General features: G+C 49.9%; 64 protein-coding genes and 1 pseudogene (2 of these 65 running past the window's edge). 37 read left to right on the top strand and 28 right to left on the bottom strand.

The window, feature by feature from the left end; translation table 11 throughout:
• Together tca_RS05770 and tca_RS05765 are read left to right on the top strand one after the other, a co-directional pair.
• Positions 1 to 773, top strand: the 3' portion of a protein-coding gene (locus tag tca_RS05770) for a dihydroorotate dehydrogenase electron transfer subunit (protein ID WP_394339338.1). 31 nt of this gene lie to the left of the window's left edge; only the last 773 of its 804 coding nucleotides appear in the window; its start codon lies beyond the left edge, outside the window; the stop codon is at positions 771 to 773.
• A 1-nt stretch (position 774) separates the two neighbouring features.
• Positions 775 to 1779, top strand: coding sequence for an AI-2E family transporter (locus tca_RS05765; RefSeq protein WP_286708687.1), 1005 nt, complete (start codon positions 775 to 777; stop codon positions 1777 to 1779).
• Between the two features lie 282 nt (positions 1780 to 2061).
• Here tca_RS05765 and tca_RS05760 read toward each other — a convergent pair whose 3' ends face one another.
• Positions 2062 to 3078 (bottom strand): restriction endonuclease, encoded by a 1017-nt coding sequence (locus tag tca_RS05760; protein ID WP_286708686.1) that lies wholly within the window; start codon positions 3076 to 3078, stop codon positions 2062 to 2064.
• Between the two features lie 91 nt (positions 3079 to 3169).
• On the bottom strand, positions 3170 to 3484 hold the full coding sequence (locus tag tca_RS05755; protein WP_286708685.1) for a hypothetical protein: 315 nt from the start codon (positions 3482 to 3484) through the stop codon (positions 3170 to 3172).
• A 220-nt stretch (positions 3485 to 3704) separates the two neighbouring features.
• Here tca_RS05755 and polB1 point away from each other — a divergent pair, with 220 nt between their 5' ends.
• A complete protein-coding gene (gene polB1, locus tca_RS05750) occupies positions 3705 to 5465 on the top strand; it encodes a DNA polymerase PolB subunit 1 (protein ID WP_286708684.1) in 1761 nt (586 codons plus the stop codon).
• A 24-nt stretch (positions 5466 to 5489) separates the two neighbouring features.
• Here polB1 and comE read toward each other — a convergent pair whose 3' ends face one another.
• The 7 genes from comE to tca_RS05715 all read right to left on the bottom strand — a co-directional run bounded on the left by comE (position 5490) and on the right by tca_RS05715 (position 12584).
• Entirely contained in the window at positions 5490 to 6047 is a 558-nt protein-coding gene (gene comE, locus tca_RS05745; protein ID WP_286708683.1) for a sulfopyruvate decarboxylase subunit beta, read from the bottom strand.
• 1 nt (position 6048) lies between these two features.
• Complete coding sequence (gene comD / locus tca_RS05740) at positions 6049 to 6546, bottom strand: sulfopyruvate decarboxylase subunit alpha (RefSeq protein WP_286708682.1); 498 nt, start codon at positions 6544 to 6546, stop codon at positions 6049 to 6051.
• Positions 6543 to 7568 (bottom strand): L-sulfolactate dehydrogenase, encoded by a 1026-nt coding sequence (gene comC, locus tca_RS05735; RefSeq protein WP_286708681.1) that lies wholly within the window; start codon positions 7566 to 7568, stop codon positions 6543 to 6545. Before comC ends, comD begins: the two co-directional genes overlap by 4 nt.
• Before the next feature lie 10 nt (positions 7569 to 7578).
• A complete protein-coding gene (gene purM, locus tca_RS05730) occupies positions 7579 to 8595 on the bottom strand; it encodes a phosphoribosylformylglycinamidine cyclo-ligase (RefSeq protein WP_286708680.1) in 1017 nt (338 codons plus the stop codon).
• A 46-nt stretch (positions 8596 to 8641) separates the two neighbouring features.
• On the bottom strand, positions 8642 to 10552 hold the full coding sequence (locus tca_RS05725) for a beta-CASP ribonuclease aCPSF1 (RefSeq protein ID WP_010876827.1): 1911 nt from the start codon (positions 10550 to 10552) through the stop codon (positions 8642 to 8644).
• Between the two features lie 69 nt (positions 10553 to 10621).
• Complete coding sequence (psmB, locus tag tca_RS05720) at positions 10622 to 11254, bottom strand: archaeal proteasome endopeptidase complex subunit beta (protein WP_048175764.1); 633 nt, start codon at positions 11252 to 11254, stop codon at positions 10622 to 10624.
• A gap of 238 nt (positions 11255 to 11492) precedes the next feature.
• Entirely contained in the window at positions 11493 to 12584 is a 1092-nt protein-coding gene (locus tca_RS05715; RefSeq protein ID WP_286708679.1) for a formate--phosphoribosylaminoimidazolecarboxamide ligase, read from the bottom strand.
• 146 nt (positions 12585 to 12730) lie between these two features.
• Here tca_RS05715 and tca_RS05710 point away from each other — a divergent pair, with 146 nt between their 5' ends.
• Positions 12731 to 13456, top strand: a complete 726-nt coding sequence (locus tag tca_RS05710; protein WP_286708678.1) for a class I SAM-dependent methyltransferase family protein — start codon at positions 12731 to 12733, stop codon at positions 13454 to 13456.
• A gap of 169 nt (positions 13457 to 13625) precedes the next feature.
• Positions 13626 to 14174 (top strand): DUF429 domain-containing protein, encoded by a 549-nt coding sequence (locus tca_RS05705; RefSeq protein ID WP_286708677.1) that lies wholly within the window; start codon positions 13626 to 13628, stop codon positions 14172 to 14174.
• A gap of 32 nt (positions 14175 to 14206) precedes the next feature.
• Here the strand turns inward: tca_RS05705 and cofG are convergent, their stop codons facing one another.
• The 7 genes and pseudogenes from cofG to tca_RS05670 all read right to left on the bottom strand — a co-directional run bounded on the left by cofG (position 14207) and on the right by tca_RS05670 (position 19955).
• Complete coding sequence (gene cofG, locus tca_RS05700; protein ID WP_286708676.1) at positions 14207 to 15286, bottom strand: 7,8-didemethyl-8-hydroxy-5-deazariboflavin synthase CofG; 1080 nt, start codon at positions 15284 to 15286, stop codon at positions 14207 to 14209.
• A 21-nt stretch (positions 15287 to 15307) separates the two neighbouring features.
• The gene (locus tca_RS05695) at positions 15308 to 15745 is read right to left on the bottom strand and encodes a DUF2120 family protein (protein ID WP_286708675.1); all 438 of its coding nucleotides are present in this window, start codon (positions 15743 to 15745) and stop codon (positions 15308 to 15310) included.
• Positions 15746 to 15753: 8 nt separating this feature from the next.
• The gene (gene mptA / locus tca_RS05690; protein WP_048175758.1) at positions 15754 to 16710 is read right to left on the bottom strand and encodes a GTP cyclohydrolase MptA; all 957 of its coding nucleotides are present in this window, start codon (positions 16708 to 16710) and stop codon (positions 15754 to 15756) included.
• A 225-nt stretch (positions 16711 to 16935) separates the two neighbouring features.
• The gene (locus tca_RS05685; RefSeq protein ID WP_286708674.1) at positions 16936 to 17604 is read right to left on the bottom strand and encodes a DUF2100 domain-containing protein; all 669 of its coding nucleotides are present in this window, start codon (positions 17602 to 17604) and stop codon (positions 16936 to 16938) included.
• Between the two features lie 12 nt (positions 17605 to 17616).
• Positions 17617 to 18612 (bottom strand): histone deacetylase family protein, encoded by a 996-nt coding sequence (locus tca_RS05680; RefSeq protein WP_286708673.1) that lies wholly within the window; start codon positions 18610 to 18612, stop codon positions 17617 to 17619.
• 35 nt (positions 18613 to 18647) lie between these two features.
• Positions 18648 to 19121, bottom strand: a complete 474-nt coding sequence (locus tag tca_RS05675; RefSeq protein WP_048060987.1) for an Lrp/AsnC family transcriptional regulator — start codon at positions 19119 to 19121, stop codon at positions 18648 to 18650.
• Positions 19122 to 19278: 157 nt separating this feature from the next.
• Positions 19279 to 19955 (bottom strand): annotated as a pseudogene (locus tca_RS05670) (DUF4013 domain-containing protein).
• Between the two features lie 127 nt (positions 19956 to 20082).
• On the opposite strand from tca_RS05670, the gene tca_RS05665 reads away from it, so the two are divergent.
• Positions 20083 to 20769 carry a hypothetical protein gene (locus tag tca_RS05665; RefSeq protein ID WP_048175755.1) on the top strand — a complete coding sequence of 229 codons (687 nt, stop codon included), beginning with the start codon at positions 20083 to 20085 and terminating at the stop codon, positions 20767 to 20769.
• A 41-nt stretch (positions 20770 to 20810) separates the two neighbouring features.
• Here the strand turns inward: tca_RS05665 and tca_RS05660 are convergent, their stop codons facing one another.
• Positions 20811 to 21953, bottom strand: coding sequence for a tRNA (guanine(10)-N(2))-dimethyltransferase (locus tag tca_RS05660; RefSeq protein WP_286708672.1), 1143 nt, complete (start codon positions 21951 to 21953; stop codon positions 20811 to 20813).
• 116 nt (positions 21954 to 22069) lie between these two features.
• Between tca_RS05660 and tca_RS05655 the strand changes: the two genes are divergently transcribed.
• Complete coding sequence (locus tca_RS05655) at positions 22070 to 22960, top strand: CPBP family intramembrane glutamic endopeptidase (RefSeq protein WP_286708671.1); 891 nt, start codon at positions 22070 to 22072, stop codon at positions 22958 to 22960.
• Positions 22961 to 23117: 157 nt separating this feature from the next.
• On the top strand, positions 23118 to 24200 hold the full coding sequence (locus tca_RS05650) for a DegT/DnrJ/EryC1/StrS aminotransferase family protein (RefSeq protein WP_286708670.1): 1083 nt from the start codon (positions 23118 to 23120) through the stop codon (positions 24198 to 24200).
• A 236-nt stretch (positions 24201 to 24436) separates the two neighbouring features.
• Here the strand turns inward: tca_RS05650 and tca_RS05645 are convergent, their stop codons facing one another.
• Positions 24437 to 24736, bottom strand: a complete 300-nt coding sequence (locus tca_RS05645; RefSeq protein WP_010876811.1) for an MTH1187 family thiamine-binding protein — start codon at positions 24734 to 24736, stop codon at positions 24437 to 24439.
• Positions 24737 to 24774: 38 nt separating this feature from the next.
• On the opposite strand from tca_RS05645, the gene tca_RS05640 reads away from it, so the two are divergent.
• A complete protein-coding gene (locus tca_RS05640) occupies positions 24775 to 25611 on the top strand; it encodes a TIGR00269 family protein (RefSeq protein ID WP_048175751.1) in 837 nt (278 codons plus the stop codon).
• Positions 25612 to 25688: 77 nt separating this feature from the next.
• Here the strand turns inward: tca_RS05640 and tca_RS05635 are convergent, their stop codons facing one another.
• From tca_RS05635 to comB, 4 genes are all read right to left on the bottom strand, one after another.
• The gene (locus tca_RS05635) at positions 25689 to 27278 is read right to left on the bottom strand and encodes a GTPBP1 family GTP-binding protein (protein WP_048175750.1); all 1590 of its coding nucleotides are present in this window, start codon (positions 27276 to 27278) and stop codon (positions 25689 to 25691) included.
• Positions 27279 to 27288: 10 nt separating this feature from the next.
• Positions 27289 to 27504, bottom strand: coding sequence for a DUF1922 domain-containing protein (locus tca_RS05630; protein ID WP_048175749.1), 216 nt, complete (start codon positions 27502 to 27504; stop codon positions 27289 to 27291).
• Positions 27505 to 27600: 96 nt separating this feature from the next.
• Entirely contained in the window at positions 27601 to 28299 is a 699-nt protein-coding gene (locus tag tca_RS05625) for a TraB/GumN family protein (protein WP_231855382.1), read from the bottom strand.
• Positions 28300 to 28301: 2 nt separating this feature from the next.
• Positions 28302 to 28976 carry a 2-phosphosulfolactate phosphatase gene (gene comB, locus tca_RS05620; protein ID WP_048175747.1) on the bottom strand — a complete coding sequence of 225 codons (675 nt, stop codon included), beginning with the start codon at positions 28974 to 28976 and terminating at the stop codon, positions 28302 to 28304.
• Between the two features lie 87 nt (positions 28977 to 29063).
• Here comB and tca_RS05615 point away from each other — a divergent pair, with 87 nt between their 5' ends.
• The 10 genes from tca_RS05615 (at position 29064) to tca_RS05570 (ending at position 36851) form a co-directional block, all read left to right on the top strand.
• Positions 29064 to 29594: a hypothetical protein gene (locus tag tca_RS05615; RefSeq protein ID WP_048175746.1), complete on the top strand. Its 531-nt coding sequence runs from the start codon at positions 29064 to 29066 to the stop codon at positions 29592 to 29594.
• Complete coding sequence (locus tag tca_RS05610; protein WP_048175745.1) at positions 29579 to 30496, top strand: methanogenesis marker 7 protein; 918 nt, start codon at positions 29579 to 29581, stop codon at positions 30494 to 30496. The genes tca_RS05615 and tca_RS05610 overlap by 16 nt, the downstream gene beginning before the upstream one ends.
• A 48-nt stretch (positions 30497 to 30544) precedes the next feature.
• The gene (locus tag tca_RS05605; protein ID WP_286708669.1) at positions 30545 to 31597 is read left to right on the top strand and encodes a metallophosphoesterase; all 1053 of its coding nucleotides are present in this window, start codon (positions 30545 to 30547) and stop codon (positions 31595 to 31597) included.
• A 91-nt stretch (positions 31598 to 31688) separates the two neighbouring features.
• Positions 31689 to 32258 carry a DUF134 domain-containing protein gene (locus tag tca_RS05600; protein ID WP_048175743.1) on the top strand — a complete coding sequence of 190 codons (570 nt, stop codon included), beginning with the start codon at positions 31689 to 31691 and terminating at the stop codon, positions 32256 to 32258.
• 15 nt (positions 32259 to 32273) lie between these two features.
• Positions 32274 to 32624: a NifB/NifX family molybdenum-iron cluster-binding protein gene (locus tca_RS05595; protein ID WP_048175742.1), complete on the top strand. Its 351-nt coding sequence runs from the start codon at positions 32274 to 32276 to the stop codon at positions 32622 to 32624.
• 41 nt (positions 32625 to 32665) lie between these two features.
• Positions 32666 to 33451 (top strand): Mrp/NBP35 family ATP-binding protein, encoded by a 786-nt coding sequence (locus tag tca_RS05590; RefSeq protein ID WP_231855271.1) that lies wholly within the window; start codon positions 32666 to 32668, stop codon positions 33449 to 33451.
• Entirely contained in the window at positions 33451 to 33825 is a 375-nt protein-coding gene (locus tca_RS05585; RefSeq protein WP_048175740.1) for a NifB/NifX family molybdenum-iron cluster-binding protein, read from the top strand. The genes tca_RS05590 and tca_RS05585 overlap by 1 nt, the downstream gene beginning before the upstream one ends.
• Positions 33826 to 33855: 30 nt before the next feature.
• A complete protein-coding gene (locus tca_RS05580) occupies positions 33856 to 34731 on the top strand; it encodes a 4Fe-4S binding protein (RefSeq protein ID WP_048175739.1) in 876 nt (291 codons plus the stop codon).
• 1 nt (position 34732) lies between these two features.
• On the top strand, positions 34733 to 35626 hold the full coding sequence (locus tca_RS05575; protein WP_048175738.1) for an ATP-binding protein: 894 nt from the start codon (positions 34733 to 34735) through the stop codon (positions 35624 to 35626).
• Between the two features lies 1 nt (position 35627).
• Complete coding sequence (locus tca_RS05570; protein WP_048175737.1) at positions 35628 to 36851, top strand: cation diffusion facilitator family transporter; 1224 nt, start codon at positions 35628 to 35630, stop codon at positions 36849 to 36851.
• Between the two features lie 21 nt (positions 36852 to 36872).
• On the opposite strand, the gene tca_RS05565 is transcribed toward tca_RS05570, so the two are convergent.
• A complete protein-coding gene (locus tag tca_RS05565; protein WP_048175736.1) occupies positions 36873 to 38165 on the bottom strand; it encodes a methyl-coenzyme M reductase glutamine C-methyltransferase in 1293 nt (430 codons plus the stop codon).
• Positions 38162 to 39409 (bottom strand): methyl coenzyme M reductase-arginine methyltransferase Mmp10, encoded by a 1248-nt coding sequence (gene mmp10 / locus tca_RS05560; RefSeq protein ID WP_048175735.1) that lies wholly within the window; start codon positions 39407 to 39409, stop codon positions 38162 to 38164. Before mmp10 ends, tca_RS05565 begins: the two co-directional genes overlap by 4 nt.
• A gap of 361 nt (positions 39410 to 39770) precedes the next feature.
• Between mmp10 and mcrB the strand changes: the two genes are divergently transcribed.
• The 18 genes from mcrB to tca_RS05470 all read left to right on the top strand — a co-directional run bounded on the left by mcrB (position 39771) and on the right by tca_RS05470 (position 53589).
• Positions 39771 to 41102: a coenzyme-B sulfoethylthiotransferase subunit beta gene (mcrB, locus tag tca_RS05555; protein ID WP_286708668.1), complete on the top strand. Its 1332-nt coding sequence runs from the start codon at positions 39771 to 39773 to the stop codon at positions 41100 to 41102.
• 31 nt (positions 41103 to 41133) lie between these two features.
• A complete protein-coding gene (gene mcrD / locus tca_RS05550; RefSeq protein ID WP_048175733.1) occupies positions 41134 to 41571 on the top strand; it encodes a methyl-coenzyme M reductase operon protein D in 438 nt (145 codons plus the stop codon).
• Positions 41572 to 42168 carry a methyl-coenzyme M reductase I operon protein C gene (gene mcrC / locus tca_RS05545; protein WP_010876790.1) on the top strand — a complete coding sequence of 199 codons (597 nt, stop codon included), beginning with the start codon at positions 41572 to 41574 and terminating at the stop codon, positions 42166 to 42168. It begins immediately after the preceding gene.
• 1 nt (position 42169) lies between these two features.
• On the top strand, positions 42170 to 42919 hold the full coding sequence (mcrG, locus tag tca_RS05540; protein ID WP_048175732.1) for a coenzyme-B sulfoethylthiotransferase subunit gamma: 750 nt from the start codon (positions 42170 to 42172) through the stop codon (positions 42917 to 42919).
• Positions 42920 to 42938: 19 nt separating this feature from the next.
• Positions 42939 to 44591: a coenzyme-B sulfoethylthiotransferase subunit alpha gene (gene mcrA, locus tca_RS05535; protein WP_286708667.1), complete on the top strand. Its 1653-nt coding sequence runs from the start codon at positions 42939 to 42941 to the stop codon at positions 44589 to 44591.
• 83 nt (positions 44592 to 44674) lie between these two features.
• A complete protein-coding gene (gene mtrE, locus tca_RS05530) occupies positions 44675 to 45562 on the top strand; it encodes a tetrahydromethanopterin S-methyltransferase subunit E (RefSeq protein WP_286708666.1) in 888 nt (295 codons plus the stop codon).
• A complete protein-coding gene (gene mtrD / locus tca_RS05525; RefSeq protein WP_010876786.1) occupies positions 45563 to 46264 on the top strand; it encodes a tetrahydromethanopterin S-methyltransferase subunit D in 702 nt (233 codons plus the stop codon). It begins immediately after the preceding gene.
• Positions 46264 to 47067 carry a tetrahydromethanopterin S-methyltransferase subunit MtrC gene (gene mtrC, locus tca_RS05520; protein ID WP_115891954.1) on the top strand — a complete coding sequence of 268 codons (804 nt, stop codon included), beginning with the start codon at positions 46264 to 46266 and terminating at the stop codon, positions 47065 to 47067. Before mtrD ends, mtrC begins: the two co-directional genes overlap by 1 nt.
• A 12-nt stretch (positions 47068 to 47079) precedes the next feature.
• A complete protein-coding gene (locus tca_RS05515) occupies positions 47080 to 47382 on the top strand; it encodes a tetrahydromethanopterin S-methyltransferase subunit B (RefSeq protein WP_115891955.1) in 303 nt (100 codons plus the stop codon).
• A gap of 12 nt (positions 47383 to 47394) precedes the next feature.
• Entirely contained in the window at positions 47395 to 48111 is a 717-nt protein-coding gene (mtrA, locus tag tca_RS05510) for a tetrahydromethanopterin S-methyltransferase subunit A (RefSeq protein WP_010876783.1), read from the top strand.
• A 12-nt stretch (positions 48112 to 48123) separates the two neighbouring features.
• Positions 48124 to 48330, top strand: coding sequence for a tetrahydromethanopterin S-methyltransferase subunit F (mtrF, locus tag tca_RS05505; protein ID WP_010876782.1), 207 nt, complete (start codon positions 48124 to 48126; stop codon positions 48328 to 48330).
• On the top strand, positions 48330 to 48590 hold the full coding sequence (gene mtrG, locus tca_RS05500) for a tetrahydromethanopterin S-methyltransferase subunit MtrG (RefSeq protein WP_010876781.1): 261 nt from the start codon (positions 48330 to 48332) through the stop codon (positions 48588 to 48590). The genes mtrF and mtrG overlap by 1 nt, the downstream gene beginning before the upstream one ends.
• 15 nt (positions 48591 to 48605) lie before the next feature.
• Positions 48606 to 49538, top strand: a complete 933-nt coding sequence (mtrH, locus tag tca_RS05495; RefSeq protein ID WP_010876780.1) for a tetrahydromethanopterin S-methyltransferase subunit H — start codon at positions 48606 to 48608, stop codon at positions 49536 to 49538.
• Between the two features lie 182 nt (positions 49539 to 49720).
• Positions 49721 to 50677, top strand: coding sequence for a calcium/sodium antiporter (locus tca_RS05490; protein WP_115891956.1), 957 nt, complete (start codon positions 49721 to 49723; stop codon positions 50675 to 50677).
• 5 nt (positions 50678 to 50682) lie between these two features.
• Positions 50683 to 51114 carry a universal stress protein gene (locus tca_RS05485; RefSeq protein WP_048175724.1) on the top strand — a complete coding sequence of 144 codons (432 nt, stop codon included), beginning with the start codon at positions 50683 to 50685 and terminating at the stop codon, positions 51112 to 51114.
• A gap of 136 nt (positions 51115 to 51250) precedes the next feature.
• A complete protein-coding gene (locus tca_RS05480) occupies positions 51251 to 52735 on the top strand; it encodes a methanogenesis marker 14 protein (RefSeq protein WP_048175723.1) in 1485 nt (494 codons plus the stop codon).
• Between the two features lies 1 nt (position 52736).
• Positions 52737 to 53369, top strand: a complete 633-nt coding sequence (locus tca_RS05475; protein ID WP_048175722.1) for a TIGR00454 family protein — start codon at positions 52737 to 52739, stop codon at positions 53367 to 53369.
• Positions 53323 to 53589 carry a PRC-barrel domain-containing protein gene (locus tca_RS05470; protein WP_048175721.1) on the top strand — a complete coding sequence of 89 codons (267 nt, stop codon included), beginning with the start codon at positions 53323 to 53325 and terminating at the stop codon, positions 53587 to 53589. Before tca_RS05475 ends, tca_RS05470 begins: the two co-directional genes overlap by 47 nt.
• 114 nt (positions 53590 to 53703) lie before the next feature.
• Here the strand turns inward: tca_RS05470 and tca_RS05465 are convergent, their stop codons facing one another.
• The 4 genes from tca_RS05465 to tca_RS05450 all read right to left on the bottom strand — a co-directional run.
• Positions 53704 to 54936, bottom strand: coding sequence for a SufD family Fe-S cluster assembly protein (locus tag tca_RS05465; protein ID WP_048175720.1), 1233 nt, complete (start codon positions 54934 to 54936; stop codon positions 53704 to 53706).
• The gene (gene sufC, locus tca_RS05460; RefSeq protein ID WP_048175719.1) at positions 54918 to 55673 is read right to left on the bottom strand and encodes a Fe-S cluster assembly ATPase SufC; all 756 of its coding nucleotides are present in this window, start codon (positions 55671 to 55673) and stop codon (positions 54918 to 54920) included. The genes tca_RS05465 and sufC overlap by 19 nt, the downstream gene beginning before the upstream one ends.
• 72 nt (positions 55674 to 55745) lie before the next feature.
• The gene (locus tag tca_RS05455) at positions 55746 to 56219 is read right to left on the bottom strand and encodes a FeGP cofactor biosynthesis protein HcgF family protein (RefSeq protein ID WP_048175718.1); all 474 of its coding nucleotides are present in this window, start codon (positions 56217 to 56219) and stop codon (positions 55746 to 55748) included.
• Positions 56216 to 56409: the 3' portion of a hypothetical protein gene (locus tag tca_RS05450; protein ID WP_286708665.1), read on the bottom strand. Its footprint extends 460 nt past the window's final position; 194 of the gene's 654 nt are visible here — the last part of the coding sequence; its start codon lies beyond the right edge, outside the window; the stop codon is at positions 56216 to 56218. The genes tca_RS05455 and tca_RS05450 overlap by 4 nt, the downstream gene beginning before the upstream one ends.

The following is a 56409-nucleotide window of genomic DNA, read 5'->3' as shown; positions in this document are numbered from 1 at the left end:
AGATTAAGAGGATAGTTGAGGAATCTGAAAGCGTGAAGACCTTCATATTCAGCTGGGACTTCAGACAGGAGGTTAGACCGGGACAGTTCGTCATGGTCTGGGATTTCAGGGACGAGAAACCCATGTCTGTCTCCCTCATCGACCCTGTGAGATCTGAGATAGGGATATCCATAAGAAGGGTGGGTGAATTCACAGGCAGGGTTCATGGACTCAGTGAGGGCGACCTTCTGGGTATCAGGGGACCCTATGGCAGGGGATTTGAACTCATGGGAAGGGACCTCCTCCTGGTGGGGGGCGGGATAGGGATGGCGCCCCTGGCAGCCCTGGCAGATGAGGCCACCGCAAGGGGTATGCGTGTGGATGCACTTGTGGCTGCAAGGACAGCAGATGAGCTCCTCTTCCTGGACAGGCTTGAGGCTGCCGGCGTGAATATCAGTACGTGCACGGATGATGGTTCCTGCGGGTTTAAGGGATTTGCCCATGAACGTCTCCTCACACTTGAGGGGAACCATGACATGGCTGCTGTCTGCGGCCCGGAACCCATGATGTTTCAGGTTATGAGGATACTTGATGAGAGGTCTGTCCCGGTCCAGCTCTCCCTTGAGAGATACATGAAGTGCGCTGTGGGCATCTGTGGCCAGTGCTGCCTTGATGATACCGGCTTCAGGGTATGTGCAGAGGGACCTGTATTCTGGAGTCAGGAACTATCCAGGGTAAGGGAGTTTGGCCGTTACAGGCGGGACCCGGCTGGCAGAAGAGTGCCCTGGTGGTAGCATGATAGAGAGACTGAGGGGTGCACTGACATCGGCGTCATTCCCTGTGATGGCCCTTTTACTTCTCTCAGCAATTGTGGTATACCCCCTCTGGACCATGCTATTTCTTGGAGCCGTATTCGCCTACATTGTAAGGCCCGTGGCCCTGAGGATAAACCGGAGGATACCATACCTCTCGGTATCCATTATCCTTGCAATGATTGTGGTTATAATGCCACTGGTGGGTATCCTGGTGTTCACAGTTGATTCCATAATAAATTCAGCCCCCTCTCTCCTTTCACTCGCAGGGAGCATCCACGTACCCGGAGCCGGAAATCTACAGCCCTCGGCGGAGAACACACTTGCAAGCCTGAGAACGGTTCTGAGGGACATCCTAAGCGGTTCACTCAACTATGTCGTGGCCATTCTCCAGTCTGTACCAATGATATCCCTTCAGCTCTTCGTATTCCTTTCATCAACATTCTACTTTGCAAGGGATGGTAAGAGACTTGTGGGGTACATAAGGACCCTGATACCGGAGGAGACAAGGCCCTTCATGGAGCGAATGGCCTCTGAGACCGAGAGGGTTCTCCTCAGCATATTCTATGGGCACTTCCTGACAGCCCTTGCAATAGGTTTAATGGCTGCAGTTGGCTTTCATCTTCTCGGATACCCCTACGCCATACTCCTGGGTATAATGACGGGCCTCTTTCAGCTGATACCTGTGATAGGGCCATGGGCTGCCTACACACCCCTCTCCATCTATGACTTTGTCACAGGAAACATCCTGAGGGGAGTACTTGTCCTGATATTCGGTCTCTTCCTCAGCACCATTGACATATACCTGAGACCCAAGCTATCCGGTAAGTACGCGGATATCCACCCCATGATATTCCTGGTGGGATTTCTGGGAGGACCTGTGGTCTGGGGTGTTGCAGGCTTCATTGTGGGGCCACTGGTCCTTGGTCTTGCATATGCAGCCCTTGAGGCCTACCGTATGGAGTCTGGTGGAGAGGAACTGCAATAAGCGCTGTATATCCCAGCCACAGACTTTTTTGAAATTCTATGATCACATACAGGGAAATCGTATTCTGATCAGTGAAAACTGTATGAGATACTGTTGTAAGTTGCAGCTTCTTAACAGATCCTTTATGGCTTTTATCCAGTTCTTTCTTACAGATGCGAGGTTTTTTGGTTTCTCTGAGTTGGTTGAAAGAGTTTTATTAATGCTTAAAAAATTACACGGTTGAGATGGGAATTTTCTGCAGTTACAGGGATATTCATTTGGTTTCTGATATTCCCCAGGTTTTTATTCTTCTGAGAAGTAGTCTGTGTCTATTTTTTTGATCTCGTAGGATGTCACCTTTGATACACCGACGTCGTGGTCGATCATCAGCTGGGCAAGTTCATCTCCATCAATCAGGACTATTCTGTTATCGATGCTGGATGCGTATTCCTGTGCTGCACGTGAAAAGCTGTATGTTGTGATGAAGACTCCCTTTTTAGCTTGCCCCTCCAGTGCACTTGCAAATTTCTGTATTTCAGGTCTGGATATGCTCCCTCTCTTTGCCTGGATATAGATGGTGTCCAGACCTAATTTATCCTCTTTTATAATACCCTCTATGCCTCCGTCTCCACCCTTCTCTATGGCTTCATCTGCATCCTTTCGTGAACCGCCATAACCCATCTTCAATAGGAGGTCCACTATGATTTTTTTGAAAAATCCTGTGGAACAGGACCTAATATTTTCAAGCAACTCCATGGCTAGCTCGTCTCTCAGGGTCTGATAACCGTATTGTAGAGATTCTTCAGGAGTTAGTTTTTCTAATGTTTCTGAGAATTCCTTATCTGTGAGTACCGGTTCAGCGCCCTTCAGTGAGACCCGTTCCTTCAGGTTAGCGTAGACCCCCGGTCCATAGGCGAGGTCGGCCATGTAGGGTTTCTTCAGTCTGTAAACCCTCAGTACCCATATGTAGGCATTTTTCCCGTTAAGATATGATTTTACATGGCCCCTTCTCCAGATGTAGAAATTCTCTGAGGGTATTATTCGAGGCGGTCTTTCCAGGATCTTTTCTACAGTGGCAAAGTATTTGATCTCTGTCTTTTCTCCCTCTTTATGGGGGAGGCTATATTTTTCAACGAATGAGTGGTGTTTTTCCTGGAAACTTTTCAGGTAATCATTTTCATTGGTATAGCTGACTGTGGGGTAAAGCAGGAATTCTTTGAGGTTTGTCTTATATTTTCTGATCAGAATGGTCTGTTTTCCATGTCCTAGGGCCTCTACGATAGCATTCCATTCTTTAAGACACTTTTCTGTGCTCTTCATGAACAATCATCCTCTGTTTTCTTCTATCATTTCATACTCATTTTCAGATGTATTTTCCACCTATTTTTTCTAACATCTCATACTCATCGGTTTAACAGGGGCTGAATTTTTCAAAGTTTTTAAATTCTATGATGGTCATCTCCTTTCTGCCCCCAAAGTAATCCATGAACTCATCCTCCGTGATCATGAGCCTCAAGCCGTATTCTGAGATCATCTTCCCTTTTGGCATCTTCTGAATGGACACTATGTCCGCCCATCCTCTGTATTGCCCATAGGACTCATAGATCACAAATTTGTCACCTGGTGAAAACCTTCCCGGTAAGACCCGCAAAAAACCGTTCTTTTCCTCATCATGGATCCTTTTTGCATACTCAGCAAGCACTGGATGTTTAACTCCCTTAACCATACCCTCTACCTCCCCGTGTATTAATACTGATCACAGGATTAAACTGTTCATTTCATGCCAGCAACTAAGAAGGCTTATTATAAGTCCAACACCCCCAGGAAATCCTAAACACTATATCTTAATAGTGCTACTTAAGTGTTTATTCTGCTACTTGTAGAACGGTAACCAGAGATAAACGCAGCGGGAACACTTTATTAATCTCACATAACAGAATAGGTACATGGAAGATTACAGAATGGTCCTCCTCGACATAGACTACGTGACCGTCGATGAGGTCCCGGTTATCAGACTTTTCGGTAAGGATAAAAGCGGCGGAAATGAGCCCATTATAGCCCATGACCGCTCATTCAGACCCTACATATACGCAATCCCCACTGACCTCGACGAATGCCTCAGGGAGCTTGAGGAACTGGAACTGGAGAAACTTGAAGTCAAAGAGATGAGGGACCTTGGAAGGCCCACAGAGGTCATCAGAATAGAATTCAAACACCCTCAGGACGTGCCGAAGATCAGGGACAGGATAAGGAACCTGGAATCTGTCAGGGATATAAGGGAACATGACATCCCATTCTACAGGCGCTACCTCATAGATAAATCCATAGTACCCATGGAGGAGCTGGAGTTCCAGGGTGTTGAGGTGGACTCAGCACCATCGGTGACAACAGATGTCAGGACGGTGGAGGTAACCGGCAGGGTCCAGAGCACAGGTTCAGGGGCACATGGACTCGACATCCTGAGCTTTGACATCGAGGTGAGGAACCCCCATGGCATGCCTGACCCTGAAAAGGACGAGATAGTGATGATTGGTGTCGCCGGTAACATGGGCTACGAATCTGTCATATCAACGACCGGCGACCACCTTGACTTTGTTGAGGTGGTTGAGGATGAAAGGGAACTCCTTGAGAGATTCGCAGAGATCGTAATTGATAAGAAACCGGACATACTGGTGGGATACAATTCAGACAACTTTGACTTCCCCTACATAACAAGGAGGGCGGCTATCCTGGGCGCGGAACTCGACCTCGGCTGGGATGGTTCAAAGATCAGGACCATGAGGAGGGGCTTTGCAAACGCCACAGCTATAAAGGGAACGGTGCACGTGGACCTCTACCCGGTCATGAGGCGGTACATGAACCTTGACAGGTACACCCTGGAGAGGGTCTACCAGGAACTCTTCGGCGAGGAGAAGATCGACCTCCCCGGTGACAGGCTCTGGGAGTACTGGGACCGGGATGAGCTGAGGGATGAACTCTTCAGGTACTCCCTGGATGATGTTGTTGCAACCCACAGGATAGCAGAGAAGATACTCCCCCTCAACCTGGAGCTCACACGGCTGGTGGGCCAGCCACTATTCGACATCTCCCGCATGGCAACAGGTCAGCAGGCGGAATGGTTCCTTGTCCGCAAGGCATACCAGTACGGGGAACTGGTACCAAACAAGCCATCCCAGTCAGACTTCTCCAGGAGGAGGGGTCGCAGGGCGGTCGGCGGATACGTCAAGGAACCAGAGAAGGGTCTCCACGAGAACATAGTCCAGTTTGACTTCAGGAGCCTCTACCCAAGCATAATAATCTCAAAGAACATCTCACCAGACACCCTGACAGATGACGAGGAATCTGAATGCTACGTGGCACCTGAATACGGTTACAGGTTCCGCAAAAGTCCCAGGGGATTCGTACCCTCGGTTATAGGCGAAATACTCTCAGAGAGGGTGAGGATCAAGGAGGAGATGAAGGGATCAGATGATCCCATGGAGAGGAAGATACTCAATGTGCAGCAGGAGGCCCTCAAGAGACTTGCAAACACCATGTACGGTGTATACGGGTACTCAAGGTTCCGCTGGTACTCAATGGAGTGCGCCGAGGCCATAACCGCATGGGGCAGGGACTATATCAAGAAAACAATAAGAACTGCAGAGGAATTTGGGTTCCACACGGTCTATGCCGACACCGATGGTTTCTATGCAACCTACAGGGGATAGCTAATTAAAATCAGGGTACATGTTTCAATCCTCAGTGGCTCCCCGGACCTCCTTAATGAAGCGTTCTATTATCTCCTCTGCATCAAGATCGATGACAGGGACATCGGCGTTCCCGGGCTTCACAGGGACATGGGCAAAAACAGGACCATCCATCGCCAGTGCCTGTTCAAAGTCCAGGTCATCAGCGAACCTGATCACATTGAAGCCCATGGACTCTGCAACGGCCCCAAGGTCTATCACATCGGCGTAGGTGCACTGTGAGCCGGTTGTCGCGTAGCACCTGTTGTCGAGGAGGACTATGATGAGGTTCCCAGGGGACTGTGCAGCTGCAGTGACCAGGCCTCCAAGGTTCATGAGGATGGAACCGTCACCGTCCAGGACAACCACCCTCCGCTCCTGTGAAAGCGCGAGTCCGAGCCCGATGGAAGATGCCATCCCCATGGATCCAAGCATGTAGAAGTGCCTTGACGAGTCCCTGATACTGTAGAGCTCCCTTGAAGGAAACCCAAGGTTACATATGACGAGCTCATCCTCAAGGACACCCGTTATCCTTTCTATGGCTTCAATTCTCTCAAGCATCATATCACCAGTAGGATACATCCAGCAGGACTGCCACGGCCTTACCAGTCCTCAGGGAGATATCTGTAAGTTCTCCTATGGATTCCCTGGCCTCAGCAGGACTTCTGGGGGTCCTGAAGGGTATTTCAAGGATCCTCAATATATCCCCGGTGGCCCTTCCCATGGGCACCTGGGCCTCCATGAACTCTCCCTCGGTGCCCCGGTGACTTACAATTATGGTTATGGGGATATGGTAGAGGCTGTAGAGGGAGGCCAGGACGTTCACTGAGTTACCGAGGCCTGAGTTCTGCATCAGTATGGCGGTTGTCTTTCCAGCCATGTGGGCCCCGGCTGCAACACCGAAGCCCTCCTCCTCCCGGGTAACCGGTACGTGCATGATGGCAGGGTCGGCATCCACCATTTCAAGGACCGTCCTGAGATTCACACAGGGGACGCTGACGGCGAAGTCTATCCCTGCATCCTTCATACCCGCGTAAACAGCTTCGCTGCTATCCACTTTCATAACTCCCTAATTTCGAGATTTATATCAAGTTCTCTGGCTATTCCAAGAATCCTCTCAAGGAGCTTTTCATCCAGTTCGATACCCTCAGCACGCCTTCTCTTTATGTTCATGCTCTCAATGTCCCCGGGTATGAGGACGTCACCGCTTGATTTAACCTCCTCAATGAATTCATCAACCTGGGCCCTGAACTCATCGGGGTCAACCATCTTTGATGGGTCGATGGCCATCATGAGGTCTCCCTTGGTGCACATCTCCTCAGGGTTCGCTGTTCCGGTGACAGCGGTTCCGAAGGCAGCACCAACGAGGGGCCCTGCAAGTATCTCTATCATGAATGAGAGGGCGTATCCCTTGTGTCCACCGAAGGGGAGGATGGAGCCCTTAAGGGCCATTTCAGGGTCGGTGGTGGGTTTACCCTCTGCATCCAGGGCCACATTTTCAGGTATGCTCTCGCCCTTCCTGGCGGCCTCCAGGAGTTTTCCCCTGGCCGATGCAGAGGTTGCCATGTCCACGGAGACGTAGTACCTGTTTGATGGGATGCCAATGGCCACAGGGTTTGTTCCAAGGATGGGTTTCCTGCCCCCGATGGGTGCGACGGCCGGCTCGGTGTTTGCTATAACAACACCTATCATGTCATTCATGACGGCCATATCAGAGTAGTAGCCGGCGACCCCGAAATGGTTGGAGTCATGGACACCGACAAGGCCAACACCCGTATTCCTGGCCTTCTCAATGGCAAGCTCCATGGCCCTGTAGGCAACAACGTGTCCGAATATGTGGTTACCATTTATGAGGGCAGTTGACTCGGTTTCCCGCTCAATGGTTATGTCACCATCTGCCCTTATTGTTCCATGCCTCAACCCATCAACGTACTGGGGGAACCTGCCGATTCCATGTGAGCTGAATCCCTTCAGGTCAGCGTCCAGTGTGACGTCCGCAACTATATCTGAGCTCTCCTCCGGAACATTCATGGCGGTGAGTATTTCCTTTATGATTTTAACTTCCTCTTCAGGGCTTATCCTCATAAAAGTCCTCCTAAAGTTTTATGGTTTCACCGGTGCAGGCTTCGAGTTCAACCTCTGATCCCCTATCTGTAACCTCCCCGATGGGGTGGGCCCTGTCTCCGAGTATGCTGAGGGCTTCATCCACGTCATCCGGAGCTACAACTGCACAGAAACCCACTCCCATGTTGAAGACCCTGTACATCTCCCTTATGTCAACGCCTGCCTCGTGGATAACTCTAAATATCTGCTGTGGTTCTGGGAGGGAATCCAGGCGGTACCCGACATCCTTTCTCAGTCTCTTGAGGTTGCCAAAACCTCCCCCGGTTATGTGGGCCAGTCCATGGACATCAACATCTGATTCAATCAGTTCCATGATGGGCTCCACGTATATCCTGGTGGGTCTGAGGAGTTCGTCCCCAACGCTGCTGCTGGATCCGGGCATCTCATCCTCCGGGGAAAGTTCAAGTTCATCAAAGAATACCCTGCGCGCGAGGCTGAGGCCATTGCTGTGTATCCCGCTGCTCTCAAGTCCTATAACAGTGTCGCCGGGGGACACATCCTCCCCGGTTATGATCCTGTCCACATCAACAAAGCCGATCCCCGTGGCTGCCAGGTCAAGGTTCCGGATTATGCCGGGAAGGGACGCTGTCTCCCCACCTATTATGGCAACCCTTGCCATTTCAGCACCCATTGCAAGTCCCTTTCCTATCTCCCCGGCCACTTCAGGGTCCGGACGTTCGACTGCAAGGTAGTCAACCAGGGCAGCCGGCCTTGCACCCACGCAGAGGATGTCATTGACCACCATTGCAATGCAGTCTATACCCACGGTATCGTAACGGTCCATCATCTCCGCCACAAGGATCTTGCTCCCGACACCATCGGTGCTCATGGCGATGGCCACATCACCCATCCTCACCAGGGCCGCGAAGTGCCCGGCTCCGGTGATAACGTCACAGTACTTAAGGGTGTCACTCAACCTGGAAGTTAAGCTGGAAACGGTGAGCTCCTCCAGGTCTATATCCACTCCAGATTCTGAATAGGTTACCATTAAATCACCACTAAAGAATAGTTTAAGGTTATCTAAATAGTTAGCCTCACTGGATACGCACGGTTTCCAGGTTCAGGGGGGTCTTGGTCTCTATCCGGTATGTCCTGTAGATACTTGATGCCAGGTCAAGGGTCTTGTAGTTGTCTCCGTGACACAGGAGTATCTTCTCGGGTTTCGGTGATATCCTCTTGACGTATTCCATGAGCTGCCTCCTGTCTGAGTGACCGCTGAAACCCTCAATGGTCTTTATGTTCATCCTGACATTGTAGACCCTCATCTTATCATCCTCATCCTTGAGGGGGATCTCCTTCCAGCCCTTCTGGATCCTTCTACCAAGGGACCCCTCGGCCTGGTAACCGACAAATACAAGGGAATTGTCAGGGTCCTCACATAGCCACTTGAAGTACTCCAGTGAGTTACCACCGGTCAGCATACCTGAAGTTGAGAGGATTATGGATGGTTCGCCCTCAACTATCTCCCTCCGCTCATCCATACCGTTCACCTTGTGGAAGATGTCTGAGATGAAGGGATTGTGGCCCATGTGGAATATCTGGTCCCTCAGGTCCTTGCTGAGGTACTCTGGCCTTGCAGTGTGGATTGCATTGGCCTCCCAGATCATACCATCAATGTAGACAGGTACCTCGTCGATTATGCCCGTCCTTATGTACTCCTCAAGGACTATCATGAGTTCCTGGGCCCTTCCAACAGCGAAGACCGGTATCAGTATCTTACCACCCCTCCTGAGGGTTGAGTAGATGGTCTTAACGAGTTCCTTCTCTGCACGGTTCCTTGATGGCTGGACATCCTCATGGCCCCCGTAGGTGCTCTCCATCACGAGGGTTTCAATCCGGGGGAACCTGTTTGCTGCAGCCTCCAGGAGTCTGCTCTGCTCATACTTGAAGTCCCCTGTGTAGACCATGTTGTGCTGCCCGTCCCCTATGTGGAGGTGTGCCATGGCAGACCCCAGGATGTGACCCGCGTTGTGGAGTGTCAGCCTTATATCAGGGGCTATGTCTGTCACCTCACCATAGTCGAGGGTTATCGTGTGCTTCACGCTCTTCTTAACGTGCTTCACATTGAATGGGAGGGGTTCATCCTCCCTGTGGGCAATGTCGATGTGGTCCAGCTGCAGGAGCGTCATGAGGTCCCTTGTTGGTGCCGTGCAGTAGACGGGCCCATCGTAGCCGTAGTGGTAGAGGTATGGGAGGAAACCTGAGTGGTCAAGGTGTGCATGGGTGATTATGACTGCGTCAAGGCTGTCAAGGGTGAATTCAGGGACATTGAGGTAGGGATAGGAGTTCTTATCATCTCCACCCGCAACGTTGACACCACAGTCCAGGAGGACCCTGCTGTTGGGGGTTTGAAGGTAGAGGCAGGACCTTCCAACCTCCCTGAAACCACCCATGGCGGTGAGCCTTGCCCAGTCATTGTCATACTTTGGCTTCTGATGTATCCGGTTCCCAAGTTGCTGCAGAATCTTCTTTCTTTCCTTGCTGTTCTTCCTCAGTGTTCTACGTATTCTTTCTATTATCTCAGAGGATATTGGTGGTGTTCTCAGTATCTTGGGTGCCCAGCCAGTGTTCTTGACTATTTCCCTTGACGTGGATCCGTACTTGCCTATCACAAGTCCTGGTTTCCGGGCCTCAATTATCACCTCACAGGTGACATCATCAAAGGATATGTTGGTTATCTTGGCCTCCTCGGGCACTATCTCATGTATCTTCCTTATGGCCTTCTCAGGGTCCATGAGGACGGACCTGTCGGATCTTATAATTATCCTCTTCCGGATATCCTTTGCAATGTCCCTTATGAGGTTGCCGTTCTCGGTTATTATCTCCGGGTTCTTGGTGTATATTACCACCTCGGGCCCCTCGAATTCCACCTTCGCAACCTGGACCCTCTCGGGAAGTCTCTGCATTATTGTCCTTTTGATTTCTTCAAGCATCTCTGAAACCATAAGATCACTTCTAAAAAACAGGGAGTATCAGTAAACAGGTGTTTACTGCAATTAAAAATAGGAGAAAAATCAGTTGAGGTTTTCAATCCTTTTCTGGATTTCCTCTTCACTAAGCATCCTGAAACCTTCCTCCTCTGTGACGGTCGCCACAAGGATTCCGTTACCTGAGTAGGTGTCCCTCTCCATGGCGGATTTTACGGCCCTTATGGCCACGTCCACTGCCTCGTCCACGTACAGTTCATCACTGTATCTGTCCTCAAGGACACCGTAGGCAACCGGTGAACCGGAACCCGTTGAGACGAACTTGTCTGGTATCATCCCCCCTGACGGGTCAAGGGAGTAGATCTTTGCACCGTTCTCGTCGACGCCTCCAAGGAGTGTCTGTACTATGAATGGATAGAAACGTGATGAGTGTAATATATTAGCTGCAAGTGCAGCGGCGGCCTCTATGCTTATTTTTTCTGAGTTTCTCATGCGGTAAAGTGCAGCCTCAGCCTTGAGGTACTTCATGAGGCTCTGAGCATCCGCCACTGAACCTGCGATGGTCGCGGCTATGTGTTCATCTATTTTAAAAATCTTGTCTGTAGCCTTATGGGCTATGAGGTTGCCCATACTGGCCCTTCTCTCTGTGGCAAAAACAACTCCATCCTTGCATGTTATGCCAACAGTTGTGGTGCCTTTCAGCGTGTTTTTATCGTTCATAGATACACCTCTAATAAAAATAATAAAAAACCAGTCCTAGATCCCATTGTGTTTTTATGGTATATAAAGGGTTTTCATTTAACCCTGCAAAGGGCTGTCCCCATGGACATAAAAGTTCTGTACCAATATATAACAGGAGGTCCTTATTAAACTTTGCGATTTTTTTATAATAGATAGGGCTCCCTGAGGGGTTGGACACAGGTTATCCTGTCATTAAAAAGGAATAAGGGTGGGAGTATCAGGTTATGATCTCTGGAAGGCGGTCCTGCTCTGCGGCCACCATGATCTCCCTTGCAACGCGACGGCCCATGCTCATGCCCTCACCGTGGAGGAGGTAACTGTAGGTTGAACCGTGCATGAAGGTGTTTGTACCCCCATCTGTACGTGCGCTCATCTCAAATGTCACAATCTCAAGGTTATCTGTGCACATGGTCTGGAGACAGAAGGGGCCGTTCATGCCAGGCGGAACAATCTTGTTTGCTGCTTCCACCATCCGGTCTCCTATGTCAAAGACCTGTGGGAGAAGGGATTCCCTCATGGCAACCGGGTGGTTACCGGTTATCACGTAGGAGGGGTCAAGGTTTATGTCAAGCTGGTCCCTTGCAGGTATCCTTACGAGGCCGTCGATGTTTGACTCAAATCTGCTGTCCATCCCCATTAGTTCGACCTCATCGTTCATGATTGAGTAGAAGTAGTGGATGCAGAAGTTGGTACCTGCTACGTATTCCTCTATGTGGGCATCTTTAACATCGTCCTCAGTTATCCAGCCCCTCTCCAGCATGGAGTCGATCTTTTCATTGAACTCCTCTGTACTTGAAGCCACGAAGTATCCACGACCACCCCTGGCACCAGGGAACTTGACCATGACTGTCCTGTCTATTTCCTCAGGGTCAGTGTACTTGAAGGGTATCCTTATACCTGCCTCCTCCATGAGCTTCCTCTCAAGGTCACGTTCGGATTCCCATCTCAGTATATCCCTGTTACCGAACATGGGGACATAGAAGTCGTTTTCAATATGATCAAGACCTGCATAGGCCACAAAGGAGCCGTGAGGGACTATTATGCTGTTCATTGACCTCAGTTCGTCCTGAACATCATCATTCACTATATCACTGAATTTATCAACCATTATGAATTCATCTGCAACTCTGAACCGCTGATATGGAACTTCACGACCCTTCTCACAGACAACTGCGGTCTTGAAGCCCTCCTGCTTTGCACCGTTCAGTATGTGCAGTGATGTGTGGCTGCCCAGGGTTGCTACTGTTATATCTTCCCTGCTGTATCCTTCAAGGATGTCGAGTATCTCATCACGGTTTACCTTACTCATAAAAAAACCCCTTGGATTTATATATAAGTGGTTTAATTTCATGATAATTATCTTTTTTGTCTTCCGTAGAAGCCATTAAATACTTGGAGGAAAAAAGAACACTTATGGATTTATTTTTTTAAACACTCCCCTAAACAGTGAAAACCATGAAATGGGCAAGGATAGGAGATATTATAGTCCTCAACAGGGAAGCGGATGATCCAGAGGCTTTACTTGAGATGGAGGGGGTCAGGAGTGTAATCCAGGTGGAGGGTATACATGGTCCCCTCAGGAGGCCGAGGGTCAGGGTACTTGCAGGCAGCGGCACAGAAACGGTTCACAAAGAGAACGGCTGCCTCTTCAGGATAGACCTCTCAAGGGTCATGTGGTCACGGGGTAACATAAACGAGAGGGCCCGGATACCGTCACTTGTGGAGGAGGGTGAGACCGTTGTCGACATGTTCGCGGGTATAGGGTACTTCTCCATACCGGTGGCTGTCCATTCAGATCCAGGCAGTGTTTACTCAGTGGAGTTAAACCCGGACTCATTTGAACTCCTCAAATCCAACATAACCCTCAACAGGGTTGAAGGGATAATAGAACCCATCATGGGGGACTGCCGTGAGGTAGCCCCGGAACTTGATGCTGACAGGGTTATAATGGGTTACGTTGGAAGGACACACCACTTCCTTGACGCCGCAATGGAGTGTGTCAGGGATGGAGGCGTTATACATTACCATGAAACCGCACCGGAGGCCATAAGATTCTCAAGACCCCTCAGGCGGATTGAGAGGGCGGCGCATCCAAGGAGGGTCTCACTGCTTGATAAGCGCGTTATAAAGAAGTACTCCCCCGGGGTCTGGCATGTCGTGCTGGATGTCAGGATACACTAGCTGCAGGCAGGAACTGAGGGTGTCATGATACAGGTGGAGTAAATAGAATGCATCGTATATGAATAAAAAAATGGGTTTAAAGCATTCATAGAGATAACTTCATGGTATGTAACCGCTGGGGCTATTCATAGATTTAGAAGGTGATATTCTGGTACCTAAGGTTGCGGGTGTGGATCCGGCGGCAGCGGATGGAAGGGAAAGCGGTATTTTTATCCTGGAGGGCGACAGCTATGAACTATTGAGTGCCTTCTCCCTCCGGGAGATAATAGATGCAGTTAAGTCTGCAGATGTGGTGGCAGTCGACGCACCCCTATCCCTCCCGGCCGGGCGCTGCTGCCTTGAACATGACTGCAGCTGCAGCAGACATGGCCACTTCAGAAGGGCCGACCTGGAGCTGAGGCGGTATGGCTCCGTCCTTCCCCTCACATGGCGGGGTATGAGGGAGCTCACCATGAGGGGCATGAAGATGGCAGAGACACTGGGATCCATGGGGGTGAAGGTAATTGAAACCCACCCGAGAACTGCAGATTCAGTGGCAGGTCTCTCGGGATGGATGAAGAGAAAACTGGGAATTGAAGATCTGGAGATGAGTGTACACCAGAGGGACGCCCTCATAGCCGGAGCAGTCGCCATCCTCTACTGCAGCGGAGACTTCATTGAACTTGGAGATCCGGTGGAGGGCACAATAGTTCTACCATCCCCTGGCGTGGAATTGTAGGATTCAGTGTCATGGTAGCCAGTGGCCGGGACTCACAGAGTCTCGATGAACCGGGGATAAAGCTCTTCTATCCGTTCCATCACACGGGGGCTCAGAAACTCCCTGGACATGAATTTTCTGTATACAGGGAGCCTCTCCTCAAGAGCAAATCCAGCAGATTCGGTGATCCTTTTAAGTTCATCTATCTCTGGCCATGGTGCCTCGGGATTCACATAGTCCCGGCTGATGGGTGATACACCACCCCAGTCATCTGCACCGGCCAGGAGGAATACCTCACCGGTTTCCCTGTTCAGGTTCGGAGGGACCTGTATGCTCACATCAGGGAACATTATCTTTGCAGCCGCAACCATCTTCACCATTTCAAGGAGGGAGGGTTCCTTCTGGTTCTCCATGGGGATTCCAGGTTTTGAGCGGAAGTTCTGGATTATTATCTCCTGTATATGCCCGTACCTGTCCTGTATCCGCCTAAGCTCAAGGAGGGACTCGGCCCTCTCCTCGAGGGTTTCACCTATACCTATGAGCAAGCCGGTGGTGAAGGGTATCCTGAGTCTCCCAGCGTCCTCTATCATCTTTATCCTCAATCTGGGGTCCTTACCAGGGCTTTCACGGTGGGCCTCTGTTTCCATGAGCCTGGGACTCGCTGATTCGAGCATGAGGCCCATGGATGCGTTTACCTCCTTCAGCATCCTCAGTTCGCGGTAGCCTATCACACCCATATTGGTGTGTGGAAGGAGTCCAGCATCAAGGGTCAGCTCACAGAGGTGATATGTGTAATCAGTCATATCTCCAAAGCCAAGGGATTCAAGCTTGTCCCGAACCCCCGGGAATTCATGGGCATCCTCACCGAAGGTGAAGAGGGCCTCGGTACAGCCGAGGGAGAGGGCTCTCCTCACCTCACCCATAACGTCTTCAGGTTCAAGCAGGGGGGGCTCAGGGGTGTCCGACCTGAAGGTGCAGTATCCGCAGCGGTTCCGGCAGGCCCTTGTGAGGGGTATGAATATGTTCCTTGAGTAGGTCACGGTTCCAGGTTCACAGGCCCTCTTCATGAGGTCCAGTATATCAGGTCCCTTCATGAGGAGGACTTCGAGTACTTCGTCCTTTGAGTGGAGCATGGGAGCACCGTTAAAATTAGATTATTCAGATAGGTCAGAGACAACAGCCTCAACAAAGCAGGGTCCGACTCCGCTCCGGTCCCTGTAGAGAACAACAAAGAGGCCTGTCTCGTCGGCCATGCAGAGGCGGTAGTCAACACTGAAGTTCATATCCTCAAGGGATTCCTTCAGACGGTGTATTCCTCCTATATCGGTTTCGGTTCCAACCTCCACACATGACCTTATCTGTTCATCCATAACACCTATGAGGGCAGCGCCCTCCTCTGAGAGTAAATCCAGTTCCGCGGCTCCAAGGTGTTCAATCAAACTATCAAGTTCCCGGGACATGTCCTCCGCATTCATCCTCTTCCTGGACATTCCCCTCACTATGAGAATTTCCCGGGAGTCAAGTGCGGGTCTGGAACCCTCAAATGCTTCAAAGAAACCCATGATTTCTCCGGCTATCCTGTGCAGTTTCATCAATCATATCAACTCCCGGCACCGTTAAGTTCTTCTATCTCGTATCTGAGTTCTCCCATGGTCGCAACCTTCTCTGCGAAGGCGTTGTGTCTGTGTATGCTCTCCTCGTTTATCTGCCTTACGGTAACGATGGTGTCATCCGGCAGGTGGGGGTACTCACTGACTATCCTGTGGACCATGTTACGGACACAGTCCTCAACGAACATGGGATTTTCATGGGCACTCATCACCACCGCGTTCTCGTCGGGTCTCTTGAGGAGTTCATAGACAGGTGAACTCATGGAGCTCTCTATGATGTCTATGAGCTTCTCAGCCCTTATGGTCTGGTCCTCAGGGACCTCTATCATTATCATGCCACGCCCCCTCTGGTTGTGGGAGGCGAAGGATACACAGTCAAGGACTCTCTCGACGGTCTCATCGTCAAGAAATTCAAGGAGCTTCTGGCGTGAGGCTTCCCTGACAGATTCCTGTGCACAGGGACACACGGTCATACCCACAACCTCTGCCCCTATCATCTTCCGTATGACTATCCCATCATCGTCCCGGTAACCGATGGCGTCTGCCATTATCTTTGTCATCTCCTGACTCTTCCTCCGGGTCACCGGCGACCTTTTCATGAACATGAAGTCGCTGTTCATGCTTACCTCGGCCCTCCGGGCGTACCTGTGCTTCTTGAGGAGTTCATTAACTATCTCTGCGCAGAGGGATTCGAGTTCAAGTGCGTTGTTCTCAACAACCTCCTCGAGGACGTCACTTATGGCCTCGGGGTTCCTTGACATGTGGATCCCCCTCTGTTTGCTCGGAAGATCCACGAAGGCATCAAATGTTGGAAGCAGGATTATGGGCCTTCTGCCCTCCCGCTCTATCTTCAGAAGCTTCTTAACACCTGTAACACCCACCCTTGTGAGGTGGACGGGGATGCTAGGAATCTTGTCCTGTGTATCTGGAAAACAAACTAAACCCAAATTTTACACCCCATGAGTAATGGTTACCTAGGTTTTAACTATAGTATGAGAACTTTGCTTATATACTTGTCCGGTGAAGTATTACCGATTTGATCAGTTGGCTGTCCTTCAAGTTAGTGCAGGGAAAATCAGTGATGAGGGATATCTCATAACAGTTCATTAGTGGTTGGATGCAGAAAATTCAGTTGATAGTTCAGACCACTGCAGTAGATGGAAAATCAGGAATCAGGAGAGTAACTCCAGAATATCCTCAGAGTTCAGATCCTTTATGTTCTCCATTAACCTTGAATCGGCACCATAGAGTTCTTCCGCCCTTGCTGCAAGCAGAACTGTACTCTTATCGGGTTCGCCCACAACCAGAACATCCTCCAGGGCATCAAGCTTCCTCTCAATGTCGTTCCGGAGGTGCTCTATCTTCTTCTCTATACCCCTGAGGGCACTTTCAGGGATTTTTGGGTTTATCTCCTTCATATCATCAACTGAGAGGGGTGCTCCTGCAACCAGGATATTCTGAGCTTCTACCCCCGCCTTCACAAGGAGTTTTTTGACTGAGGAATTGTTCACAATTATGAGTTTACCCCTTGCAGCCTCCCTTATCCTCTCGGATGGGTCCTGCCTTTCAAGGACACCGAAGTCTGCGAGTATATGGTCAATGGCCTCCCTGGCGGCTATCAGCTTCCTGCAGAACTCTGAAGCATCCTCACCTCTAAGTTCATGGGTTGGGAGGCTTGTGTAAAGGTACTCCTCGGCATCGATGAGTTCCATCATGGCCTCCTGAAGCTTCCCGGTGTCGATGACACCATCACTGGCATCCCTGAATCCCTGTTCCCTCTTGAGGTTAATGCATGACTTTCTTATAAGCTTCTCTGCCTGTTCGAATCTGATCCTATCCATTTCAATACCCTCTCAGAAGTTGAAGTATGCTGAAAACCTGTCACTCAGCTGACTGAATATTCCGGAGACACCCCCGGGCGCCGCTGTTTCAGGTTCGTATTCCTCACCATCAAGACCCCTCATGAATGCGATGTTTGATCTCCCAAGGGCCTCAGGGTCATAGCCACCCTCCAGAACCGCGGCGCAGGGGAGTCCTGTCTGATGGATGAACCACCCGATCCATGAGAAGAACTCCTCATCAACCATGATCTCTGCAAGGGGATCCCTTCTGTGGGCATCAAAGCCTGCCGATACAAAGATCATATCCGGTCGGAATCCTTCCAGGACCGCCGGGAGTATCATCCCGAGTATCCAGAGGTACTCACGGTTACCCGAGCCCCTGGGCATGGGGATGTTGAGGTTGAAGCCCTCCCCCTCACCGGAGCCGGTCTCATCAATGAACCCGGTTCCAGGGAAGAGGGTCCGTGGGTCCTGGTGTATGGATATGTACATCACATCCCTGTCCCTGTAGAATATGCTGGATGTACCGTTCCCGTGGTGGACGTCGAAATCAAGTACCAGAGGCCTTGAGACCCCGAGGTTCCTGCGGGCATGCTCAATGGCTATGGCTATGTTGTTGAATATGCAGAAACCCATGGAGCGGTCATAGGTGGCATGGTGGCCCGGGGGCCTTCCAAGTGAGTAGGACCAGCCATCGCTGAGGGCCTCCTCGGCAGCCAGCATGGCTCCCCCTGCTGAGAGCCTCGCGACACTGAAGCTCTCGGGGGTCATGTAGGTGTCATAGTCAAGCCATCCGCCACCCCTCCCTGCGAAGACCTCAAGGTACTCCACATGAGCACTGCTGTGTACCATGAGGATATCATCGATTCCAGCCATCCCGGGTTCCACGAACCTTGGGGAGAGATCCGAGGATTCTATGGCCCTAAGGATGGCCCTGGTCCTGCCACTATTTTCAACGTGACCCTCATGATTGTGCAGGTCATAGGATGGGGAGTGGATGATAACCATATGGTTATCATTTTCTGATTCAGGGGATAAATAATTTAATCTCCGATCATCTTGGTGGAGGTCATATCCTCCTTGACGATGTTGAGGACCGTCTGTGTGTATGTCCTCTGCACATCCCCCTCACTGAGGAGGCCCTTTATGAAGCTGTCAAGTTCACCGGTGTCCCGGAACTTACCTATGAGTATGGCGTCGAATTCTCCTGTAACGTCATACACTGCCAGGACGTTCTTATGGTAGGCGGTCCTTGTCTCCCAGTTCCTCAGGACCCCTCCCTTGACCTTCACACCTATGATGGCTGTCAGCTTGTATCCGAGCTTGGAGTGGTCGATTATGGGCACAAATTTCTTTATAACCCCCTTTTTAACAAGTTTTTCAACACGGTTGTGGACGGTACCCACTGAAACGTCGAGTATCCTTGATATGTTCCTGTAGGACATGCGTCCGTCCTCATTCAGGAGGTCTATTATCTTCCTGTCAATATCATCGATTTTGACCAGATCATCATCCATACAAATCACCACTAAACAATGTATACCTATGAAAGTTATATTATAAAGTTTTTTAAGTGAATATAAGTTTAGAAGAAGTCATCAACTTTTATAAGATAGGGTATGTTCCCTTATAAATGTTTATCTGAAGATGGGAAAATAAAAAAGGAGGGTAATTTTATTCGTAGGCGTATCTGAGCGCAAGGGCCCTGTTCCAGAAGAGCTGGATGTAGGGGTATATTATGAGGACCGCGATCAGGGTACCGAGAATCGGTATCACATTCAGGAAACTTGCAATGAATGCCATCACCGCTGAGATCAGACCCACAACGATGTACCAGATTATGTAGTCCAGCCATCCGATCTGGGATATCACGTCAAGTACTCACTGAACCTGAAGGCTGCACCGAGTTCGCTGTCATTGTAGGCCATGTGTGCGATGGCTATTGTCTCTATGAGTCCAAGGATAATTGCGAGTATTATGCCTATTATCGTTGTACCTCCTACGAGGCCTGTGAAGGCTGTGGGGTTTGTGATAACACCTGTGTCCGGTGAAACCATAGTAAAGGAACCAAGAACACCTGCGAATATAATTATCAGTGGAACTATCATGTATGCTATCTGAACAACGAATACCTTGAGCCCATCGACGAACATTTCTCCCCATTCATCGAATTCAGGCAGTTCATCGAAGCCAGCTATTGAGGCCTTCAGCGCCCTGAAACCGTACCCCATGACCAGGAAGACGGGTAGAATTAGAATACTGGCTATTATAAGGACACCCAGTATTATGACCTTCTTCCAGTCACTGGAGGGGTACCTTATGGCATCATTTACAATTTCACCTATATCCATATCTTTCACACCTCCGCGGATTCCCGCAGGTAAAACTATATAAATAGTCACATATAAAACTGCCTAATCTGTTTAGAGAAAGATATAAATCGCTACAAAGTTAATAATATCTCGAGCAGGTGAACTGATGAAGAAGGGGATACTCATCATAGCTTTACTGGTAATCGCCGGGGGTTACCTTTACTTTACAGGGACGCAGGGGGACTTTGAGCCCCTGGGAAGGCTTGCATTCGTTAAAATTGCAAATCCAGATATGTACCCGGGTCATATACACTCAAAACTACTGGCAGACTATGCCCGTGAAAGGGGATCAAAGTGCATCCTGGTGGTCCATTACGGCGGAAGCTCCAATTATCGCTGCTACATGGAGGGCGACGTTTACATCCTTGAACTCGCCTACGTTGAAAAGAAGCAGTACACGCCGGGCATAAACTGGACAGAGGTATGGCAGGAGGGAATATACGGTATACCTGACGATAAGTGGACCTACCGTTCGGATGGAAGGGAATTCGGAACACTGGACGAGGCCCTTGCATACATAAAGGAGAGGGCGGCTGAGCACGGTCAGGAGGGGCCCATACCCCTCGTATACCACGGCACGGTCAGGCAGGGTGAGATATTCATAAACCAGGGCTGTGGATTCCCCCTCTACTATAAAATTGCCAGGAATGAGTATGGCCCCATTGGAGCATACCTCTACTGCCTGAAGGGAATGATCTTTCCCTACCTCAACAATCCCTACAGGAACTTTGAGATCAGGAATGCAAGGTCACTGCAGTATTACTACACCCACAACATGCTCAACTATGAATGATCGAGAGCCTGGGGTGAGTCCTGCTTGAACTCCCTCAACTTCTATTCAGGGGTGAGTCCTGCCAGGACCTCCTCAATCTCCCCTATACCGGCGTCGGTCCTTATACCCGTCGGCCTTATATGGGTCCTTGAAACCCTGAAACCGGCCGCCTCAAGACCATCCATAACATCCCTCAGGGGTGGTGCACTCCTTCCAAGCTTGCTGCAGACCTCATGGATATCATAGAATCCAGGGGGCATCCCTGCTTCATCAAGACATCCCTTTAGAAGTTTAAGGACATCTCCGGCCGTGTTGAGTTCCTTGTTCTCAACATCCCCTATCATCTCACCGATGAATTTACTGTCCTGGATATCACCGACCCAGAGGGGGCCGGCCGCCTCCATTTCGGCACCGCAGTGGGGGCACTCACGTTTCAGGGGCGCAAATCCCTTCACGTGTTCATGGTGAAGGCATCTGAAGCAGTGAAGCATGAATCCGATATTCCTGATGGATTCATCGGCCCTTCTTGCACCCCTCCTCACGTGGATGTATAGCCTCATGTAGTGCTGGCTGCTGTGGGAGAGGAGTACCGAGGCAGCCTTCCTGTACCTTGCAAGGTTCATGGCTGTGAAGCCTGCGAGTATCCTCAGTCCCGTCTCATGGCAGTACTCTGTTTTAAGGGGCCTTGAGGAGTACTTCCTCAGGCAGGGCTTTATGTAGGTGCCGCAGAGGCTTGAGGTGTCGGTGGCTGTAACGGCAAGGAGTGAATTGTTCCTTGCAGAAGCCGCCGCAGAGTCCATGAAGGGCGCAGGGGTCCCGAAGGGGTCGATGTCTATAACATCAAAGCGGCCATGGTTACTCCTGAGGAAGATGCTGGCATCCTCTCTGCTGACCTCAGGGGACACCGAGTTTATCGCTGAGTTATTTTTTATGCATTCAACTGCAAGCGGGTTTATGTCATTTGCAAAGGCCTCAGAGACTCCTTCAACCTCAACCAGATACCTTATGGCCCTTATACCGCTTCCTGAGAAGGTGTCTGCAACGCTAATCTCCCCACCGAGGAGTCTCTGGAAAACCTGGAGCGCGACCACTGACACATCCCTGTTGAACTCCATGGCAGGGTTGTAGAATACAGGTGCCCTGGCCGAGACCTTACTGAAATCAGGGACCCTTATGGTGACTGAACCCTCATTTACCGTTATCATAATTCAACACTCCCACTTCAAAATATTTATTAATGCCGGATGATTAGTGTGATACATGACCAGTAATTTATTAAAAAGACTCATGGTCATCAGGTAAGTATCGGAGCTGGTGATGGATGGAGAATTTTCTGAACAACGTATACCTGGGAAGGAATGATGCATGGAGATATGTGATGACCGTATTTATGAGCTTCGTGGCATCCAATGTTGGAGCCGGCCTCATACTGGGGGTCATCCTCGCAGCCGTCCTGCTACTTAGGGGTGGTGCTGGGGCGCTGGGGGACCTGTCATCCTTCAGCGGCCCCACTCTCCTCATAATGGTGGCCATAGGGTTTTCAGCTTCAATGTTCTTCCTCTATGTTGGACTGAAGTTCATTCACCAGAGGGATTTCATATCTGCAGTTAATTCGAGGGGATACCTTGACTGGCGGAGGATCCTGAGGGGGGCGGGTACATGGTTCCTCATAGTTGGTGTGCTTGATCTGGTATCGGTCCTTGCTGACCCATCAGGGGTCAGATTCAATTTTGGTTCAGGGTTCTGGTGGCTGCTAATCCTCTCCATACTGGCCTTCCCGGTCCAGGCATCCTTTGAGGAGATATTCTTCAGGGGGTACCTGATGCAGGGTATCTGGTCTGTCATAAAGAGGCCGGTGCCGCTCATAATCATCAATTCAGCGATATTCTCGGTCCTTCACTGGTGGAACGGCGCGACACTTAGCATGAGCCTTTCAATAACTGTCAGCACCTTCATCATAGGACTTGTGCTTGCACTGGTGACGCTGGCAGATGATGGCGTGGAGATGGCCATGGGTGTCCACATTGCAAACAATCTCTATGTGAGCGTCATACACAGTTCCCCTGACGCCGGTCTGGGGAACCTCCCATCCCTCATGGTGAGCCCATCGGACCCCTACACAGCTCCCCTGACCCTCCTCCTGGCTTCAGCACTCCTTGTCCTAATACTCTTCAGGGGCCGATACCAGGATTTAGGCAGAATATTCCGGTGATTCACTGTTAAAGCCGGCAAAATCCCTTCAGGGAACATTAAAGGCCGGCATCTCTCCCACCTCAGGTTTATTGATTTTTCTGCACGGGGGACGGGCATCAATTTTTAAGTGCCAGCACGATATAGTTAAACCAGTTAACTTTCATTCGGGTGTTCAAATGATACCGGTTGCTACTCCAATAATCGATGAAGAGGAAATTCAGGAAGTCATAAAGGTACTTAAATCGGGTTTTATCGCGCAGGGACCCAGGGTGGCTGAATTCGAGGAGAAATTTGCGGCCTATGTAGGAACAGAGCATGCAGTTGCAACGAGTTCAGGGACAACAGCCCTTCATCTGGCCCTCCTCGCCGCTGGAGTTGGAAAGGGGGATGAGGTAATAACAACTCCCTTCAGTTTCGCTGCAACAGCAAACGCAGCCCTCTACGTCGGAGCCACACCAGTATTCGCAGATATAGACCCCCTGACATATAATATAGATCCTGAGAGGATAGAGGAACTCATAACACCCAGCACAAGGGCGATAATACCGGTCCACCTCTATGGCCAGCCCGCAGACATGGACCCCATAATGGACCTTGCAGCTGACCACGACATCCTGGTCATTGAGGATGCTGCACAGGCCCACGGAGCAGAGTACCATGGAAGGAAAGTCGGTTCCATGGGCGATGCCGCCTGTTTCAGCTTCTACCCCACAAAGAACATCACAACAGGTGAGGGCGGAATCATAACAACTGATGACGATGAGATAGCTGAGATGGCACGTATACTCAGGGCCCATGGGGAGACAGAACGCTACAGACACACATACCTGGGATACAACTTCCGCATGACCGACATCTCAGCCGCCATCGGGATAGCCCAGCTCGGAAAACTCGAGGAGTTCAACAGCAGGCGAATTGAAAATGCAGCTTACCTCACATCCCAGCTGGAGGACCTTGAGGGAGTATCAACACCCCACATTGCAGCGGGGGTCAGGCACGTCTTTCACCAGTACACCCTGCGGGTTCCGGGCTCAAGGGATGAACTCATGGGCTTCCTCAATGAGAGGGGTGTGGGTACAGGCATCCACTATCCCAGACCAATCTACAGGCAGGAACTGTACCAGAGAATGGGCTTTGATGCCAGATGCCCGGTGAGTGAGGCGGCTGCAGCGGAGGTCCTCTCAATACCGGTACACCCTGCCCTAACCAGTGAGGAGCTTGAGACGGTCGCAGACACGGTCAGGGAATTCTTTGAGTAAACCGTGGCCCTGAGCTGCTTTAATTCCTTCATGCCGCTGTGGGCTGGATTGAGTAAAACACAAAAATTTTTTATTCAAGGTCAGTATCAGCTCCTGGAATGGGTAAGATTTGCTTCCAGGAAATTCCCGTTCTCAGATTAGGGCGCTGGATACCTCTGAAAGGGCACCATTTGATGGAGCAATGCTGGCACAATCGGCCTTATATAAAATTATGAACCTGTGATATGTCCAGGGCCCTAAATCTTTTCCTTCACAGATTCAACCTTATCCCTTAAACCCCTGTCGGCATCCCTTCTATCATCGATCTTGAGGGTTGTGTAGACCCTATCTGAACCCGCCTGGAGGACTGCCTCATGTGCGGCCTTGACAGCCTCCATGAGTTCATCAAGGTCTTCAGCCTCAAGCAGTGTCCCCATTCCTGAGATCTCATACCTCACATTCAGCTTCTTGAGGGCTTCGACGGCAGCTGCCACATAGCTGCTGAGGGAGGTGCTGCATGTACCCAGGGGTATCACGGTGAGTTCTGCGGTAATCATGATTAATTATATGTCCCCTCATTTATATATAGGGTTTCATGGATGTTCAGGAATTCAATCACAGAATCATGGGAAGGATCAGGGGACTTATAGAGGGTCATGAACTCATAAAACCCGGTGAACATATTGCAGTAGCACTCTCAGGCGGAAAGGACAGTGTACTGACACTGCACGCCCTCTCAGATCTCAGGAGTGACCTTGATTTTGAGCTCACAGCCATAACCGTCGACGAGGGGATAGGGGGCTACCGCAGTGAGGGTGTTATGGTGGCAAGGGAGAACGCAGAACTCCTTGGAGTCGAACTCATAGAGAGGTCATTCAGGGACGAATTCAATTTTGAACTGGACAGGGTAACTGATAGATTCAGCAGCCCCTGCATACCCTGCGGTGTCTTCAGGCGATGGATACTCAACAGGACGGCACGTGAGATAGGTGCCTCAAAGATTGCAACGGGCCACAACATGGATGATGAGATCCAGTCCTTCATCATGAGCCTCGCAAGGGGTGATGTGCGGAAATTCTCAAAATTCGGTCCAGAACTTCAGAGGATACACCGGGCAATGGTGCCGCGCATAAAACCCCTCTGGAGCACGCCTGAGAGTGATGTGAGGCTGTGGGCTGTTCTCAATGATGTGAAGGTCCACCTTGACTCCTGTCCCTACTCTGACCTCTCCATGAGGTCAAGGATAAGGGACTTCCTCAACCATCTTGAATCAGAAGAGCAGGGTGTGAAGTTAAGGGTGATGGAATCACTCAGCAGGACCTTCCTGCCCCTCAGTGAAACCGAGGGCCTCAGGGAATGCCTGAGGTGCGGGGAACCTTCATCAGGGGATAAGTGTAAGGCCTGCGAGTTCCTGGAACTCATAAAAAGCTGATTAAAGCGCATGGTATTGTGCCGCGTGTTTTCTGATTTATTCTATCAGTGTGGTACTCTGCTGTGTCGCGTGGGGCGTTATCCCAGGATCCTTGTCACAGAACCTATGCCCTTGCTCCTTCCCTCACGGAAGATTATCTTCTGACCCTCCCTCACATGGTGGGGCCTGTACTTGAACCTCATCCTCACCCTACCCCTGTCACCTGCAGACATGAAATCAGAGTCAAGGGGCTCAAGAACGGTTGTCTCGGCTATGGTTTCAATGTGGGTCACACTCTCATAACCAGCCTTTATGGTTGTCGGATGCACCAGTATGGCAACCTCTGCCTCGAATTCCCTCACAGCCTCGGGGTCATAGTCAGGGTGTGCCAGTATCATACCCCTCTCTATCTCGTCAGGGGAGGCCCCGGATATGGATATGCCGACGATGTGGCCTGGTTCTGCACAGCCTATCCTGTAGTGGTGCATCTCTATTGATTTGACGGTGACCTCCCGGAATTTCCCTGTCTTTAGGGGCCCCAGGAGGAGGGTGTCACCCTTTCTGACAAGTCCCTGCTGGATTGTCCCGCTGACAACGGTACCAACGCCTCTGATGGTGTATATCTTGTCTATGTACATGAGGAATGGCTCTTCATCCCCGTTAACATCGCGACGGACCCTGAGATTGAGGAAGAGTTCATCAAGGATTTCAAGACCCTCCCCTGTAACCGAGGAGGTCTCGATTATGGGGACTATGTGCTGGTTCATCTTACCGGCTATCCCGGCTGCAGCGTCCCGGCTCTTAACATGGAAGGGGATCCTGCCAACCAGTTTAAGCAGTTCAGATATCTTCTCCCTCACACTTCTCCTGTTCTCATCTGTGGCCATATCACACTTTGTGAGGACCACGATTACCGGGAGCTCCATTGCGATCATTATACCGAGGTGCTCCCTTGTTATGTGTGTAGGCCCCTCATCGGCTGCCACTGTGAGGAGTCCGTAGTCGAGCCTCTGACCCACAATCCCCCTTATGGTTGTTCGAAGCCAGGGCTCATGGCCGACGGTGTCAACGAAGGATATGACCCTGTCGGCCTCGTCCATGAGGCGTGATTTCTCCTTCCTGTCAAGGGGGTTCTTGAGCCTCATAACACTGCCGTTCCTGAAGCCGTAGATGGCGAAGGATAGATCAGCCGATAGACCCCTCTCTATTTCATGCTTCTGCACATCAAGGAATATCCTGGTCTTACCGCTCCCATCATCAGGTGTGCCTGTTGTGAGGGTCCCGAGGAGTGTGCTCTTACCGTGGTCCACGTGGCCGGCGACCCCCACGAGGAGGTGCTCCCTCGCTGTCTTCGTCTTCCTTGAGATTATGACCTCCGCCACCATGCCCTCTGTACCCTCATGGAGGTTAACCTCCTCCACAACAGCACCTATCTCACTGCTGAGGGTTCTGAGGACCTCAACTGACTCATCCAGTTTATCAGCAGGGAGGCCGACCGGTTCACCGCTGTCCTCCACACCCAGCAGGTACACTGCCCTACCGTTACCCCGCTCCATACGGTACTTCATCTGGGATATGAGGCCCTTCTTACGGTCCATCTTGAGGTGATACCTGGCTGAGAGGGCCTTCTTGAATTCTATGTTCCTTCTCTCGCCAGGGGATGTGAATGATCTGAGGTCTTCTATCATATCTCTGAATCTATTCCCTTTTTGATGGATTTGCGAAATGGCAGGAGCCATATTTTTCTTCCTGCAGTTTTCTTACCAGTTCTGATGCTTCCTCGAAGTCATCGGCCCTTCCAAATATGCGCCTATCTTTGACATTCACGGTTCTCCCGCAGACGCATTTCCGGGTCTTCGCACCCTCCCTTGAGTAGAGGGCCCTTCCACAGTCGCATCGGAATATTATGTACATCCTATCACACTGCAGCTTCTTGTTTACATTTATGGGGGGTCATTAATTAATGATTTTTTCCTTCAGTATGATCTCTACTGCGCATTTGAGTATATGTCAGCGGGGTATCTTCATGAGTTCATCGAGGGGTGGTAGTTCCTGGGGGTTCTGGAGGTGCTCCTCTATGCCCCTGCGGTGACCGGCGCCCACAACAGCCACCACCCTGTCCTCCTCGATTGAGAGCAGTCTGTGGGCCATGAAGGCATCCCTCTCCTCAACGAGGACGCGGTAGGCTGCCGGGGAGATCTTCCTGAACTCCTCCATAACCTCAAGGAGGGTGTCATCACTTTTGAGGTCCTCGATGTCCTTCGGGTCATCCTTCCAGAGGAATGATCTTATTATCCCTGCGAAGAACCTGAGTTTTTCCATCCTCCCCATGGATTTAATTGCCCTCTGCATGGTCAGTCCGATGTCACGGTCGATGAGTGCAAGGCCCGCCCCCACCTCATGGGCGGCCTCTATGGCTGCCAGCATCTCTGAGCCGGGTTTTACGCCGAGGTCCTCACCAACCTTCCGCTGGAAGTAGGTTAAGAACCAGCCCGCAAGGATCACTCCAATGTTTCCATGGCGCAGGGCTTCCCGAAAGGATGGTTCATCCCTCTGAACCCCGAGTTTTTCATCCATGAGCCTGCGGTATCTCTCGGGGTCCAGTTCAACTGCAACGACGTCTGGTTCCATCTCAAGGATGGTCCTTCTGACCTCCTCTATACTTTCACTTGATACGTGTGCGGTTCCTATGATCCTGAGTTCCTTCATCTTCAATGCAGCCTCCGGATTTCCTCCATGAGTTTTACTGTCCCATCACGGTAGACTGGAACGTTCCCTGTTATGTTCCTCCTGATGCAGTACTCAATGTCATCCCTGAATCCAAGCCCTTCCAGCCTTTCAGCTGATCTGGATCTGCGGATGGCGTCATCAACCAGGGATCTGTCCTGAACTGCGAGTACAGAGGCCTCTGCATATTCGTCCATTTCACCATCGATGGCTGCTATTATTTCACCGGCGCAGAGGAAGTCCTCTATGGCAAATCTCCCATTAACACCGGCCATAACCACCTCAACTTCATCTGAAAGTTCCCTTGCAGCCTCAGCCACTGCATCCAGGTTGTTGAGACACCCCACAAGGGCATGTGATTTAACGGATTCAAGGATCCTTGTGCCGTTGCTGGTGGTGAGCACCAGCGCATCTCCACTGTAATTTTTAACTTCAATTGGGGAATTGGCTATGAAGCCGGGGACGGTCTCACCTCCGCGTTCCCCCGCGACCGGGTAGCCCTTCCTTGAGTACTTAACGGCCTCTTCGATGTCAGCAACAGGGATCACCTCCCTGAACTGGTCAAGGGCTGCTGTGATGGTTGCACTCGCCCTGAGGAGATCCACCATTATGCACAGTCCACTGCCTTCCTGTCTTTCAAAGCTTAGCCTTATCCTCATTGCTACACCTTCAGTTCATCAGCACACCTTATATAATAATTTATAGAGAAATTTATTGATGAGATATATAGGCTTGTGGGTGAATTCATGAGGATCGTCACAACACCCATGTGTGAGGGGATACTGAGGATTGCTGGTGTCAGGGGGTACAGGGTTAGCAGGACCCCTGAGGACGAGGATGCAGATATTGCCTTTGTACTCTCTGAGACACCCGTGGAGGGGGCCATTAAACTCAGACTCAACACATTCCCCCAGATAAGGGAGGCAGTGGACCTTGTCTTTAAAACCATCCATGCAATGGACCCTGAAAGCCTCAAGTATTCCTCAACCGATGAGATTGACTTTGAGGTCTGCTCTCCCTGGTGGCATGACCCCTCACGGCTCAGGGAGAGGAACAGCAAAATAAAAGTAAGGGTTTATTCAAATTTTTTAAGGGAGATCGTGGAGGACATGGGCTTCAGTGTGGTGGAGGGGGCTGCTGACTTCACAGTATGTCCCGACTACATGGAACTTGACTGTATAAGGGTGCCCTCACACAGGAACCTCCCCCTGGACCCTGTTAAGAGGGCTCTATTCAGGTACAGGTATCTGGAGAGGAAACTATGTATGAAACCTTAACGTATCAGGGCGGTGTGCACCGCCATGAGGAGATGAAGGAACTTATTGAGGACCTGGGGGGCTTTGTGCTCCAGGAGAACATGCTTCAGATGGACCTGATACTCACCCTGGCGGTCCCGATAGAGGATGTGGATAAGGTCAGGGAGAAGGCCAGGGAGCTCCTGGGGAAGATCAAGGTGGCCCCCATGGCCGGTACCGAGATAGCCATTGTCTCTCCGACCCTGGCAAGGCACCACCTACCCCACTCTGCATGTGACATATCAGAGTACCTCAGGAGGTACGGTGCCAAGGATAACATGATAGGACTCGCCCGTGGCGCGGGTAAGGGCATCTCAAGAATATCTGAGGATGAGAAGAGGCTCATAGAGGAGCATGACCTCGCAGTTTTCGCCCTGGGGAGCTTTGAGCAGTGCATAAAGGACAAGGTCCACCTCTTCAGTGACATAAAGATCCCGGTGGTTGTAACCGGCTCCCCCGAGGAGATTGACCTCAGGGATCTTCCAGGTGCAGACGCCTACGTTGGAGGACTGGGAAGAATACCCAGGAGGTTGAAGAGGGGAGAGGATATAAGGGCCCTCAGGAAGCTTGTGGAGGTTGTTGAGGGACTCCTTGATCAGAGAAGGCGCGATATGGCTGCTGATCCCCCTCTGGTCCCATCCATACTTGTGAAGAGCGAGATAGAAAACCAGGTGCCTGCCATAGAGGAGGTGTACTCACCCACACCTGTCACCAGTCAGCTTGATGGTGTCCGTGTCAAACTCAACTATGACCGCCACCATGAGGAGATAGCCGAGGTGAGGGTATCTGATTACCGCCTGGGTGATATCTCCGAGATCAGGAAGTCCATGATGTATGACTACATCCTTGTGAAGCTCCTCCCTGAGAGTTCAATAATTCAGTGATTCAATGAACATAGGGCGCTTCAGCCATGTCAATGGTTCAGTGATTCCATGAAGAGGGAGCTCCAGGTTTCTGTTTTCCTCACCTTCATCACACTTGCCTATTACCTTCTAAACAGCCTTGCTCTGGAATTTCTTGGAGTGGAGTTTATCAGCATCCCCCTGACCATCCTTCTCCCGGCATCAATCCTGTTTGAGAGGGCAAGGCCGAATCCCATTTCCAGGGCCACCTACATATTTTCAATGTTGTGGCTGGTATTTCTGATCTATCTCCTCATGGGCTGGGCCCTGGTTCAGTTTATATGGTTCTTCATGGACCTTCCATGGTTGAGGATCCTGGCAGTATCATTGGCTGCACTCAGTGTCTCATATGGCGTATTCAGGGCCAGAAAAATTGAGGTTAAGTGTCTTGAGATCCCCTTTCCTGTTGAGAGGAGGGTGAGGTTCGTCCAGCTGTCTGACATTCACCTGGGAACGGTACGCTCTGCTGGTTTCCTTAAAGAGGTCTCAGGGGCTGTCAGGAGGGCTGAACCTGCAGCGGTTTTAATAACAGGGGACCTTCTCGACGGGTCAAGGCCCGTGGATTCCAGGGTTCTATCATCCCTTGAAACAGGAGCACCCATATTTTTTGTTTCAGGCAATCATGATATTTATTCAGGTGACTTCAGGTCAACTGTTTCTGATGCAGGCATAAGGTGCATTGATCAGTCCGTGATTGATTTTGAGGGTATACAGATAATAGGTGTTGGTTACTCAATGGAGAGGCATTCACTTCCAGCCATACTTGACATGCTCGATTTTGATGGGGATAGGCCAGCACTGCTTCTCCATCATCTGCCTGTGGACTGGGGGGATGCCAGGGAGCGCGGTATTGACCTTCAGCTCTCTGGCCACACCCACGGTGGACAGTTCTATCCCTTCAACATTATCGTGGGACTTATGTTCCCATTTCTAAGGGGTCTTTATTCTGATTCAGGGAGGTTCCTCTATGTTTCGGAGGGTACAGGTACCTGGGGGCCGCCTGTACGTCTCGGATCATCCTGTGAGGTAACTGTAATTGATCTGGTTCCTGCAACGGCAGATTATAATGATGGGAGAATCTGAGACGCTTTTTTCTGGAGACAAATCATGGGGTTCTCATCTAAGAGTACTTGCACAAAACTATATATACAAGTTTTGAATATATATTCAAAACATGCCTAGACCAAGAAGATTCAGAAGGATTCTGGGAGAACCCCGTGTGGTCACATTTTCTCCGGAAGCCAGTGATGAGGAGCCAGTGGTTGAGATAACCCTCGATGAATTTGAGGCAATAAGGCTGAGGGACTACCATGACATCAAACAGAAAAAGGCCGCTGAGATCATGGGAATATCACAGCCAACATTCCACAGAACCCTGACATCAGCACGGGGTAAGATAGCAGCGGCTCTGGTCGAGGGCAGACCAATAATCTTGAAGGGAGGTGATTATATCACAGACAGAAGAAGATACAAATGCATGGACTGCCAGTTCGAATGGATCTCACCGGAAAAGGAATACAAAAAATGTCCGGACTGCGGTTCAGAGAACATAACTGTTGTATCAGCTGAAACACTACCAAGGGCTGGTAGAGCCGGCTTTGGAAGGGGCTTTGGCGCTGGAAGAGGAGCTCCAAGGGTTTGCAAATGCATTGAATGTGGATACGAGGCACCGAAAACACCAGGCGTGCCCTGCAGAACACAGAGGTGTCCTGAGTGCGGAGCACCAATGTGTGGAGCCGACTGAATGGAGGACCATCAAATGAAAATATGCATTCCAGTAACAGAAGAAAGGGGCATGGATTCAGAGGTCTCAGAACACTTTGGAAAAACGCCCCTATTTGCTTTTTATGATGACGAAATCAATGAACTGGAAATAATAAAGATAGGGGGAAGGCACAGTGGAGGAGGACTAACACCTGCAGAGATCGCTGTAAATTCCGACGCAGATATCCTAATATGCGCAAATATTGGCTCAAAGGCCATTAATCTTCTCAGAACCCATGGAGTTGATGTTCTGATGGGTGCCAGGGGAACAGTGGCTGAAACACTCAACATGCTTAAAAGGGGTGAGCTTACCGGCGCTACAAATCCATGTAAAGGACGGCATTGAGGTATGGTATGAATAATGAGGATGCTCAAAAGCTGGCTATCATGGAACAGGATGTGAGAATTTCGAGGGCAATGTCCACAATAAAACATAAAATCGTTGTCATGAGTGGAAAAGGGGGTGTTGGGAAGTCCACAGTCACAGTAAAACTTGCCGAAGAGTTTACCAGAAATGGTTACCGGGTATGTGTACTGGATGCAGATGTTCATGGACCCGATATCCCGAAGATGATGCGTGTCAGGGAACCAGAGATCACCCTAACAGGAAATCTTATAAACCCCATACCCACCCCGGTGGGTGCAACTGTAATGTCCATAGAGTTTTTCCTCCCATCAGAGGACACACCGGTCATATGGAGGGGACCAAAAAAGACAGGGGCCATCAGACAGCTACTTTCAGATGTTAACTGGGAGGGTATCGACGTTTTAATTGTGGATAACCCCCCTGGAACAGGTGATGAGCCACTAACGGTTCTTCAGTCAATCCCTGCCATTGACGGCGTGATTATAGTTACAACCGCCCAGGAAGTTTCAGTCCATGACGTTGAAAAATGTATCAACATGGTTAATCAGCTGAAGATCCCTATCATGGGAATCATAGAGAACATGTCATATCTCCAGTGTCCGGAATGTGGCAAAAGGATATTTCTATTCGGTAAAGATGGTGGAAAATATCTTGCAAACAAATTTGATCTCCAGTTTCTGGGTGGAATTCCCTTTGAAAAAGGTATATCCGGGGATAAATCATCAGCCAGTTCATACATCAACACCGGGATGGTGAAGATATTCAATAAAGTGGAGAAATACCTCAAAGATGGTGGTGTTAATTAATGAAGATAGCAATAGCGTCCTCTGGACCCGATCTGGGATCAGAGGTCAGTAGATTTTTTGGGAGAGCCCCCTATTTCATGATTGTTGAAATAAAGGATGGTAATATAGAATCCTCTGAAGTCATCGAGAACCCTTCAGCATCAGCTTCAGGGGGAGCAGGTATAAGGACCGCCCAGATAATTGCAAATAGTGGCGTGGAAGCAGTTATAGCTTCTTCACCAGGCCCAAATGCATTTGAGGTTCTGAATGAACTTGGCATAAAAATTTACAGGGCAACAGGTGCATCAGTTGAGGATAATATCAGGCTCTTCACAGAGGGAAATCTTGAGGAGATACGCTCAGCAGGCAGTGGCCGGGGCAGGAGAGGAAGATAGACACTAAATCCACGATGAGCCGGTGTTTCGATGAAGCCCTTAATGGTAGCAATAACAGGGGGAAAGGGAGGAACAGGAAAATCAACCATAGCATGTTCTCTCGCCATCGCCCTTGCCGATAAATTCAGGGTGCTGCTGGTAGACACAGATGTTGAGTGTCCAGATGACCACATCATCCTGTCCGCCCAGAGAAGAAAAACAGATGAGGTAACTCTTCAGATACCATCCTTTGATTTTTCAGCCTGCTCCATGTGCGGTAAATGTTCAGAGGTGTGCAGAAAAAATGCAATCGTATTTGTGGAGGGCAGGCACCCAATTCTTGTCAGGGATAGATGCAGTGGCTGCGGGACCTGCAGTCTTGCATGCAGAAATAATGCAATAAAGGAGGAGGAGATGGTCGCAGGCTTCCTTTATGATGGCAAACTCCCTGAAAATTATGATGAGAAAATTAGAAGAAATTTCAGGTTACTCTCCGGGGAAACAACTGTGAATATAGAATCAAGTGCACGCCTGGTGGATTCACTCATGAAAAATGCGAGGGAGCACCATGATATGGACTTCATAATCATTGACACGGCAGCAGGGGTCCACTGTAATGTTATACATGCCATCATGGGCGCTCACCTTGCCTTTGCTGTGACAGAGCCAACACCCTTTGGGAGTCATGACCTAAAACTGATACTTGAGCTACTTGAGAGGCTTGGCGTAACATCGAACATCATCCTCAACCGTGCAGGCATTGGTAACGCAGACCCGGTACTCGAGGTTTCCAGAGAAACAGGGAGGCCCATTGTGGCTGAAATAGAATATTCTAGGGATGTAATGGAGGCCTATTCAGCGGGTGAACCCCTTAAGGTTCCAGGAATAGCTGCTGTTGTAGAGTTACTTGAGATGCAGAGGTGTTAATGTGAAGGAGGTATGCATCCTCTCAGGAAAGGGTGGGGCTGGAAAGAGCAGCATAGTGGCTTCAATGGCTGTTTTACTCGCTGATAGGTTGGAAATAATCGTTGGAGACTGTGATGTGGACGCACCCAATCTGGCCCTCATCCTGGGATCTTCAGGGGATGTGGAGTGCGAAACCATAAGGGCCTCTGAAAAGGCATTTTTAGTGGCTGAAAGATGTAAATCAAGAAAGAAATGCGTGAGGGTATGCAGATTCAATGCAATAAAATGGAGTGCTAGGAACTCAAAACCTGAAATAAATGAATTTCTCTGTGAAGGATGCGGAGCATGTGAATATATATGCCCTGATAGGGCGATAGACATCAAAGAAGTTGATACAGGAAAGATTTGCTATTTCAGGTCTGATTATGGATTCGGTGTAGTATCCGGTCATCTTAAAATTGGTGAGAGAGGCTCAGGAAAGATTGTGGATTCTCTGAGGGGGAAGGTATCTGAAATTGGAAGAGTGGAGGGCCTGGATCTGGCTCTTCTGGATTCAGCAGCAGGTATTGGCTGCCCTGTGGTATCATCAGTTAAGGGATGCGACCGGGCCATTATAATAACGGAACCTACAAAGGCAGCTATAAATGACTCTAAACGTGCAATAGAGCTTGTAAGGCATTTTGGGATCCCACACTCCATAATAATCAATAAATACGATTTAAATCATGAGATCGCAGCTGATATAGAAGATCTTGCAGATAGGAATGAGATACCAATCATGGGAAGGATACCCTACGATTTGGCATTTACCGATGCTCTGGTTAACGGATTACCCGCAGTAATCTGCAATCCCCACCTTAAAAAGCTATTTAGGGGGATTGTTGAGGAGCTAATGCTAAATATGGGGCTGGATTGACATGAAAGGGAATGATGAAGCACCACTCAAGGAGGGAGAAATCGCTTCCAGGTATTCGGTAATCATCAACATGATTTTAGTGGTTATAAAGGGGTTTACCGGTTATCTATCTGGAAATATAGCTCTGATAGCAGACGCTATACATTCCTTTGCGGATGTCTTCTCATCAGCAGCCGTATTCATTGGCCTTAAGCTCTCACAGAGAAAACCTGATGAACTATTTCCCTATGGATACCATAGAATTGAAACCCTTGTCTCTCTCCTCGTTTCAGTGCTGATCATCATAACGGGTCTTGAGATAACATGGGACTCCATTATCTACATTTCAAATCCAGTTTCAGAGGTTTCCATGGCCACGGCAAGCCTTGCAGTGAGTTTGATATCAATTGGAGTCTCCTATGCCATTGCATTTTATAAGGTGAGGGTCGGGAGGAGAATCGGTTCAACAGCCCTCCTGAACGATGGAAAGCATAGCTACGTGGATGTCATATCCTCTGCAATCGTCTTCATCGGGATCCTGGGGGAGTACATGGGTCTTCATGGTTTCCAGGGTATCGCTGGAGTAATTATATCCATGGTGATAATTTATATCGGTATCCGGCTTGCAAAATATGACGTCCTAACCCTCCTTGATGCATGTATTGACACGGATTCAATGGAAATCATAAAAAAGACAGTCTTATCGGTCCCGCGTGTTGAGGGGGTTCATGAGATTAGAATAAGAAGATCTGGACCCTACCTCTTTGGTGAACTCCATATTGAACTTGAAAGGGGGCTGCCGGTAGATGAAATAGAGAGAATCATTTCTCAGATAAACTCTAAGGTTAAGGAGACAGTCCCATCCATTGACCACCTTACGGTCCAGCCCGAAACAGTTAAAAAGGAGGAAGTTGTGGTTGCGGTGCCACTCGCAGATGATCAGGGAATGAACTCCACAATCAGCACCCACTTTGGAAGGGCGAACTTCTTCCTTATTGCAAGAACCCGGAAGGGCGAGATACTTGATTACAGGATAATTGAAAATCCAGGGAAATCCCTTAAAACAAAGAGGGGGATTCGAGCTGCTGAACTTCTGAAGAGCAGAGATATTGATGTTCTGGTGATTGAAAAACTATCAGATGGTCCAAAACTTCTTTTTTCAGATTATCTCCTTGGAACAGTACCTCCTGAAGGAGCATCCCTTGAGGAGGTCATTAGAAAGGCATCCCTAAAATTTTCAGAGTGATGCTCTGGAGGGGTCACCCTATCACAGCTTTCCCTGGAGCATCCAGGTAACGGTTCTTATATGCTCCTGCTGCTGACGGACCTCCTCAGTTATTGATTTTAAAAGCCTGGACGTCATGGGAACCGGCACACTCCGGAATACATAGGATTCCAGGAGTAAATTGAATGCTCTCTCCTCTGCCACACTATCAAATCGCCTTTCATCTGACCTCATGAAGACCGGGTTTTCATCCTCAGGGAGTTTTCTGACCTCCTCACCGAGTTCAGTGCCTGGGAGTGGCTCGGCAATGCTCACGAAGTAGTCATCGAGCATGAGTTCATCTGCAAGTTCAATGGTTTTCCTGTAATCCTCCTCGTCCTCACCGGGATAACCAACGATGAAGGACCCTGCAACCCTTAGATTGTACTCCCTTGCAAGTTCAACAGCCTCAACAACCTGATCAGGGGTTATGCCCTTTTTCATCTTCCTGAGCATCCTCCTGCTCCCTGATTCTATACCATAGAAGACCCATCCATTCGTGTACTCTGATATTGCCTCAAGAATCTTCGGGTTAACCATATCGACCCTTATATCGGGCACGGTGAGGTTTCGCCTGCCTGTGACCTCACTTATGCGCCTCAGGAGATCCCTGAAGGCGTCCTCATCAATACCCCTGAATTTGCTGCTGCCGTAGAGGGTGCCTGTACCTCCACTTATGGCGAACCTCCTGGCACCAGATGCCTTCAGTTCCCGGACCTCCCTGATTATGTCCTCAAGGGGCCTGCTCCTCACCTTTCTGCCAAAGAATTCAGGGACCTGACAGAAGGTGCAGTTACCTGGACAGCCCCTGTGGGTTTCAATGTAGACACTGGCACCCCGTATATCCTCCCGGGAGATGTCACCCGGAACAAGTGGGAGGGGCCTCTCCATGGGGCAGGGTGATGATTCAATGACCACAATTCCCTCAGGTGATCTGAAGGCTGCACCGGGGACATCCTCTGGTTTACAATTTCCAGCTGCAAGTTCCATCACAGCACCGACCTTGTCCTCACCCTCACCCATCACCACGAGGTCCACATCGAGGTACCTGAATACCATTTCAGGGTCTATGCTGACAGGGCCACCCACCACCCTGAAGCCGCCCATATTATTAATAATATCCCTGTACCTCAGGAGGTGGATGGTGGACTGAAGGCTTATGAATACGATCCCTGAGTTAACACCATCAAATCCCTTCCTGATTTCAACCCTGTGTCCAAGGTCCCTCAGGGCCCCTGCGATGAGCATTGAACCGTAATTGTAGTGCTCAGGTGTTACAACAGTTACATGACTCATTCAGAAGCACCAAAGAAATTTATTGCCTGTATGAGTTCATAGAAGGCTTCCATCTCCCTCTCGATCACGTCATACTCTGAGAGGGTGCCGCTCATCTCCCCATCAACGGTCAACCTGTCAGGACCCCTCACAACGATCCGGTCGACACCGTCACGGCTGAGAACCTCCCTGGCCTGCATGTCATGCACAAAGGCCCTTCCAGGGATTATGACTGTTTCCCTCAGATCACCGGGATCCACCTCCTCAAGGTCCCTGAGGGTTATGAGGCAGGCTATGTCCTTATTGACACCGACGACGTTCACAAGGTCAGCGGCACCCAGGTTGTGTATTATCTTCCTTATGTAGGGCGCTGAAATGGATCCGGTGATTATGGTGGCCTCGCCCTGAATCTCAGGGAGGATTTCAAGGTATTCCCTGCTTGAATCAGCTGCAAGGACAAATGGCGTGCCGTTCTGGGGGTCACAGACAGGGGTTCCGGTCACACGGAGATTGAATTCCCGGTCAATTGCCCTCACAAGTTCTTCAAATTCAGAAACAGTGTGGGGCTCCACGCCCTCAATGATGGGCTCATTTCCAAGTATGAGTCCCTGGTGTTCATAGTTGGCGAATCTCATCATGATGAAACCGGTGGCACCCCACTCCTCGAGTCTCGCGCATGTTTCAAGGAGGTCATCGCCATCGTTTACCCCTGGTATTATCACCGATGCTGCATGGACCTCACAGGATTCACAGAATATCCTGAGGGCCTCGATGGCCCTGGAGGCGTTTTTATCCCGCATCCACTCACGCCTCAGATCAGGGTTTGCTGAGAACACGGTGAAGGTGACCTCGTCAACACCATTTTCAATGAGCCTTGAGGCGATTCCGGGGTCATCGATACCCTTTCCACTGGTGTATCCGAGGTGAATGGGGATTCCGAATTCACCCAGACCTCCTGTGAGTTCTTCAAGATGGGGGTAGCAGCTCACATCGCCTCCGCCGCTGATGTTTATCTTCAGGTCCTTATCCTGAAAATTTCCCATCATGAGTGTTGTCTGCACGTTGCCCATGACAAGGAATGGGGGTAGAAATTCATTACCAATCTCTGCAACACCCTTTCCACAGGTTTCACATCCAACCCTACCTGGTGAACAGTTTTTACACCCAAATGCTTCAAATTCACCAACTTTACGGAAGTAGCAGTACCTGCAGAATCCCCTGCAGTCCTTTCCAGGTATACCACCTAAATCAGCTATTATCTGCATGTCACTCTCTCTGTGCAGCTCTCTAAATATAATTTATTACCAGCTCCGGACCCATGGTGCGGTGGCTCTGAGTGACCAGGGGATGATTATTATTACTCCCGCCTGATGATACCCTGCTCTGTGATGATCACAAAAATCAACGCTACCATATAAAAAATCCAGAAAACCCTAAAAAAAGGTGTTTTTACATATAAATCTTTCGACTTGATTCAGAAAGAAATCTTAATTAATTATAATCAAGTTAAATATGCATCGTATACTAAGACGGGTGTTTTAACACCCTCCAAGGGCCTTCTTGCCTTTTCTAAAAAGGGGGGTCTTGGATGTCTAGTATACGGAACTGATTGTTAGGAGGGAAAAAATGGCGAAGTTTGAGGATAAGGTCGACTTGTACGACGACAGAGGCAACCTCGTCGAAGAACAGGTGCCATTAGAAGCTCTGAGCCCACTTAGAAACCCCGCCATTAAAAGCATTGTGCAGGGGATTAAGAGGACAGTGGCTGTGAACCTTGAAGGTATAGAAAACGCCCTGAAGACAGCTAAGGTCGGCGGACCTGCCTGTAAGATAATGGGCCGTGAACTCGACCTCGACATAGTCGGGAACGCCGAGTCAATAGCAGCCGCTGCAAAGGAAATGATACAGGTGACCGAGGACGACGACACAAAGGTCGAGCTCCTCGGTGGAGGTAAAAGGGCACTCGTACAGGTCCCAAGTGCGAGGTCCGATGTTGCAGCAGAATACTCTGCAGCACCACTCGTAACCGCCACAGCATTTGTCCAGGCCATAATCAACGAATTTGATGTTAGCATGTACGATGCTAACATGGTTAAAGCAGCCGTTCTGGGAAGATACCCACAGTCTGTGGAGTACATGGGGGCAAACATAGCAACAATGCTGGACATTCCACAGAAACTGGAAGGCCCAGGATACGCACTGAGGAACATCATGGTGAACCATGTTGTTGCAGCAACACTCAAAAACACACTCCAGGCAGCAGCACTATCAACCATACTCGAACAGACAGCAATGTTTGAGATGGGTGACGCTGTAGGAGCATTTGAGAGGATGCACCTCCTTGGACTTGCATACCAGGGAATGAACGCAGACAACCTGGTCTTTGACCTTGTTAAGGCCAACGGTAAGGAAGGTACCGTGGGTTCAGTCATAGCAGACCTGGTCGAAAGGGCCCTGGAAGATGGTGTCATAAAGGTTGAGAAGGAACTCACAGACTACAAGGTCTACGGCACAGACGACCTTGCAATGTGGAACGCCTATGCAGCAGCAGGACTCATGGCAGCCACAATGGTTAACCAGGGTGCAGCAAGGGCAGCACAGGGTGTATCATCAACCCTGCTCTACTACAACGACCTCATAGAATTCGAAACAGGACTACCAAGCGTGGACTTCGGTAAAGTGGAAGGTACCGCTGTAGGATTTTCATTCTTCAGCCACTCCATCTACGGTGGAGGTGGACCAGGTATCTTCAACGGAAACCACATCGTTACAAGGCACAGTAAAGGATTCGCCATACCATGTGTGGCAGCTGCAATGGCACTGGATGCAGGAACCCAGATGTTCTCCCCAGAAGCAACCTCTGGACTCATAAAAGAAGTATTCAGCCAGGTTGACGAGTTCCGAGAACCACTCAAATATGTTGTGGAGGCAGCAGCTGAGATTAAAAACGAAATTTAAATAATCTCTCAGAACTGGGGGCAAAAAACCAATGGACGTTCAGATATTTCCACACCGGCTACTAGGGGCTGACACCACCGAGAAACTCCTTAACCGCCTTGAGGACATCAGCGGCGTTAAGAGAATGGTGATACATGGACAGCGCCTGCCACCAGAGGACCACCCTGACAGACGCATAATCAGCGTTAAAGGTCAGGAATTCGAGCTTCAGGTGAAAACAGGCCGAGTACTCCTTGAGATAGAGGACGAGGATACAATAACTGACATCAAAAGGGTCTGTGAGGATCTCCTGCCCTTTGGATACGATGTTACTCCTGGAAAATATATAAGGACGCAGAAGACAGTGACGGATGAGATAAAGTATGGTGAGGACCTTGATAAGGTGCCGGAGGAACTCATAGGTCTTACAGACCAGAACGCCCGGCTCAGTGAAAGGGCCACCATAATAAAAAGGAAAAAGGAGCATTAGATGATCGGAAAGTGCACTCACGTTGTTGACTGTAGAGAAACAATGGGAATGGGTGAGGGAGGAGGAATAGCCCAGAGGGGTACCTTCGCCCAGTGTGGAAGTGAAGTCCTTGCGGTGGCAATGTCACCTGGCAGACGCCACATCACAAAGCCTGTCTGCGAGATAACATTCGCCCTCAGGGAAGCCAACATAATGACCAGTACCATAGTCCTGAATGCAGGTGCGGGAGTCCCGCAGGACGCTCCAAGCGCCGGAGCAGGAAGTCTCTTTGGTCTGACACCCGCAGAAGTCGAGCAGATGAAGAGGCACAAACTCCTGGTCGTACACCTTGGAGGAGTAAAGAACCACATCACCTACAAGGCGCGCCTCATACTCAGGAACGTCGACAGACCATGCATAATCATCTGCGAATACCCGGTGGACTTCGAGGACTTTGCAAAGATAGGTGTAAGGACAAGGGCCGTCATGCCAGATGAACCAAAAACAAAGGGCACCATTGTTGACATTGTGAGTGGAGTCATAAGAGGAGAAACCTGTCCCCAGGAAAAACTGGATGAGATTATAAGGAAGGTTAAGTTAGCATTAGGAGGTGCATGATATGGCACAATACTATCCCGGAACAAGTAAGGTTGCTCAGAACAGAAGGAATTTCTGTAACCCTGAATACGAACTCGAAAAGCTGAGAGAAATCTCAGATGAGGATGTAGTAAAGATTCTGGGTCACAGGGCCCCAGGGGAAGAATATCCAAGTGTTCACCCACCACTGGAAGAGATGGATGAACCAGAGGACGCAATAAGGGAAATGGTTGAACCAATAGACGGTGCAAAGGCCGGTGACAGGGTCCGATACATACAGTTCACAGACTCAATGTACTTTGCTCCAGCACAGCCATACGTACGATCAAGGGCATACCTCTGCAGGTACAGGGGTGCAGACGCAGGTACGCTCTCAGGACGTCAGATCATAGAGACCAGGGAGAGGGACCTTGAGAAGGTATCCAAGGAACTTCTTGAAACAGAGTTCTTTGACCCTGCAAGATCAGGTGTCAGGGGTAAATCCGTCCACGGACACTCACTCCGTCTCGACGAAGACGGTATGATGTTCGACATGCTGAGAAGACAGATCTACAACAAGGACACCGGCAGAGTCGAAATGGTCAAGAACCAGATCGGTGACGAACTCGACGAACCCGTGGACCTTGGTGAACCACTGGATGAGGAAACCCTCATGAACAAAACAACCATCTACCGTGTGGATGGTGAAGCCTACCGTGATGATACAGACGCCGTGGAGATCATGCAGAGGATCCACGTTTTAAGATCACAAGGAGGGTACAACCCAGAATAATCCGGGGGAGGTGTAGATTATGGCTGACAAATTGTTCATAAATGCTTTAAAGAAAAAATTTGAAGAATCCCCTGAAGAGAAGAAAACCACATTTTACACACTTGGTGGCTGGAAACAGTCCGAGCGAAAAACCGAGTTTGTGAACGCTGGTAAAGAAGTGGCAGCAAAGAGGGGCATACCCCAGTACAACCCTGACATAGGTACTCCGCTGGGTCAGAGGGTACTCATGCCCTACCAGGTCTCAACAACAGACACCTTCGTTGAAGGTGACGACCTCCACTTCGTAAACAACGCTGCCATGCAGCAGATGTGGGACGACATAAGGAGAACCGTTATAGTCGGTTTAAACCATGCCCACGCCGTTATAGAAAAGAGGCTGGGTAAAGAGGTCACCCCAGAGACCATAACCCACTACCTGGAAACAGTGAACCACGCAATGCCAGGTGCAGCTGTCGTCCAGGAGCACATGGTGGAGACCCACCCTGCACTCGTGGCAGACAGTTACGTCAAGGTCTTCACAGGTAACGATGAAATTGCAGATGAAATTGACGCTGCATTCGTCATAGACATCAACAAACAGTTCCCTGAAGACCAGGCAGAGACCCTCAAGGCAGAGGTTGGAGACGGAATCTGGCAGGTTGTCAGGATCCCAACCATAGTCTCAAGGACCTGTGACGGTGCAACAACCTCACGATGGTCCGCCATGCAGATAGGTATGTCCATGATCTCAGCCTACAAACAGGCAGCAGGTGAAGCCGCAACAGGGGACTTCGCATACGCTGCAAAACACGCTGAAGTTATACACATGGGTACATACCTGCCTGTGAGACGTGCAAGGGGTGAAAACGAGCCAGGTGGTGTGCCATTCGGTTACCTTGCCGATATCTGTCAGAGCTCAAGGGTCAACTATGAGGACCCTGTCCGGGTGTCACTGGACGTTGTGGCAACCGGTGCAATGCTCTACGACCAGATCTGGCTCGGCTCATACATGTCAGGTGGTGTAGGATTCACCCAGTACGCAACAGCAGCCTACACAGACAACATCCTCGACGACTTCACCTACTTCGGTAAGGAGTACGTGGAGGACAAATATGGACTCTGTGAGGCACCAAACACCATGGACACAGTCCTGGACGTTGCAACTGAGGTCACATTCTACGGACTTGAACAGTACGAGGAATACCCTGCACTCCTCGAAGACCAGTTTGGTGGATCCCAGAGGGCCGCAGTCGTTGCAGCCGCAGCTGGATGTTCCACAGCCTTCGCAACAGGAAACGCCCAGACAGGTCTCAGCGGATGGTACCTCTCAATGTACCTGCACAAGGAGCAGCACTCCAGGCTCGGATTCTACGGTTACGACCTCCAGGACCAGTGTGGTGCATCCAACGTCTTCTCAATAAGGGGCGACGAGGGACTGCCACTGGAGCTTCGTGGACCTAACTATCCAAACTACGCCATGAACGTGGGTCACCAGGGTGAATACGCAGGTATATCACAGGCACCACACGCTGCCCGTGGAGACGCCTTCGTGTTCAACCCACTGGTGAAAATAGCATTTGCAGACGACAACCTCGTCTTCGACTTCACCAACGTACGTGGCGAGTTCGCCAAAGGTGCTCTGCGAGAGTTCGAACCAGCCGGTGAAAGAGCACTCATAACACCTGCAAAATAGATTAACGAAGGTGCATTGCACAAACTTTTTAAGTGTAATGCACCTAATTTTTTTTATTCAAAAAAATAAAAGGAGGAAGAAATATGGACCCTATGATAACAGGTTTAGGTGTTGTAGCTCTCATGGGTGCAGCTGCAACCATAGCAGGAGCCGCAGAGGACTTAGAGTCTGACGTAGGATCCCAGAGTAACCCCAACTCACAGGTTCAGCTGGCACCACAGATGGGACACCTGCACCGTATAATCAACAAGGCCGTTTCAGGGGAACCCGTTGCCTACGGGACCTGGTGCGGAATTGCTGGTTCAGTTGCATATGTGCTGATGCAGTCAATGCAGCTGCCTGTGATAATGGCAATTGCAGTTGGCGCTGTAATCGCCGCAATGGTACACACAACCTACGCTGTAACATCCCACATGGGACGAATTGTTAGCCAGTCCCAGTTCAACCAGCCACTCTTCATGGACATGCTGGTTCAGCACTTAGGCCCAATTGCAGGGCATGGATTTATTGTGACATTCTGTATTGTAGGATTATCATACCTCATGACACTACCAATCCCTGGCTTTGCACACCCATTCCCGCTGCCAATTCTGGCAGTGCTCTGGGGTATAACAATAGGTGCAATTGGTTCATCAACAGGGGACGTCCACTACGGTGCTGAAAGGGAGTACCAGCAGTACCCCTTCGGTGGAGGTATCCCGGTTGCGATTCACGGTGACATAACAACAAAGGCAGAGCTGGGAGCAAGGAACTCAATGGACGTTGTTCACTTCTGTGCAAAGTACGGCGGACCCTTAACAGGATTCGCATTCGGTGCAATCGTATTCCTCAGCTTCTGGAACACAATAGTCTTCGGTATAACCGGCGGAATAATATCCGGCCTGATAATAGTCTTGTTACTGATAATCCTCAACAACAGACTTGAAGTCTTTGCAAGAAACAGATATGGACCATACAAGGAGGATGAATAGATGGATCCATTACTACTGATAGGAGCTATAACCGCTGGAGGAGTACTCATAGGTGGAGGTGTTCACTTCGTACCTGTGGGTGGTGCGCCAGCAGCTATGGCAACAGCCACAGGTGTGGGTACCGGTACAGCAATGCTTGCTGCAGGTGCAGGTTTAACAGGACTCATAACAGCTGCAGCCATGACCGGACAGTCCCCACTCATGATAATGGCTGCTGGAGCCGTTGGTTCAATGCTCATGATAGGTATCACCATGCTTGTGGGTAACCTCATCTACGTATATGGTGTGGGTACAGTTCCTGTATCTGCAAAGGTGGCTGTGGACCCCCTAACAGGCATGGAACAGGAAAAATACGTCACACCAGGTACCGAGGGTCATGGTCTACCAACTGTCTGTTTTGTCAGCGGTATAATCGGGGGAGCCCTCGGTGGAATAGGTGGTGGGCTCATATACTGGGCACTCAACGAAGCCCTTAAGACACTTTCATATGGTGCAATTGGTGCTGCAGGTGTTGCAGCAATCTTCGCCGTCGGCATATTCTTCATAAACGCGGTTATTGCATCATATAACATTGGAGGTACCATAGAAGGTTTCCACGATCCTAAATTCAAGAGGATCGGAAGGGGAATAGTGGCATGTCTCATAGCCTCCATTGTTGCAGGCGCCCTTTCAACATTACTCGTATATGGAGGTGTCTTCTAATGTCAGTAGCAGCAGGAGGACCGGCCGGTGCAGCCATACCTGAAAGCAGGCTCATGGCACTCGGAATAATCGGTGGACTGGCAGGTATATACGCATCAGCAGTTAACCCGGTCATAGGCCCCGTTCTCGCATCCCTTGGAGCTGTCTGCGCAATCGTATGGGGTGCAGACGCCATAAGGAGGGTTGCAAGTTACGGTCTGGGTACCGGTGTCCCTTCAATAGGTTACATGTCAGTTTCAATAGGTATAGTCGGTGTTGTCGCCGGACTCGCATCAGTGTTCACGGTACCCGCCCTGGCAGTACCAGTCGTAGGACTCATACTTGCCATGATACTGGGTGTCGTTGTGGCCGTACTCGGTAAGAAGATAGTTAAGATGAAAATCCCGATCCTTGAGAAATGCACAGCTGAGATTTCAGGGGCAGCAGCTCTCTCAGTACTTGGATTTTCAGCGGCCATTGCAGGCAGCTACACCATGCAGGCGGTTCTAACATCAGTCATAACAACAGGATTCATAGGTCTGCTCTTCATACTCAACACAATGGCAATCCAGCACCCATTCAACGCCTGTCTGGGACCAAACGAGAACCAGACAAGGACACTCAAGCTGGCAGCATCAACAGGATTCATATCAATGGCCATCGCTGGCCTCCTTGGAATAGGACTGAACCCTGGCTGGTGGCTGGTCGCACTGGTGGGTGCACTCTGCTGGGTCGTGGCCTTCAAGTCATTCGTGAGCGCATCCTTCGAGGAAGCTGCATCCGTGAAATGGTCAGGTCTCTGGCCTAAGGAGGAAGAGCAGTAGGAGGCTTTAAAAATGGAAATGTTACCACTTGTTAAGATCGCTCCGGAATACAACCTGACCCTTGATCCTTCCACCGGTATGATAGGGGCTGCTCTCGGAAGGGAAGTTATAATATTATCCATGGATGAGATAAACGAACAGATAGCAGAATTAGAGGCTACAGCAGATGATCTGATTAACTCACTGGACCCAACAACCACCCCAATGGATTCCTATCCTGGAAGGGAGGGAGTGTACCTCACAGCAGGTAAACTCACCAACATGGTTTACGGGTTCATTCTTGGTCTGATCATCCTGTTTGCCCTGCTCTTATAGGAGGTGTTATGAGTGGTTGAAAAGAAATCACCTGCTGAAGGATGGCCTGTGGTCAACGGGGACTACATCGTGGGTGACCCCGAAAGTCCTGTGGCTGCCACCACCCTTGCCTCACACATAGAAGACGTACCAGTGGAGGCCGGCGCTGCCATTGCAGGGCCATGCAAGACAGAGAACCTCGGTATCGAAAAGATGATCGCCAACCTCATATCAAACCCCAACATCAGGTTCCTCATACTCTGCGGTTCAGAGGTCCAGGGACACATCACAGGACAGAGTATTGAGGCCCTCCACCAGAACGGTGTGGACCCTGATAAGAGGAACATCATCGGTGCAACAGGTGCCATTCCCTACATAGAGAACATACCCGATGAGGGTATTGAGAGGTTCCAGAAACAGCTGGAAATCGTCAACCTCATAGACGTTGAGGACGCCGACGCCATCAAAGCCAAGGTCAAAGAGTGCATCGAAAAGGACCCCGGTGCATTTGAAGAAGAGGCAATGGTCATAAAGGTTGAAGAAGGCGGAGAAGAAGAGGAAGGCGAAGAAGTCAAACCTGTGGCACCAGAAACAGCACTCATAGAGGCCAGGATGAGGAACATCCAGACACAGGTTAAAATGATAGGTTCCACCAACAGAATGTTCGCAGGTATGTACTCAGGTAAGGTTCAGGGTATAATGATAGGTCTTGCATTCACCCTGACACTGGGCATACTGCTACTGGTCTAGGGAGGCTTCCAGATGATTATACTATCCAACAAACCGAATATACGTGGCATTAAGCGTGTTGTAGAGGACATAAAATACCGGAACCAGCTCATCGGTAGAGATGGCAGGTTATTCGCAGGTCTGATAGCCACAAGGATTTCAGGTATAGCCATCGGATTCCTCCTGGCTGTCCTCCTTGTCGGTGTACCTGCAATGATGAGCATATTAGGGGTGATCTGATGTCAGAGGAAGATAAAACCACAATACCCCGCGTACTTGTCTCTGCTGATGAATTCAACAAGGCAAACGAGAGGCTCGATGATATCGAGGAAAAGGTGGAATTCACCGTAGGTGAATATTCACAGAGAATAGGACAGCAGATCGGTAGAGATATAGGTATTTTATATGGTATTGTGATAGGTCTGATTATCCTTGCAGTAACAAACATACTGTTTGCAGGACTGTTAAAAGGACTTTTAAAATCCCTATTCGGACTATAACTTGGAGGTTTACATATGTTTAGGTTTGATAAGGAACAGATCGTACTGGATATAGCTGGAACCAAAATTGGTGGTCAGCCAGGAGAGTACCCAACTGTTTTAGCAGGAACAATATTCTATGGTGGACACAGCATCATTGAGGATGAAAAGGCCGGTGTCTTTGACAAGGACAAGGCAGAAGCCCTCATAAAGACCCAGGAAGAGATGTCTGATGTCACAGGTAACCCGCACATCGTCCAGACCTTCGGTCAGACACCAGAAGCAATTGTCAAGTACCTCGAATTTGTGGGTGATGTGACAGACGCACCATTCTTCATAGACTCAACATCCGGTGAGGCAAGGATCGCAGGTGCTAACTACGCCAGTGAAGTTGGACTTGAGGACAGGGCAATCTACAACTCAGTCAACATGGCCGCTGATGAGGCAGAACTTGAGGCCCTCAAGGAAACAAAACTCTCAGCTTCAATTGTCCTCGGGTTCAACCCAATGGACCCCACAGTTGATGGTAAGATTGGAATCTGGGAAGACGGTGCAGGCACAATAGACAAGGGTCTTCTTGAAATGGCTGCCGAGTGTGGTATCGACAAGTACCTCATGGACGTGGCTGTAACACCACTCGGTCAGGGTGCCGGTGTGGCTGTGAGGACATCCTTTGCAGTCAAGAGCAAATGGGGTTACCCTGTTGGTAGTGGTATACACAACGTGCCATCAGCCTGGGACTGGCTACGTGAATACAAGAAGGACCACAAGGAGGCCTGGCCTGTCTGTGACGTTGGATCCAACCTGATCCAGCAGATGGCCGGTGGTGACTTCGTCCTCTACGGTCCAATAGAAAACGCCAAAATGGCCTTCCCTGCCTGTGCAATGGCTGACATATTCATAAGTGAAGCAGCCAAGGACATAGGCACAGAACCAGTGGAAGATCACCCATTCTTCAAACTGCTCTAGGAGCAGTTAAACCATTTAATTTTTTTTCCAATAGCTTTAATACTAATCTCTTTATTTTTATTATAACAATCTTTAAATACAAGAAAACGGCAACATATTTCCGACACAAACTTTTAAGTGCCGGTATTCAATTATTATACTGGTCTTGAGGGTATTGAAGAAAATTCTTCAGTGGTGATAACTTGCTTGAAAGGGTATTGATTCTCATAGTGGGCCTTGTGGCCTCCTTGATACTGGTTATAAAATCTGCAGATCTATTCGTTGATAACCTGGTTGACCTTGGATCCTCCCTGGGGATATCTGAGGTCATACTCGGTGTTACTGCATCTGCCATCGGGACATCCCTCCCTGAATTCGGTTCAGCCCTCATAGCATCCCTGTCCGGGAGTACAGATATAGGGGTGGGATGTGTTATAGGCTCAAACATATGGAACATTGCAGGAATCCTGGGGATATCCTCTGTGGTGGCAGGGATCATAGAGACCAACGCCGACGGTCTTAAGAGGGATTTCAGCGCAACCCTTGTAACGGGCCTGATTCTTCTATTTTTCATGTTCTTCGGAAATATAGGTAAAATTGCAGCACTTGTAATGGTCCTAACCTATGCTGTTTATCTCTGGCGCCTCATAAAGGCCCAGAAGACCTATTCAGATGAAAATTCAGGTAAAAATGAAAGAGAACCCCTTGACCTAAAAAAGCTTGCTCTCACAGTCCTGGGATTCGCAGGTCTTGTTATAGGCTGCCGGATACTTGTGTACAGCGGAGTTGAACTGGCAGACATCGCAGGGATACCTGCCATGATAATGGGACTCTTCACACTGGCCATAGGCACCAGTATACCGGAACTCGTGGTCACACTGTCATCTGCGGTGAAGGGGCTCCATGAACTCTCAGTAGGCACAGTCCTTGGAAGCAACACCTTCAACATACTTGTGGGCATAGGTGTACCGGCCCTCATAGCACCTGTACCCGTCGAGAGACTGTCCCTCACCTTTGATGCGCCGGTGATGATACTTGTCACTGTGCTCCTTGTCCTCCTTATAAGGCAAGGGGACATGAAACTTAAGAGGAGTGGCGGCATAGTTTTACTTGCAGTGTACATATCATATGTTATTATGAGACTTTTTGTGCTGGCGTGATTGAAATGTACAGGAAAATTCTGGTTCCAACAATGGGAGAATACATGGATGAACTCATAGAGCACACCCTCGACCTCCTCCATGGGAGGGAAGCAGAGGTCATATGCCTATACGTGGTTGACACGGCGGTACCATTCCTCACACCCAAGAAGGTCAAGGAGATGATGGTTAAGGAGCTGACCCAGAGGGGTAATGAGATACTGAGGGACATGGAAAAGGGGCTCACAGGCCCAGAAAACCCCAATGTCAGCTTCAAGGCTGTTATGCGTGAGGGTGACCCTGCAGATGAGATAGTTAAAGTTGCAGAGGAGGAGGATGTCGACGTCATAGTGATGGGTACAGGTAAGAGCCTGGTTGACAAACACCTCCTTGGAAGTGTATCAGAGAAGGTGGTACACTACGCACCCTGCACAATTCACCTGGTGAGGACAGTCTAACAACAAACCCTCACCCACCAGACTTTCTAGGGTGAAGATCCCCTTTAAACCTTTTATTCTTTTTCATCTGGCCCTATTCATAAGATTTATATTAACTCCCCAGATACAATATTACATTAAATCAGGGGGTAATCATTTGTCATTTTTGAGCAGATTATTCGGTCCCAAGCCCATTATAGCAAAAAGCAGATTCATAACAATAGAGGATACTAAAACAGCACCCTTTACCAAGAAGACGGTGGGGTCAGGTTACTCAATGCGCCCGGATGTATACTACATTGTTGCCTCAGTGGAGCTCGGCAACACAACAACAAAGTGCATCCTCACAGCCACCAACCTCAACACCAGCAGGACCTACCTCCTTGACAAGACCGTCAAGATGACCCGTGACATAAGACCCCCACGGGAGGGAGAGGAGGTCTTTGGCAAGACAGTCTGGGGTGTTGAGCTCACAAAGGAGGCTGTCTCCGAACTTGTAAGAGACACGATACTTGAATCCCTCAGAAGGGCAAAGGTTGACATTGAAAGGGACCTCGACTTTGTTGTAAGATCCACCGGTGTAACAGCAGGTTTCGGGTCACCCGAGGAGGTGGGTAAACTCATAATAGCCCTGGCAGACGGCTGCCTTGCAGCAGGTATACCTCCCAGGAAGATGGCGCCCGCCCTCTCAAAGGAAAACATCCCCGAACGCCTCAGAGAATTCTGCTACCTCGACCGTGTAATATTCGACGGTGCAGTGGCAAGCGTTATACCTCCGACGGGCAGGGAGGTTGTTGCAAACGAGATGGAGGGAGAACTTGTAACAGCAGGCATCAAGGTCGGTTCAAAGTGGACAAATGTGGACTACAGGAACCCCTGCGTCTCCCTGGACTTTGGAACAACCCTGGCAGGCCGAATAGTCAATGCAGATGAACCCTACGCAAGGACCGTTGGAAACTTCTGCGGACTTGCAGGCGCAATACCGGACGCCATAATCAGGGGTACCGAGATGGTGGACTGCAGGGGCGGAGCAGCACTGGACCTCTACAAGAAATCCATCCTCAAGGGGGCCGACTGGAAGAAGGCCAGGAGGCATGCCGAGAGGATACATGATGAAATAATCGACATCCGGAAGGTCCCTGCAAACAGAAAAAGATTCGGAACGGTCCCCGTGGATACAGAGGCCGCCTACAGCGCAGGCACCACACTCATAGGATGTGACGCAGGTAAAAATGGTGATAAGCTCCCTGAACTAACAGAAATCGGTCACAGCATATACCAGGAGGATGGTATACACACCCTCTTTGCAACACTGGACCATGTCAGCGCACTCATAGCAAAGAGGCTCATAGATGAGGCCTTCGAGGAGGGTGTCATTGAGGAGGGTTCGGTCCTCGGTGTCACAGGCAGGGCCGGAATTACAGGCACAAAGCCCAGTCTAATACTTGAATATGTGAAGGACCGATTCAGGGACTGTATATTTGTCTCAGATGCCCTGGCCATGGGTGCAGCGGTCATGGCAAGGTGCATGAACTCCATGGGGACACCCCACACCCCCCTGGGAGGAAGGCAGAACGGCCCGTGCATCCTCGGAATGAGGAGAAAGTTGCAGTCAAGAAAGGAAGATAAATGGATTGAATAGGATGATGGCACTTGTAATGGCAGGTGGAAGGGGCACAAGGCTAGCTATCGACTGTGAAAAGCCCCTCCTTGAGGTAGCAGGACGACCCATGATAGACCATGTCCTCGAGGCCCTGGAGTCTGCCACCGGTGTTGATGGGATAATCGTGGTAACAAGCCCACACACCCCCCTGACAGAGGATCATGTTAGGGGAAGGCACCCCATATTCAGAGCATCGGGTGGAGGTTATGTGGAGGATCTCAGGGAGGTTCTCTCACACCTTGAGGACTCATACCATGAGCCCCTCCTTGTCATCAACTCTGACCTCCCACTTGTGAGGCCATCAACCATTGACTGGATAATAGCCAGCTACCATTCATGCCCGGAACCTGCCATGTGTGTCGCAGTACCAGAGGACCTGTGCAGAAGGCATGGACTTGATTTCTCAGGGTCCCTGGATGGATTAGTACCCTGCGGGGTAAATATATTAATGAGTAAAAACAGAGTACAAGAACAGAGGATCCTTGAGGCTTCCATGCTGGAGCTCGCGGTTAACATAAATAGCTGCAGGGATTTGAAGGTTCTGGAGAAGATTTTAGGTGAGATTGATGGAAGAGAAGAAGCTCATAAAAGGGGAAGAGAAGTACTGGAGTGAGATAAAGGGATACCAGGTCGCCACCAACAATGCACGCATCCTGGGGGAGCTTGAAGAACTCATAATCAACGATAAAACAGGTAAGATAACCGACGTGGTTATCAAGGTGGACAGTGGTAGAAACGTGACAGTCAAGGGGGCCAAGAAGAAGGGCGACTACCTCCTGGTACCATTCGGGAAGGTTGAAAAGGTCGGTGAATTCATAATAATCTCAGAATAACTATTTTTTCCTCTAATTATCCTTCCAGGGTTATATCCTCAGAGTAGAGGCTTGTACTTTTCTTTCAGTTAAAGAAGTTCCAGGATTACCCAAAAATAAAAAAATTCGCTGGATTTACATGCCCTTGAGGCTCATATCCAGCATTCTCTTGGTTTCAGCCGCAAGTTCGGGTGGAAGGCCGGTTATATCCATACTCAGGAAGCCCCTCACAATCATGGATGCTGCCTCCTCCTCGGTAAGACCCCTTGAGGTGAGGTACATGACCTCCTCCTCGGCTATCTTACCGACAGCGGCCTCATGGGACATCTCGAGTTCAGTGGCGCTACCCTCAAGTTCAGGGACAGCGTATATCATTGAGTCATCTGAGAGCACAAGACCGTGGCATTCAAGGTGACCCTTAACCTCAGGGACCCGCCCCGCAAGGTGACCCCTTGAATATATCTGTGATGAGTCCTTGGAGACAGCACGTGAGACCATCTCGGCACTGGATCCCCTGCCCTCAAGTATGACCCTTGAGCCCATGTCAAGCACAGAGTCCTTCTGACCACCAAGGATGGACTGGAAGACGACCCTTGAGTTCTCACCGGTACAGTAGGCTGTTGGATAGGACTGGATGCTCTTCACGGGGCTTGTCAGTATGTAGTTGTTTATGTAGGTGGCGTCATCACCCACCATTATACCGGTCCTGGGGCGCACCTCAACCTGCTCTGCCCAGTTGTGGACCATGGTGAAGGTTATCCTGGCACCCTTCTTGAGGTAGAACTCGGATACACCCACATGGAGGGCTGAGCTCACATCCTCTCCGGTTGCACAGCCTGTGATTATGTGAAGTTCAGAGTTCTCCTCGGCTATTACGATGTTATGGGCGGTCTGCATAACCCTCTCATCACCTATGAACATACAGGCCTGGAGGGGGAACACCTCACGTGCACCCGGCTTTGACCTTATGAAGTAACCACCCATTTCACCCTCAGCCTCCCTGAGGGCTGTGGTGGCGGTGTACTTGTCGGTGTCAACGGCAACTGCCTTCCACATGTAATCCTTCAGCCAGCTGTACTTATCGAGGGCGACATTCATTCCCATGATTTCTATTGACTCGGAGGCGCAGGTTGTGCAGATGCCTGACTGGTCAACCTGTATGAAGGTACCTGCCCTCTCCCTCTCCTCAGGGTCAACACCGACCCTCAGGAGTGTCTCCTGGACCTCCTTGGGGACCTCCTTGGCCCTTGTCACCTCCTCGTGTTCACCGGCCTCCTCCTTTATGAATTTTTCAAGGTCGATGTCCTCACCGTAGAGGGCCTTCTTTTCCTTGGCCTTCTCAGCCTTCTTCAGTGTATCCCGCAGCATTCAACACACCCCTTGAATCCGTCCTTCCTTATATCCTCAATTATCTCCTGTGGATTCCCTGAACATGCTATCCTGCCATCCATGAGCACATGGGCGGTATCAGCGCTTACAAAGTTCAGTATGTATCCCAGGTGGGTTATTAGGAGTCCTGACTTCCTCCTCAGACCGGGTTTCTTGTCCTTGTCAAGGAGCACGTTGATCTCCTCCGCCAGGAGCTCCACATTCTCAATGTCAACACCGGAATCCGGTTCATCGAACATTATGAAGTCAGGTTTCTGGGCCATTAACTGGAGGATCTCGGATCTCTTAACCTCACCACCTGAGAATCCAAGGTTTACATCCCTCTCAAGGAAGCTCTCATCGAATTTCATCTTGGCTGCAAGTCCCCGCAGCTCGGGTGTCAGTTCTTCCTCTGTTTCCATACCAGATTCAACCTTGAGGAGGTCCATGAGCTTCACACCCCTTATTGCAGGGGGGTTCTGGAAGCTGACACCTATACCCATCCTCACACGCTCTGTTGTGCTCAGATCGGTTATATCCTCACCCTTGAAGAGTATCTGACCATTTGTAACCTTGTACTTTGGAAAACCCAGAATCGTCATGAAGAGGGTGCTCTTACCTGAACCGTTGGGTCCGAGAAGGACATGTGTCTCCCCCCTATCGATGTAGAGGTCTATGTCCTTGAGGACCTGTTTTCCGCTAACCTCAACCGCAAGGTCGGTTATTTCAAGAAGCAGTTAAACCACCACCTATTTCTTCCTTTTAATAAATTATTCGTAGGATACAATAAATAGATTCCCATGGCAATCCTATTCTAGGAAGGACTCAAGGAGTTCAAGTGCGCACCGTATACCGGATCTCTGTCTCCTGAGGATCTCCTCAGCCCCTGAGAACCTGAGGTCCGCTTCAACATCGGAGTTTATGACCTCCTCCCTGTTTTCTGAGACAACTGCAATGCCGCCCCTTCCGATACCGGCGGTAGTACCTATACCCAGATCTGCGGAGGTGAGCTCCCTCACGGATCTTGCCATCATGAGGGCCACCCTCTCATCCTCCTCTTCAGTGTAGACCTTGATGTCATTCAGGGTGGCTGAGGGTTCAGGGGGTTCAAATTTGAGGATGCTCCGTATACCTGAGAGGGTTGGTATGAAGAGACCTGCCACCAGCACCACATCTGAGTCCACACTCCAGCTGTAGCCTCCAGGGTAGCCCATGGAGTAGGCGTGTATCTCCCTTGCAACGAATCCATGGGTGAAGCACTCAGCAGTCGCAACCCTTATCATCCGAGTTTCCTCCTGAGGAGTTTGAGTATCTCTGCAGTCATAACCTCCGATACACGGTCAAGGACGTATGGAGTTACTGGCTCCCAGTCCCTTATCAGTTTTCCTGTCCCCACAAGCAGGTGGTCAGTGACGCCCTCATCAAGGAGGTACTCCACTATGGGGTTCCCGGGATCAGCCTCCTCTATACTGA

Source organism: Methanothermobacter sp. EMTCatA1, from assembly GCF_002356395.1.
GTDB lineage: Archaea > Methanobacteriota > Methanobacteria > Methanobacteriales > Methanothermobacteraceae > Methanothermobacter > Methanothermobacter thermautotrophicus.
This window is presented reverse-complemented; position numbering and strand designations above follow the sequence as displayed.

Bases quoted from the DNA above. Each gene is read 5' to 3' on its own strand.
- tca_RS05765 (WP_286708687.1), top strand. From the start codon at position 775: ATGATAGAGAGACTGAGGGGTGCACTGACATCGGCGTCATTCCCTGTG.
- tca_RS05760 (WP_286708686.1), bottom strand. From the start codon at position 3,078: ATGAAGAGCACAGAAAAGTGTCTTAAAGAATGGAATGCTATCGTAGAG.
- tca_RS05755 (WP_286708685.1), bottom strand. From the start codon at position 3,484: ATGGTTAAGGGAGTTAAACATCCAGTGCTTGCTGAGTATGCAAAAAGG.
- polB1 (WP_286708684.1), top strand. From the start codon at position 3,705: ATGGAAGATTACAGAATGGTCCTCCTCGACATAGACTACGTGACCGTC.
- comE (WP_286708683.1), bottom strand. From the start codon at position 6,047: ATGATGCTTGAGAGAATTGAAGCCATAGAAAGGATAACGGGTGTCCTT.
- comD (WP_286708682.1), bottom strand. From the start codon at position 6,546: ATGAAAGTGGATAGCAGCGAAGCTGTTTACGCGGGTATGAAGGATGCA.
- comC (WP_286708681.1), bottom strand. From the start codon at position 7,568: ATGAGGATAAGCCCTGAAGAGGAAGTTAAAATCATAAAGGAAATACTC.
- purM (WP_286708680.1), bottom strand. From the start codon at position 8,595: ATGGTAACCTATTCAGAATCTGGAGTGGATATAGACCTGGAGGAGCTC.
- tca_RS05725 (WP_010876827.1), bottom strand. From the start codon at position 10,552: ATGGTTTCAGAGATGCTTGAAGAAATCAAAAGGACAATAATGCAGAGA.
- psmB (WP_048175764.1), bottom strand. From the start codon at position 11,254: ATGAACGATAAAAACACGCTGAAAGGCACCACAACTGTTGGCATAACA.
- tca_RS05715 (WP_286708679.1), bottom strand. From the start codon at position 12,584: ATGAGTAAGGTAAACCGTGATGAGATACTCGACATCCTTGAAGGATAC.
- tca_RS05710 (WP_286708678.1), top strand. From the start codon at position 12,731: ATGAAATGGGCAAGGATAGGAGATATTATAGTCCTCAACAGGGAAGCG.
- cofG (WP_286708676.1), bottom strand. From the start codon at position 15,286: ATGCTCCACTCAAAGGACGAAGTACTCGAAGTCCTCCTCATGAAGGGA.
- tca_RS05695 (WP_286708675.1), bottom strand. From the start codon at position 15,745: ATGAAACTGCACAGGATAGCCGGAGAAATCATGGGTTTCTTTGAAGCA.
- tca_RS05685 (WP_286708674.1), bottom strand. From the start codon at position 17,604: ATGGATAGGATCAGATTCGAACAGGCAGAGAAGCTTATAAGAAAGTCA.
- tca_RS05680 (WP_286708673.1), bottom strand. From the start codon at position 18,612: ATGGTTATCATCCACTCCCCATCCTATGACCTGCACAATCATGAGGGT.
- tca_RS05675 (WP_048060987.1), bottom strand. From the start codon at position 19,121: ATGGATGATGATCTGGTCAAAATCGATGATATTGACAGGAAGATAATA.
- tca_RS05665 (WP_048175755.1), top strand. From the start codon at position 20,083: ATGAAGAAGGGGATACTCATCATAGCTTTACTGGTAATCGCCGGGGGT.
- tca_RS05660 (WP_286708672.1), bottom strand. From the start codon at position 21,953: ATGATAACGGTAAATGAGGGTTCAGTCACCATAAGGGTCCCTGATTTC.
- tca_RS05655 (WP_286708671.1), top strand. From the start codon at position 22,070: ATGGAGAATTTTCTGAACAACGTATACCTGGGAAGGAATGATGCATGG.
- tca_RS05650 (WP_286708670.1), top strand. From the start codon at position 23,118: ATGATACCGGTTGCTACTCCAATAATCGATGAAGAGGAAATTCAGGAA.
- tca_RS05645 (WP_010876811.1), bottom strand. From the start codon at position 24,736: ATGATTACCGCAGAACTCACCGTGATACCCCTGGGTACATGCAGCACC.
- tca_RS05640 (WP_048175751.1), top strand. From the start codon at position 24,775: ATGGATGTTCAGGAATTCAATCACAGAATCATGGGAAGGATCAGGGGA.
- tca_RS05635 (WP_048175750.1), bottom strand. From the start codon at position 27,278: ATGATAGAAGACCTCAGATCATTCACATCCCCTGGCGAGAGAAGGAAC.
- tca_RS05630 (WP_048175749.1), bottom strand. From the start codon at position 27,504: ATGTACATAATATTCCGATGCGACTGTGGAAGGGCCCTCTACTCAAGG.
- tca_RS05625 (WP_231855382.1), bottom strand. From the start codon at position 28,299: ATGAAGGAACTCAGGATCATAGGAACCGCACACGTATCAAGTGAAAGT.
- comB (WP_048175747.1), bottom strand. From the start codon at position 28,976: ATGAGGATAAGGCTAAGCTTTGAAAGACAGGAAGGCAGTGGACTGTGC.
- tca_RS05615 (WP_048175746.1), top strand. From the start codon at position 29,064: ATGAGGATCGTCACAACACCCATGTGTGAGGGGATACTGAGGATTGCT.
- tca_RS05610 (WP_048175745.1), top strand. From the start codon at position 29,579: ATGTATGAAACCTTAACGTATCAGGGCGGTGTGCACCGCCATGAGGAG.
- tca_RS05605 (WP_286708669.1), top strand. From the start codon at position 30,545: ATGAAGAGGGAGCTCCAGGTTTCTGTTTTCCTCACCTTCATCACACTT.
- tca_RS05600 (WP_048175743.1), top strand. From the start codon at position 31,689: ATGCCTAGACCAAGAAGATTCAGAAGGATTCTGGGAGAACCCCGTGTG.
- tca_RS05595 (WP_048175742.1), top strand. From the start codon at position 32,274: ATGAAAATATGCATTCCAGTAACAGAAGAAAGGGGCATGGATTCAGAG.
- tca_RS05590 (WP_231855271.1), top strand. From the start codon at position 32,666: ATGGAACAGGATGTGAGAATTTCGAGGGCAATGTCCACAATAAAACAT.
- tca_RS05585 (WP_048175740.1), top strand. From the start codon at position 33,451: ATGAAGATAGCAATAGCGTCCTCTGGACCCGATCTGGGATCAGAGGTC.
- tca_RS05580 (WP_048175739.1), top strand. From the start codon at position 33,856: ATGAAGCCCTTAATGGTAGCAATAACAGGGGGAAAGGGAGGAACAGGA.
- tca_RS05570 (WP_048175737.1), top strand. From the start codon at position 35,628: ATGAAAGGGAATGATGAAGCACCACTCAAGGAGGGAGAAATCGCTTCC.
- tca_RS05565 (WP_048175736.1), bottom strand. From the start codon at position 38,165: ATGAGTCATGTAACTGTTGTAACACCTGAGCACTACAATTACGGTTCA.
- mmp10 (WP_048175735.1), bottom strand. From the start codon at position 39,409: ATGCAGATAATAGCTGATTTAGGTGGTATACCTGGAAAGGACTGCAGG.
- mcrB (WP_286708668.1), top strand. From the start codon at position 39,771: ATGGCGAAGTTTGAGGATAAGGTCGACTTGTACGACGACAGAGGCAAC.
- mcrD (WP_048175733.1), top strand. From the start codon at position 41,134: ATGGACGTTCAGATATTTCCACACCGGCTACTAGGGGCTGACACCACC.
- mcrC (WP_010876790.1), top strand. From the start codon at position 41,572: ATGATCGGAAAGTGCACTCACGTTGTTGACTGTAGAGAAACAATGGGA.
- mcrG (WP_048175732.1), top strand. From the start codon at position 42,170: ATGGCACAATACTATCCCGGAACAAGTAAGGTTGCTCAGAACAGAAGG.
- mcrA (WP_286708667.1), top strand. From the start codon at position 42,939: ATGGCTGACAAATTGTTCATAAATGCTTTAAAGAAAAAATTTGAAGAA.
- mtrE (WP_286708666.1), top strand. From the start codon at position 44,675: ATGGACCCTATGATAACAGGTTTAGGTGTTGTAGCTCTCATGGGTGCA.
- mtrD (WP_010876786.1), top strand. From the start codon at position 45,563: ATGGATCCATTACTACTGATAGGAGCTATAACCGCTGGAGGAGTACTC.
- mtrC (WP_115891954.1), top strand. From the start codon at position 46,264: ATGTCAGTAGCAGCAGGAGGACCGGCCGGTGCAGCCATACCTGAAAGC.
- tca_RS05515 (WP_115891955.1), top strand. From the start codon at position 47,080: ATGGAAATGTTACCACTTGTTAAGATCGCTCCGGAATACAACCTGACC.
- mtrF (WP_010876782.1), top strand. From the start codon at position 48,124: ATGATTATACTATCCAACAAACCGAATATACGTGGCATTAAGCGTGTT.
- mtrG (WP_010876781.1), top strand. From the start codon at position 48,330: ATGTCAGAGGAAGATAAAACCACAATACCCCGCGTACTTGTCTCTGCT.
- mtrH (WP_010876780.1), top strand. From the start codon at position 48,606: ATGTTTAGGTTTGATAAGGAACAGATCGTACTGGATATAGCTGGAACC.
- tca_RS05485 (WP_048175724.1), top strand. From the start codon at position 50,683: ATGTACAGGAAAATTCTGGTTCCAACAATGGGAGAATACATGGATGAA.
- tca_RS05475 (WP_048175722.1), top strand. From the start codon at position 52,737: ATGATGGCACTTGTAATGGCAGGTGGAAGGGGCACAAGGCTAGCTATC.
- tca_RS05470 (WP_048175721.1), top strand. From the start codon at position 53,323: ATGGAAGAGAAGAAGCTCATAAAAGGGGAAGAGAAGTACTGGAGTGAG.
- tca_RS05465 (WP_048175720.1), bottom strand. From the start codon at position 54,936: ATGCTGCGGGATACACTGAAGAAGGCTGAGAAGGCCAAGGAAAAGAAG.
- tca_RS05455 (WP_048175718.1), bottom strand. From the start codon at position 56,219: ATGATAAGGGTTGCGACTGCTGAGTGCTTCACCCATGGATTCGTTGCA.